The organism is Curtobacterium sp. MMLR14_002 (assembly GCF_001864975.1).
Lineage (GTDB): Bacteria > Actinomycetota > Actinomycetes > Actinomycetales > Microbacteriaceae > Curtobacterium > Curtobacterium flaccumfaciens.
The window spans coordinates 1-48977 of record NZ_MJGT01000060.1 but is presented as its reverse complement, the minus strand read 5'-3'; the positions used below and the strand labels follow the sequence as shown (position 1 = coordinate 48977).

General features: G+C 71.7%; 40 protein-coding genes and 1 tRNA gene. 22 read left to right on the top strand and 19 right to left on the bottom strand.

Annotated features, from left to right (window positions below):
* Nucleotides 1-47: 47 nt before the first annotated feature.
* The 5 genes from BIU91_RS19470 to BIU91_RS10900 form a co-directional block, all read right to left on the bottom strand.
* A complete protein-coding gene (locus BIU91_RS19470) occupies nucleotides 48-1346 on the bottom strand; it encodes a carbohydrate-binding protein (protein ID WP_071405465.1) in 1299 nt (432 codons plus the stop codon).
* 163 nt (nucleotides 1347-1509) lie between these two features.
* Nucleotides 1510-2358 carry a class I SAM-dependent methyltransferase gene (locus BIU91_RS10915; protein WP_071405464.1) on the bottom strand — a complete coding sequence of 283 codons (849 nt, stop codon included), beginning with the start codon at nucleotides 2356-2358 and terminating at the stop codon, nucleotides 1510-1512.
* 10 nt (nucleotides 2359-2368) lie between these two features.
* The gene (locus BIU91_RS10910; protein ID WP_071405463.1) at nucleotides 2369-3529 is read right to left on the bottom strand and encodes a P-loop NTPase; all 1161 of its coding nucleotides are present in this window, start codon (nucleotides 3527-3529) and stop codon (nucleotides 2369-2371) included.
* Nucleotides 3522-4019, bottom strand: coding sequence for a DUF1003 domain-containing protein (locus tag BIU91_RS10905; protein WP_042539423.1), 498 nt, complete (start codon nucleotides 4017-4019; stop codon nucleotides 3522-3524). Before BIU91_RS10905 ends, BIU91_RS10910 begins: the two co-directional genes overlap by 8 nt.
* 52 nt (nucleotides 4020-4071) lie before the next feature.
* Nucleotides 4072-5391: a CBS domain-containing protein gene (locus tag BIU91_RS10900; protein ID WP_027464574.1), complete on the bottom strand. Its 1320-nt coding sequence runs from the start codon at nucleotides 5389-5391 to the stop codon at nucleotides 4072-4074.
* 130 nt (nucleotides 5392-5521) lie between these two features.
* Between BIU91_RS10900 and BIU91_RS10895 the strand changes: the two genes are divergently transcribed.
* Nucleotides 5522-6400 carry a general stress protein gene (locus BIU91_RS10895; protein WP_071405462.1) on the top strand — a complete coding sequence of 293 codons (879 nt, stop codon included), beginning with the start codon at nucleotides 5522-5524 and terminating at the stop codon, nucleotides 6398-6400.
* Nucleotides 6401-6779: 379 nt separating this feature from the next.
* Here the strand turns inward: BIU91_RS10895 and BIU91_RS10890 are convergent, their stop codons facing one another.
* Both BIU91_RS10890 and BIU91_RS10885 read right to left on the bottom strand, forming a co-directional pair.
* Nucleotides 6780-7250 (bottom strand): GNAT family N-acetyltransferase, encoded by a 471-nt coding sequence (locus tag BIU91_RS10890; protein WP_071405472.1) that lies wholly within the window; start codon nucleotides 7248-7250, stop codon nucleotides 6780-6782.
* 15 nt (nucleotides 7251-7265) lie between these two features.
* Nucleotides 7266-8750 carry an aminopeptidase P family protein gene (locus tag BIU91_RS10885; RefSeq protein ID WP_071405461.1) on the bottom strand — a complete coding sequence of 495 codons (1485 nt, stop codon included), beginning with the start codon at nucleotides 8748-8750 and terminating at the stop codon, nucleotides 7266-7268.
* Between the two features lie 70 nt (nucleotides 8751-8820).
* On the opposite strand from BIU91_RS10885, the gene BIU91_RS10880 reads away from it, so the two are divergent.
* Nucleotides 8821-9693 (top strand): PHP domain-containing protein, encoded by an 873-nt coding sequence (locus tag BIU91_RS10880; RefSeq protein WP_071405460.1) that lies wholly within the window; start codon nucleotides 8821-8823, stop codon nucleotides 9691-9693.
* Nucleotides 9694-9849: 156 nt separating this feature from the next.
* Here the strand turns inward: BIU91_RS10880 and BIU91_RS10875 are convergent, their stop codons facing one another.
* Nucleotides 9850-11358, bottom strand: coding sequence for a DEAD/DEAH box helicase (locus BIU91_RS10875; RefSeq protein ID WP_071405459.1), 1509 nt, complete (start codon nucleotides 11356-11358; stop codon nucleotides 9850-9852).
* 159 nt (nucleotides 11359-11517) lie between these two features.
* Here BIU91_RS10875 and BIU91_RS10870 point away from each other — a divergent pair, with 159 nt between their 5' ends.
* A complete protein-coding gene (locus BIU91_RS10870) occupies nucleotides 11518-12231 on the top strand; it encodes a ferritin-like fold-containing protein (RefSeq protein ID WP_253183738.1) in 714 nt (237 codons plus the stop codon).
* A gap of 42 nt (nucleotides 12232-12273) precedes the next feature.
* On the opposite strand, the gene BIU91_RS10865 is transcribed toward BIU91_RS10870, so the two are convergent.
* Both BIU91_RS10865 and BIU91_RS10860 read right to left on the bottom strand, forming a co-directional pair.
* Nucleotides 12274-12570: a hypothetical protein gene (locus BIU91_RS10865; protein WP_071405458.1), complete on the bottom strand. Its 297-nt coding sequence runs from the start codon at nucleotides 12568-12570 to the stop codon at nucleotides 12274-12276.
* Nucleotides 12571-12574: 4 nt separating this feature from the next.
* Nucleotides 12575-12799, bottom strand: coding sequence for a DUF3107 domain-containing protein (locus tag BIU91_RS10860; RefSeq protein WP_031259670.1), 225 nt, complete (start codon nucleotides 12797-12799; stop codon nucleotides 12575-12577).
* A 127-nt stretch (nucleotides 12800-12926) separates the two neighbouring features.
* Between BIU91_RS10860 and BIU91_RS10855 the strand changes: the two genes are divergently transcribed.
* Both BIU91_RS10855 and BIU91_RS10850 read left to right on the top strand, forming a co-directional pair.
* Nucleotides 12927-16082 carry a UrvD/REP family ATP-dependent DNA helicase gene (locus BIU91_RS10855; RefSeq protein WP_171907817.1) on the top strand — a complete coding sequence of 1052 codons (3156 nt, stop codon included), beginning with the start codon at nucleotides 12927-12929 and terminating at the stop codon, nucleotides 16080-16082.
* Complete coding sequence (locus tag BIU91_RS10850; RefSeq protein ID WP_253183737.1) at nucleotides 16079-19378, top strand: ATP-dependent DNA helicase; 3300 nt, start codon at nucleotides 16079-16081, stop codon at nucleotides 19376-19378. Before BIU91_RS10855 ends, BIU91_RS10850 begins: the two co-directional genes overlap by 4 nt.
* 201 nt (nucleotides 19379-19579) lie before the next feature.
* On the opposite strand, the gene BIU91_RS10845 is transcribed toward BIU91_RS10850, so the two are convergent.
* A complete protein-coding gene (locus BIU91_RS10845; RefSeq protein ID WP_071405457.1) occupies nucleotides 19580-20578 on the bottom strand; it encodes a phosphotransferase in 999 nt (332 codons plus the stop codon).
* 116 nt (nucleotides 20579-20694) lie between these two features.
* Between BIU91_RS10845 and nudC the strand changes: the two genes are divergently transcribed.
* On the top strand, nucleotides 20695-21630 hold the full coding sequence (gene nudC, locus BIU91_RS10840; protein ID WP_071405456.1) for an NAD(+) diphosphatase: 936 nt from the start codon (nucleotides 20695-20697) through the stop codon (nucleotides 21628-21630).
* Nucleotides 21627-23393 (top strand): ATP-dependent helicase, encoded by a 1767-nt coding sequence (locus tag BIU91_RS10835; protein WP_171907816.1) that lies wholly within the window; start codon nucleotides 21627-21629, stop codon nucleotides 23391-23393. Before nudC ends, BIU91_RS10835 begins: the two co-directional genes overlap by 4 nt.
* Here BIU91_RS10835 and BIU91_RS10830 read toward each other — a convergent pair.
* Together BIU91_RS10830 and BIU91_RS10825 are read right to left on the bottom strand one after the other, a co-directional pair.
* Nucleotides 23284-24141, bottom strand: a complete 858-nt coding sequence (locus BIU91_RS10830) for a TOMM precursor leader peptide-binding protein (RefSeq protein WP_071405455.1) — start codon at nucleotides 24139-24141, stop codon at nucleotides 23284-23286. The two genes, BIU91_RS10835 and BIU91_RS10830, sit on opposite strands and share 110 nt — an antisense overlap.
* Before the next feature lie 60 nt (nucleotides 24142-24201).
* Entirely contained in the window at nucleotides 24202-25620 is a 1419-nt protein-coding gene (locus BIU91_RS10825) for a zinc-dependent metalloprotease (RefSeq protein WP_084741096.1), read from the bottom strand.
* Nucleotides 25621-25772: 152 nt separating this feature from the next.
* On the opposite strand from BIU91_RS10825, the gene BIU91_RS10820 reads away from it, so the two are divergent.
* The 4 genes from BIU91_RS10820 to BIU91_RS10805 all read left to right on the top strand — a co-directional run bounded on the left by BIU91_RS10820 (nucleotide 25773) and on the right by BIU91_RS10805 (nucleotide 31261).
* Nucleotides 25773-26882 (top strand): S16 family serine protease, encoded by a 1110-nt coding sequence (locus BIU91_RS10820; RefSeq protein WP_071405453.1) that lies wholly within the window; start codon nucleotides 25773-25775, stop codon nucleotides 26880-26882.
* 165 nt (nucleotides 26883-27047) lie between these two features.
* Entirely contained in the window at nucleotides 27048-30050 is a 3003-nt protein-coding gene (locus BIU91_RS10815; RefSeq protein WP_171907815.1) for a UPF0182 family protein, read from the top strand.
* A 63-nt stretch (nucleotides 30051-30113) separates the two neighbouring features.
* Nucleotides 30114-30190, top strand: a tRNA-Met gene (locus tag BIU91_RS10810).
* A gap of 231 nt (nucleotides 30191-30421) precedes the next feature.
* Complete coding sequence (locus tag BIU91_RS10805) at nucleotides 30422-31261, top strand: carbon-nitrogen hydrolase family protein (RefSeq protein ID WP_071405452.1); 840 nt, start codon at nucleotides 30422-30424, stop codon at nucleotides 31259-31261.
* A 32-nt stretch (nucleotides 31262-31293) separates the two neighbouring features.
* Here the strand turns inward: BIU91_RS10805 and BIU91_RS10800 are convergent, their stop codons facing one another.
* Nucleotides 31294-32502, bottom strand: coding sequence for an aminotransferase class I/II-fold pyridoxal phosphate-dependent enzyme (locus BIU91_RS10800; RefSeq protein ID WP_071405451.1), 1209 nt, complete (start codon nucleotides 32500-32502; stop codon nucleotides 31294-31296).
* A 191-nt stretch (nucleotides 32503-32693) separates the two neighbouring features.
* Here BIU91_RS10800 and BIU91_RS10795 point away from each other — a divergent pair, with 191 nt between their 5' ends.
* The 5 genes from BIU91_RS10795 to BIU91_RS10775 all read left to right on the top strand — a co-directional run bounded on the left by BIU91_RS10795 (nucleotide 32694) and on the right by BIU91_RS10775 (nucleotide 38905).
* Nucleotides 32694-34658: a trypsin-like peptidase domain-containing protein gene (locus tag BIU91_RS10795; protein WP_253183736.1), complete on the top strand. Its 1965-nt coding sequence runs from the start codon at nucleotides 32694-32696 to the stop codon at nucleotides 34656-34658.
* A gap of 182 nt (nucleotides 34659-34840) precedes the next feature.
* Nucleotides 34841-35884, top strand: a complete 1044-nt coding sequence (locus BIU91_RS10790; RefSeq protein WP_071405450.1) for a glycosyltransferase family 2 protein — start codon at nucleotides 34841-34843, stop codon at nucleotides 35882-35884.
* Between the two features lie 4 nt (nucleotides 35885-35888).
* Nucleotides 35889-36710, top strand: a complete 822-nt coding sequence (locus tag BIU91_RS10785; RefSeq protein ID WP_071405449.1) for a CDP-alcohol phosphatidyltransferase family protein — start codon at nucleotides 35889-35891, stop codon at nucleotides 36708-36710.
* A gap of 44 nt (nucleotides 36711-36754) precedes the next feature.
* Complete coding sequence (locus BIU91_RS10780; protein ID WP_071405467.1) at nucleotides 36755-37630, top strand: glycosyltransferase; 876 nt, start codon at nucleotides 36755-36757, stop codon at nucleotides 37628-37630.
* A 42-nt stretch (nucleotides 37631-37672) separates the two neighbouring features.
* A complete protein-coding gene (locus BIU91_RS10775) occupies nucleotides 37673-38905 on the top strand; it encodes a CDP-glycerol glycerophosphotransferase family protein (protein WP_071405448.1) in 1233 nt (410 codons plus the stop codon).
* Between the two features lie 47 nt (nucleotides 38906-38952).
* Here the strand turns inward: BIU91_RS10775 and BIU91_RS10770 are convergent, their stop codons facing one another.
* From BIU91_RS10770 to BIU91_RS10755, 4 genes are all read right to left on the bottom strand, one after another.
* Nucleotides 38953-39255, bottom strand: coding sequence for a hypothetical protein (locus BIU91_RS10770; protein WP_071405447.1), 303 nt, complete (start codon nucleotides 39253-39255; stop codon nucleotides 38953-38955).
* A 116-nt stretch (nucleotides 39256-39371) separates the two neighbouring features.
* A complete protein-coding gene (locus BIU91_RS10765; RefSeq protein WP_071405446.1) occupies nucleotides 39372-40142 on the bottom strand; it encodes an ABC transporter ATP-binding protein in 771 nt (256 codons plus the stop codon).
* Nucleotides 40142-40966: an ABC transporter permease gene (locus tag BIU91_RS10760; RefSeq protein ID WP_084741093.1), complete on the bottom strand. Its 825-nt coding sequence runs from the start codon at nucleotides 40964-40966 to the stop codon at nucleotides 40142-40144. Before BIU91_RS10760 ends, BIU91_RS10765 begins: the two co-directional genes overlap by 1 nt.
* 44 nt (nucleotides 40967-41010) lie before the next feature.
* A complete protein-coding gene (locus BIU91_RS10755) occupies nucleotides 41011-41706 on the bottom strand; it encodes a phosphocholine cytidylyltransferase family protein (protein ID WP_071405444.1) in 696 nt (231 codons plus the stop codon).
* A gap of 297 nt (nucleotides 41707-42003) precedes the next feature.
* Between BIU91_RS10755 and BIU91_RS10750 the strand changes: the two genes are divergently transcribed.
* From BIU91_RS10750 to BIU91_RS10740, 3 genes are all read left to right on the top strand, one after another.
* Nucleotides 42004-43248, top strand: coding sequence for an ABC transporter ATP-binding protein (locus BIU91_RS10750; RefSeq protein WP_253183735.1), 1245 nt, complete (start codon nucleotides 42004-42006; stop codon nucleotides 43246-43248).
* Complete coding sequence (locus BIU91_RS10745; protein WP_071405443.1) at nucleotides 43224-44795, top strand: hypothetical protein; 1572 nt, start codon at nucleotides 43224-43226, stop codon at nucleotides 44793-44795. Before BIU91_RS10750 ends, BIU91_RS10745 begins: the two co-directional genes overlap by 25 nt.
* 129 nt (nucleotides 44796-44924) lie before the next feature.
* Nucleotides 44925-45185 (top strand): DUF3039 domain-containing protein, encoded by a 261-nt coding sequence (locus BIU91_RS10740; protein WP_099051947.1) that lies wholly within the window; start codon nucleotides 44925-44927, stop codon nucleotides 45183-45185.
* A 172-nt stretch (nucleotides 45186-45357) separates the two neighbouring features.
* Here BIU91_RS10740 and BIU91_RS10735 read toward each other — a convergent pair whose 3' ends face one another.
* Nucleotides 45358-46647, bottom strand: coding sequence for a nicotinate phosphoribosyltransferase (locus tag BIU91_RS10735; protein WP_084741090.1), 1290 nt, complete (start codon nucleotides 46645-46647; stop codon nucleotides 45358-45360).
* 115 nt (nucleotides 46648-46762) lie between these two features.
* Between BIU91_RS10735 and murI the strand changes: the two genes are divergently transcribed.
* From murI to rdgB, 3 genes are read left to right on the top strand one after another with little or no spacing between them, the layout of a single operon-like run.
* Nucleotides 46763-47608: a glutamate racemase gene (murI, locus tag BIU91_RS10730; RefSeq protein ID WP_027464600.1), complete on the top strand. Its 846-nt coding sequence runs from the start codon at nucleotides 46763-46765 to the stop codon at nucleotides 47606-47608.
* On the top strand, nucleotides 47605-48342 hold the full coding sequence (gene rph / locus BIU91_RS10725) for a ribonuclease PH (RefSeq protein ID WP_071405442.1): 738 nt from the start codon (nucleotides 47605-47607) through the stop codon (nucleotides 48340-48342). Before murI ends, rph begins: the two co-directional genes overlap by 4 nt.
* Nucleotides 48339-48932, top strand: coding sequence for an RdgB/HAM1 family non-canonical purine NTP pyrophosphatase (gene rdgB, locus BIU91_RS10720; RefSeq protein ID WP_071405441.1), 594 nt, complete (start codon nucleotides 48339-48341; stop codon nucleotides 48930-48932). Before rph ends, rdgB begins: the two co-directional genes overlap by 4 nt.
* The last annotated feature ends 45 nt before the right edge of the window (nucleotides 48933-48977 follow it).

Sequence of the window (48977 nt, the reverse complement as noted above, 5' to 3'; positions counted from 1 at the left end):
GGGCCTCCCGTCCGTCAGGGGGTCGCGTCGCGACGCCCGGTCCTTCCCTACTTGAGGGCCGCCAGGAAGCGGTCGGTCCAGGCGAGGGCCGTGGTGCCGGCCACCGAGCTGCAGGTGGGTGACGCGGTGCTCTGCGCCGTCGGGCAGGGGGTGTCGCGGTCGAGCGACCAGGTGTGCACGCCCGCGAGCCCGTGGGACTTGGCGTACGCGGCGACGGTGTCGGCATCCGCGAGGGTGAAGACCTCGTCAGAGGTGTCGTTGACGCCGATCATCGGGGTGACCTCGATCTTCGACGAGGCGATCCCGTAGGTGTGCTGCAGGTTCGTGACCGCCTGGATCGTGGACTGCCCCATCTGACACGTCGACCCGACGATCACGCAGTTGGCCGTGGTCGCGCGTCCGAAGTCCATCGTCATGAGGTTGATCGTGTAGTTCGTGAGCGCCGAGGCCTTGATCGCCTTGACGGTGGCGTCGCCGGTGCTGTTCAGTCCACCGAACGAGCCGTCGGACGCCGCCAGCGTGGCGAGCGTGAACGAGAAGCGCAGGCCGGGGTACTTCGCTTGTGCCAGGGCCGCTGCGCTCACCAGGTTCTGCACGTCCGCGGCCGACTGCCCGCTCTCGATGTCGAAGTCGACGCCGATCATGTGCGGCGAAGCGTAGCGGGCGATGAAGGACTGCAGTGCGGTGCCGGAACACTTGAACGAGCCTGCGGCGCCACCGGTGCTGACGATGTAGTTCACGCCGGCAGCGTCGAGCTTCGCGATGTTGGCGCTGGCGAACGCATCGGCGGCCACCCCGCCCCAGTTCTCGCTGCCGCAGGTACCGGTGGCGAAGGCGAGCGTGATGGCCTTGAGGCCGGGCTCCCGCGTCGACACGAGGCTGTTGCTCGACCCGACGACCGGGATCCGCGTGCCGGTGACCGCGGTGTTCATGACGTTCGTGTTCCAGTCGAGGTTCACGGTGATGTCCTTGTACGGGCTGAAGACCAGACCGCTCGCGGTGCCGGTGCTGCCGTTGCCGGGCGTGGTGGTCCCACCGCCGCCAGGGGTGGTGGTCCCGCCGCCGGTGCCGCCACCGGTGCAGGTGCCGGACGACGTCCACGGCTGGCCGCTGCCGGTCGCACCGGAGTGGGTTGCCGGTTCGTCGCCCTGGGTCCACCAGTTCGCGGTGTAGTTCGAACCGTTCTCGCTGACGGTGGCTCCGCCGTTGTAGGCGGTGCCGGCGCTCCAGGCGGTCGCGCAGGTCGTCGCGGCGAGGGCTGGCGCCGCTGTGAGCGAGCCCCCTGCGACGATGACGGCGGCGATGGTGGCCACGAGGCCCGATCGCACGCGGGTGTTCTGGTTCACACGGTTCTCCTGTCCTCGGTCGGACGTCGTCGTCCGGCGGGTGGAGCCCTCACGTCACATTCCGCAAGGGCATTGTGTAATGCCCTTGCATAATGCGCCGGGGTAGAACGCCCTGTCCATGAACGAACGCACAGGATGCGCCGAACGGACCAGGGGAGTCAGGTCAGTCGAGGGTGGCGACGATCGTGTAGGTGGTCGGGATCCGGTCGCGGTCGTGATCCGGCCAGGCCCACGAGCCGGTGTCGGTCTCGACCATGCGGGAGCTGAAGCGCCACGGCAGGGTCCGGCCCTCGTCGAGTCGTCGGAGCCGCAGCCCGGCACCGAGCAGGGCGTTCACGATCTCGGACAGCGGGTGCGGCCACTCGAAGGTGCGGGTGTTCGCCACCGTGCCGTCACCGGCGTAGGTGCCGGCGTCGTCCCACTGCTGCGCGGTGCCGTCCGGGAAGTACCGGTACCGGGTGACGAGCTCGTCGGCGTCCTCGTCGAGGGCGTACAGCGCCGGGTGTCCGTCGCGGATGAAGAACACCCCGCCGGGGCGGAGCAGGCCGGCGACCTGCGCAGCCCAGCGGTCGAGGTCGGGGAGCCAGCAGATCGTGCCGATGCTCGTGTACACGACGTCGAAGTCACCGGTGACGGCGGCCCGGGCATCGAGGACGTCGGTCTCGACCCAGGTGACGTCGAGCCCGAGGCGCGATGCGAGTCCGGCGGCCGAGGCGAGGGCGGCGGGGGAGAAGTCGACACCGGTCAGTCGGGCACCCTCGCGGGCGAGCGACACCGTGTCGGTGCCGATGTGGCACTGCAGGTGACAGACGTCGAGGCCCGTGAGCGAGCCGTTCGGCAACCAGGGCGTCAGGGCCGGCAGGTCCGCGCGGACGACGTCCGAGCGGTGGCCGGGGTCGGCGAGGGCGTCGATCGCGTAGGCACCCTCGTGGATCGGCACCCGGTCGTCCCAGTTCGCGCGATTGGTGGCGCGTGCGTGGTCCCAGTCGACATCGACGTGATCGGTGCTCATGACCTCGAGCCTAGGACAGTGACAACCCGAGCTTCCGGCCGGCGAGCCCGCGTCCCATCGTGGTGATCCGGTCGGCGATCGCCGTCAGGGCCACGGCGGACGGGTCCTCCGGGGCACCGAGCACCACGGGCACGCCTGCGTCACCGCCCTCGCGCAGCGGCACGGACAGCGGCACGCTGCCGAGCACCGGGACGGGGGTGTCCTGCCCGCGGGACAGCCGTGCGGCGGTCTCGGCGCCACCACCCTCGCCGAACAGGTGCAGCACCGAGCCGTCGGGCTGCACGAGCCCCGCCATGTTCTCGACCACGCCGATGACCCGCTGTCCGGTCTGCCGGGCGACGATCCCGCTGCGCTCGGCGACGTCGGCCGCGGCGGCCTGCGGAGTCGTGACCACCAGGACCTCGGCGTGCGGCAGCAGCTGCCCCACCGAGATCGCGACGTCGCCGGTTCCCGGGGGCAGGTCGAGCAGCAGGACGTCGAGGTCGCCGAAGAACACGTCCGTCAGGAACTGGTTCACGGTGCGGTGCAGCATCGGTCCGCGCCACGACACCGCGGTCGAGACGTCGTCGACGAACATGCCGATCGACACGACCTTCACGTCGTGCGCCACCGGCGGCAGGATCATGCTGTCCACGCGGGTCGGGCGGGGTGCGACCCCGTGCTCGTCGGTCAGACCCATCAGGCCGGGGACGCTGAAGCCGTGCACGTCGACGTCGACGACCCCGACCCGCAGGCCCCGGCGGGCGAGCGCGACGGCGAGGTTCACGGTGACCGTGGACTTGCCGACGCCACCCTTGCCGCTCGTGACGGCGATGACGCGCGTGAGCGAGTCCGCGGTGAACTGGACGCCCTTGGGGCGGCCGGCGCGCAGCCGCTCGGTCAGCGCGGCACGAGTGGCCGGGTCCATCACGGACACGTCGACCTCGACGGCGGCGACCCCCGGGACGGACCCGGCGGCGACGCGGACGTCGCGCTCGATGGTGTCGGCGGCGGGGCACCCCACGATCGTGAGCTGCAGGTCGACGCGCACCGCGCCTCCTGGCTGCACGTCGACACCACGGATCATGTCGAGCTCCGTGACGGGGCGGCGGATCTCCGGGTCGATGACGCGGCCGAGCGCGGCGAGGACCGCCGTGCCGAGCTGATCGTCGGTGGGGACGGCGTCAGCCACGGGTGGAGCTGTCGTGTTCGTCCGCGTAGCCGGCCTCGTCGGCGTCGCGCCGGTCGAGCTCCTCGAGCAGGGAGCGGAGCTCGGCGCGGATGAAGTCCTTCGACGCCATGTCCCGCATCGCCAGGCGCAGGGCCACGACCTCGCGGGCCAGGTACTCGGTGTCGGCCAGGTTGCGTTCGGCGCGCTGGCGGTCCTGCTCGAACTGCACGCGGTCGCGGTCGTCCTGCCTGTTCTGCGCGAGCAGGATCAGCGGGGCGGCGTACGAGGCCTGCAGCGAGAGCACGAGCGTCAGAGCCGTGAAGCCGATGGCCGCCGAGTCGAACTGCCACGGCTTCGGCGCCAGGGTGTTGTAGCCCATCCAGACCACGCAGAACAGCGTGAGGCCGATGAGGAACCACGGCGTGCCCATGCCGCGGGCGATGCCCTCGGTCGCACGACCGAAGGTGTCCCCGCGACCACGGCGGCGGCTGGGGAGCACACGCGTGCGCATGCCCTTCGGGGAGTCGAGCCGGACCTCTTGGCGGTCACGGTCGCGACGGTTGTCATCCGTTCGGGCCACGGGTGGTCCTCCTTCCCGTCGTCACGGGTGTCCTGCGCGGGCGTTGGCGTGGAAGCGGTGAGGGTTCCCCCTCGCCCTGACTTCGCCAGTCGTCCGGCAGGACGTGGTCGAGGACATCGTCGATCGTCACCACCCCGACGAGACGGTGGGCGTCGTCGACCACGGGAACGGACAGCAGGTTGTAGGTCGCCATGATGCGGGTGACCTCGGCGGCGCTCGCGTCGACCCGGACCGGTTCGGTCTGCTGGTCGATGAGCGTGCCGAGCCGCTCGTTCGGCGGGTAGCGGAGCATCCGCTGGAAGTGCACGAGCCCGAGGAACCGACCGGTCGGCGGCTCGTACGGCGGCAGGGTGACGCAGACGGCGGCGCCGAGCACCGGAGCGAGCTCGTGGCGGCGGACCAGCGCGAGGCCCTCGGCCACGGTGGCGTCTGCCGAGACGATCACCGGTTCGGTGGTCATCAGACCACCGGCGGTGTCCGGCTCGTACTCCAGGAGCATGCGGACGTCCTGCGCCTCTTCTGGCTCCATGAGCTGCAGGAGGGCTTCGCTCCGCTCGTCGGAGAACTGAGCGAGGACGTCGGCCGCGTCGTCCGGCTGCATCTGGTCGAGGACGTCGGCGGCACGGGCGTCGACCAGCCGGGTGAGGATCTCGATGCGCTCCTGGTCGGGCATCTCCTCGAGCACGTCGGCGAGGCGGTCGTCCGGCAGCTCCTCGGCGACCTCGAACCGGCGCTCGGCGGGCAGGTCGAGCAGCGTCGACGCGAGGTCGGCGGGCAGCAGGTCGGAGTAGGCGGCGATGACGTGCTCGGCGGACTGGGCCTCGCCGGGGAGCTCGTCCTCGGTGACCTCGTTCCACGTCGCGAACGTCGTCGGACCCTTGCCGAACGGTGACGGCGTCGTCTTCGGCTTGCGGAGGAAGAGCTGCGCGACCTCCCAGTCGCCCTGCCCGCGGTCCTCGATCGCGACGTCCTCGATGGTGGCGCGGATCCGCTGGTTCTTGATGAGCACCTTGCGGCCGAGCATCTCGGCGATGACGCGGACCTCGCCGCCACGCTGCTCGAAGCGGCGCATGTTCACGAGGCCGGTCGTGATGACCTGCCCGGCACCGATCGAGGTGATGCGGCCGATGCTCACGAAGATGCGGCGCTTGCCGGGCACCTCGACGATGAGCCCGACGACGTGCGGGGGATCGGCCCGGCGGTAGACGACCAGGACGTCCCGGACCCTGCCGACGCGGTCGCCCGCGGGGTCGAAGACGGAGCACCCGGCGAGGCGGGCGACGAAGACCTTCGTGGCGCTCACCCGACCCAGCGTAGTCGCTCGGGTGCGGGCGTTCGCCCGCGCCGCCGACGGCACCGGTCGGCGGCTTCCGATCGGCTGCTTCCCTGAGAGTGCACGTGCGATTGCAAGGTGTGCGGTGAATGATGGCTGTGTGAGCAATCAGAGCCCCTTCGCCGGCAGGACCGCCCAGGCGTTCCCGACGCTGCCCAAGGGCGACGTCCTGGGAACGTACGACAGCTACCCCGACGCGCAGCGCGTGGTGGCGAAGCTGGCCGAGGCCGACTTCCCCGTCAACCAGCTCTCGATCGTCGGCAACGACCTGAAGACGGTCGAGCGGGTCACCGGCAAGATGACCTACGGCCGTGCCGCCATCGCCGGCGCGCTGTCCGGCCTGTGGCTCGGCATCTTCTTCGGCATCGTGCTCACGCTCTTCTCGCCGAGCGCCGGCGGCCTGATCCTGGCTGCTGCGATCATCGGTGCCGCGTTCGGCATGCTCTACGGCATCGTCTCGTTCGCGATCACGAAGCGGCAGCGCGACTTCACGAGCGTGCACCAGGTGCTCGCCACGAACTACCAGATCGTCGTCAACCCGCAGCTGACCGGGCAGGCGCAGCGGATCCTCGGCGAGCACGGGGCGACCCCGTCCACGCACTGGAACGACGCTCAGCAGCAGCAGCAGCAGCAGCAGTGGCGTCCGGGCCCCGGTGGGGTCCCGCCGCAGCAGCAGTCGCCGTACGGCGGGCACGCCACACCGCACCAGCAGCCGGGAGGCCCGCACCACCCCGGTACGTCGGCCCCCGGCGCGCAGACGGGTGCGCCTTCGGGCCCACCGCGCTACGGCACGAACGACGGACCCCGGTACGGGGAGACCCCCGAGACGGCTGCCGCCCCCGCGACCCCGCCGGTGCCGGAGCGTCGACCCGAGGAGCCGCCGCGCTACGGCGAGCGGGTCGCCGGTGCCACGCCGCCGGAGCCCTCGTCCTCGCCGGACGCCGCGCGCGACGGCGACGGGGACAGCGACCGCCGCTAGCCGCACTCCGGCTCGCGCGACCGGGCTTGGTCCTGCGGTCGCGCGAGATCCGGTCGTGCGAGATCGGGTCGCGCGAGGTCGGGTCGTGCGAGATCGCTCGACATGCCGTTCGCGTTCGCCGAGGTCGCACGAACTGTCGTCCCCGAGCTCCGCGGGCGGCACTTCGTGCGACCTCGCTGGCCGAGTCCGGACGGTCGGGCGGTCCGGGAGGTCGCAACACCCCGCGCGCACGGCCTCGAGCGGTCAGAGATCGTCGTTCGGCGCCGGCCCAGACGACGGTTCGTGACCGCTCGGCCTCGGGCCGACGGCACGTCGTGACCGAGAGCCGAGCGGGCTCGGGCGCGCACGGCGGGCTTGCGCGCGGGCAGGCTCGGGCCGGCTAGAGGACCTTCGAGAAGCAGACCGACAGGGGCGCCCCGACGTAGGGCCCGAAGTTCGCGATCCGCCGGAACCCCTCGCGCTGGTAGAACCCGACGGCGCGCTGCTGCTCCGTGCCCGTCTCGAGGACGAGCGCCGGGGACCCGAGGTCGAGCGCCGCTTCTTCCAGCCGGCGCAGCAACGCAGCCGCGGCGCCGGACCCGCGGGACTCCGGCCGGACGTACATCCGCTTGATCTCGGCGATGCCGTCGTCGACGATGCGCAGGCCCCCGCAGCCGAGGGGAGTCCCGGACTCGTCGCGTGCGACGAAGAACACCGCGATCGACTCGGCGGTCGGCTTCTCACCCGGTTCGGTGTCGCCGCCGTGCGCCCGGTCGATCTCCAGGCGCTGGGCGGCGCGGAGTCGCTGGGCGTCGGGGGAGTCGAAGTGCTCGACCTCGATCGAGATGGTGTTCGGGGAGGCCTCGGGCATGGTCACCCGATCAGGCTAGCGGCCCGAGCGGGCGATCCACCCCTCCACTTCCGAGGGGGTCCGGGGGATGCCGACCGACAGGTTCTCGGCGCCGTCCTCGGTCACCAGGATGTCGTCCTCGATGCGGACACCGATGCCGCGGAACTCCTCCGGCACGGTCAGGTCGTCCTGCTGGAAGTACAGCCCGGGCTCGATCGTGAAGACCATGCCGGCCTGCACGGTGCCGTCGAGGTACATCTCACGACGGGCCTTCGCGCAGTCGTGCACGTCGAGCCCCAGGTGGTGGCTCGTGCCGTGCACCATGTAACGACGGTGGAACTGGTTGTCCGGCTCGAGCGACTCGGCGGCCGAGACCGGCAGGAAGCCCCACTCGGCGGTCTTGCGCGCGATGACCTCCATCGCGGTGGCGTGCACCTGGCGGAACGTGATGCCCGGCTTGACGATCGCGAACGCGGCGTCGGCTGCCTCGAGCACGGCTTCGTAGACCATCCGCTGCACGGGGGAGAACGTGCCGCTCACCGGGAGCGTGCGGGTGATGTCGGCGGTGTAGAACGAGTCGACCTCGACCCCGGCGTCGATGAGGATGAGGTCGCCCGGCTGTACGGCGCCGTCGTTGCGGGTCCAGTGCAGGATGCAGGCGTGGTGGCCGGAGGCGGCGATGGTGTCGTAGCCCACGGTGTTGCCGTCGGCGCGCGCCCGGCGGTTGAACGTGCCCTCGACGATGCGCTCACCGCGCGGGTGCGCGAGCACGGCGTCGAAGTCGCCGATGACGTCGTCGAACCCGTGCTTCGTGGCGTCGACGGCCTTGCGGAGTTCACGGACCTCGTACGCGTCCTTGACGAGTCGCAGCTCGGACAGGTCACGGGAGAGCAGGTCGTCGGTGGCCGGCGACCCCTCGGTCTCGTCCGCGCCACCGATCGCCGCGCCGATGCGGGCGTCGAGGGAACGGGTCAGGTCGTCGTCGGCTTCACGCACGAGCAGCGCCGACGCGTCGAGTGCGTCGGCGACGGCCGAGAACGCCCCGAGGTCGGCCGTGGCCAGCCCGAGGTCGGCGGCGACGGCGTCGAGCGAGGGGCGCGGCCCGACCCAGAACTCCCCGATCTCGGGGTTGGCGTAGAACTCTTCCGAGTCGCGGCCCGCGGTGGCACGGAAGTACAGCGTGGCGTCGTGGCCGGAGCCGTTCGGCGTCATCACGAGCACGGAGCCGACCACGGTGTCGGTGCCCCAACCGGTCAGGTGCGCGAAGGTGGAGTGCGGGCGGAACGGGTAGTCGCAGTCGTTCGAGCGGACCTTGGCCTGCCCGGCCGGCACCACGATCGTGCGGCCCGGGTGCAGCTCGGAGATGCGCGCGCGACGCTCGGCGGCGAACGCGGCCTGCTCGCGGGGCTCGGGCTGCGCTTCCGAGCGCTCTGCCCACTGCGACCCGATGAAGTCCTTGAAGGTCGAGGACCCGGGGGTCGTGGATCGGTTGCTCGTCGCGCGGGGAGTCGTGTCGGCCATGCGTCCATCATCGCATCGCCCGGGGACACCCGGCCTGTGCGGCCGCTCACCTGTGGATAGCATTGGCCACGTGCCAGACCCGTTCATCGACCTGCACGCGCACTCCAGTGTCTCCGACGGCACCGAGCGTCCCGCGGAGCTCGTCCGAGCGGCCGCGGCCGCCGGACTCGACGCCGTCGCGCTGACCGACCACGACACGACCGCGGGGTGGGCGGACGCCACGGCCGCGGCGCACGAGCTGCCCCTGACCCTGCTGCCGGGCCTCGAGCTGAGCACCCGCATCGGCTACCGCAGCGTGCACGTGCTCGGCTACCTGGTGGACCCCGAGCACCCCGGACTGGTCGAGGAGACGACCCGCATCCGCGACGGCCGGCTCTCCCGCGCGCACCGCATGGTCGACCGCATCGCCGAGGACCACCCGATCACCTGGGCGGACGTCCTGGCCCAGTCCAGCCCCGGTGCCACGATCGGCCGTCCGCACATCGCCGACGCCCTGGTCGCCCGCGGGCTCGAGTCCGACCGGTCCGCGGCGTTCCGCGGCATCCTGCACCCGGCGTCCGGCTACTACGAACCCCACGAGGCACCGTCGCCCCTGCGCGGCGTCGAACTCATCCGGCAGGCCGGCGGCGTGCCCGTCATCGCGCACCCGGCGGCGTCCTCGCGCGGCATCGTCATCGACGAGCCGATGCTCCGCGACCTGGTCGACGCCGGGCTCGGCGGGCTCGAGGTCGACCACCGCGAGAACCTGGCACACGGCAAGCGCACCCTGCTCGACTGGGCGACGCGCTACGGCCTGTTCGTCACCGGTTCGAGCGACTACCACGGCACCGGCAAGCCGAACCGGCTGGGGGAGCACCGCACCGCACGCGTCTCCTTCGACGCGATCGTGTCCGAGGCGACGGGCAGCGCCCCCGTGGTCGGACCCGGCTCGCGCCTGTCCTGACCGCAGACCGAGCGACTGGCCACTGAGTCTTCGTCCTGGCCGACAGTCCACGCGTCGGCGTCCGCGTGAACTGTCGCTGCGCGCGTGACGCCGGTCCGCGGGTGGAGACGACGAAGGGCCCGTCGCGTCAGCGACGGGCCCTTCGGTCTGGAGGCGCTACTCGCCGTCCGACGTACCCTGCGGTGCCGAGGCGGTCGCCGAGGCATCGCCGGTGCCGGCTCCGCGACGGCGGCGACGGCGACGACGCTTCGCGGCGCCGTCGGTGGTGGAACCACCTTCGACGGCCGAGCCGTCCTCGGTGCCCGCCGCGGTGGTGGGGGCGACCGACTCGGTGGCCGGAGCCTGCGGGGCGGACTGCTCCGAGCCTCCTGACCGGGTGCGGCTGCGCGACCGCGAACGCGACGCGTCACGCGAACCCGAGGCCGGGCGGTCGCTGGTGCGCTTCTCGACGGGGGCGCCAGCCGAGGCGGCGTGCGACGACGAGCCGGGCAGACGGCCCTTGGTGCCCTTGGGGATGTCGAGTTCCTCGAACAGGTGGGGCGACGACGAGTAGGTCTCGACGGGCTCGGGGATGCCGAACTCGAGGGCCTTGTCGATCAGCGTCCACTTGTGCAGGTCGTCCCAGTCGACGAACGTGACCGCGATACCGGTCTTGCCGGCGCGGCCCGTGCGGCCGGCGCGGTGCAGGTACGTGTCCGGGTCGTCCGGGATCGTGTGGTTGATCACGTGCGTGACGTCGTCGACGTCGATGCCGCGGGCGGCGACGTCGGTGGCGATGAGCACGTCACGCTTGCCGGCCTTGAACGCCGCCATCGCGCGCTCGCGCTGCTCCTGGTTGAGGTCGCCGTGCACCGCTGCGGCGTTGAACCCGCGGTCCTTCAGTTCCTCGACGAGCTTCGCCGCGGCACGCTTGGTGCGGGTGAAGATCACGGTCTTGCCGCGGCCCTCGGCCTGGAGGATGCGGGCGATGACCTCGTCCTTGTCCAGGGAGTGCGCACGGTAGATGAGGTGCTTGATGTTGGCCTGCATGAGGCCCTCGTCCGGGTCGGTCGCCCGGATGTGCACCGGACGGCTCATGAACCGGCGGGCGAGGGCGACGATCGGCGCGGGCATCGTCGCAGAGAACAGCATCGTGTGCCGCACCTCGGGGACGGCCTGGAAGATGCGCTCGATGTCCGAGAGGAACCCGAGGTCGAGCATGCGGTCGGCCTCGTCGAGCACGACCTCCTGCACGTGGGAGAGGTCGAGGAGCCGCTGCCGCTGCAGGTCGATGAGTCGCCCGGGCGTGCCGACGACGATCTGGGCGCCGGCCTTGAGCTGCTCCACCTGGCCCTCGTAGGCCTTGCCGCCGTAGATCGAGACGACCGTGGTCGGGCGGTTCGATGCCGCGAGCTCGAGGTCCTCGGTGACCTGGACCGCGAGTTCACGGGTCGGGACGACGACGAGCGCCTTCACGCCGTGCGCCGGGTCGGCACCGAGTCGCTGGATCAGCGGCAGGCCGAAGCCGAGCGTCTTGCCGGTACCCGTCTTGGCCTGGCCGATGATGTCCTGGCCGGTCAGGCCGAGCGGGATGGTCTGTTCCTGGATCGGGAAGGGCTCGATGATGCCCTTGCCGGCCAGTGCATCGACGATGTCCTGGTCGATGTTGAGGTCTGAGAAAGTCAAAGAATCACCTTAGTTCTGGTGGAAGTCCGGGCCAGTCTACCGACGGGGCCGTCCTCCGGGGCGCGGCGGGGTGCTTCGGGGAGTCGGGCGGTCCGGTCCGGGCGCCGAGCGGGGCGACCGGCGGGTCCCACGGGGCGCGCCCTCTATGCTGGTCGGGTGGTGTCGTGGTGGAACCGGAAGCGCGCGGCGCAGCTCGCTGCAGCATGGCTCGCGTCGCGGAACCCGCGCGGAGCTGCGCAGGTCAAGCGGCTCGCGCTCGACGACGTCACCCCCGAGCTCGACGTCTACCTGGGGCAGGCCGCATACCTGCAGCTCTCCGTCTACGAGACGATGGGACGAGCCGGTGCTTCGGCACCGACGCTCTCCGGCCGTCTGGTCACCGGGGTCCTCGCGACCACGGCGCTCGAGCGGCACCGCACGATCGTGGCCGAGATCGAGCGCAGCGGCGGAGACCCGGCGGCGCTGATGGCCCCGCACCGCGAGGCGATCGACCTGTTCCTCGAACGGACGAGCGGCGCCGACTGGTACGAGTCGATGCTGACCGGCTACGTGACGGCCGGCATCCTGAACGACCTGTTCGGCAACCTGCTCCGCTCCCTGCCAACGGACGTGCGGCAGCGACTGCGGTCGGTGTTCGACGCGCGCGAGGAAGCAGCGGTCGTCGAGGAGCTGACGGCTCACATCGAGAACGACCCGCGGATCGGTTCGCGTCTGGCGATGTGGGGACGACGTCTGGTGGGCGACACCCTGCTCGTCGCCCGGTCGGCGCTGGCGTCGCACGCCCGAGAGGACCAGGAGCGGCTCGAGCCGGTCTGGACCGAACTCATCGCCGCGCACACCCGACGGATGGACGCGCTCGGTCTGACGGCCTGAGCGGTCGAGCGTCAGGCGCCGCGCGTCTGAGTTGCTCGAGCGTCAGGCGCCGCGCGTCTTGAGCTGCTCGTAGTACTCGGCGTCGCGCTTGTCGCGCTGCGTGCCGAGGAGCCACTCGACGACGACGACGACCACGCCGGACCCCACGAGGGCCACGACCCAGATCCAGGTGCCGTCGTACCGCCACCCGGCCCAGGTCAGCGCTTCCCAGAGCACTGCTGCGGCGATGCCGCCGACCGCTGGGCCGACGAGCACGCCACGGTTCGACCGCCACGGCAGGATCACGTGCGCGACCGCACCGATGATGACGCCGCCGAGGACGGCGAAGAGCAGTTCCACGTCGTCAGGCGACGAAGCCGATGCGCCGTGCCTCTTCCGCGCCGACCTCGACGTACGCCAGGGCCGAGACGGGGACGATGAAGCGACGGCCCTTGTCGTCCTGCAGCGACAGGTGCGTCGACTTGGCGGTGAGCGCCTCGGACACGGCCTTCTCGACCTCGTCCGCGGTCTGGGCGGTCTCGAAGGCGATCTCGCGGGGGCTGTTGATGATGCCGATCTTGATGTCCACGAGCACAGCGTATCCGAGCGGTCCCGTGCGGCATCGGGCGTTCGCCGCGGGCGCACTCCACGGCGTGACGACCGGTGCCCCGCGCGTCCGCAGCGGTGCTGTCGGCGGTCCTGGGTACCGTACGAGCGTGCCGCAGACCATGCTGATGCCCGCTCCCGAGGACACCGGGTTCGCGCGCGCACTGGTCGACGACCCCTCGCAGGCCGCGGTGCTCGCGTTGCCGGACGGCCGTCACGCCGCGGTGATCGGTGCGCCGGGCAGCGGCAAGACGACCACGCTCGCACGGCTCGTCGCAGACCGGCTGTCCCGTCCCGACGCGATCACCCCCGACGGCCACGCGACGGTGCTCGCCCTGACCTCGGCGCGGACGGCCGCGACGGCGCTGCGTGACCGGCTCGCTCGGGCGGTCGACCGGGTCGTGCCGGGTGCCCTTGCACGCACCGTGAACTCGCTGGCGTTCCAGATCGTCACCCACGCGGCGTCGGTACAGGGGCAGGAACCCCCGACGCTGCTGACCGGTGGGGAGCAGGACCGGATCATCGCCGACCTGCTCGCCGGCCACGAACTCGACGGAGCCGGACCGACCTGGCCCGACCCCATCACCGCCGTCGTCCGTGAGCGAGCGGGGTTCCGCACCGCCCTGCGCGACGTCATGATGCGTGCGGTGGCCGCCGGCGTCGAACCCGACGACATGCGGGAACTCGGCGACGAGCTCGGACGGCCCGAGTGGCGGGCCGTCGGGGACTTCGTGGACGACTACCGCGCATCGGTCACCGCGTTCCGGCCGACCGGGCTCGACTCCGGCGAACTCGTGGCGTACGCCACCGCCGCGGTGCTGCGGCACGAGCTCCCCGCGAGCATCGCCGCCCTGCGCCTGGTCGTGGTCGACGACACGCAGGAACTGGTGGAGGGTGAGATCGCGCTCCTCGGGGCACTCGCGCGCTCCGGCGTGCAGGTCGTGGCCTTCGGCGACCCGGACATCGCCGCCTCGGCGTTCCGCGGCGCCGAACCGGACGTGCTCGGTCGACTGGCCGTGCGCCTCGGGGTGGACCGCGTCGACGAGCTGTTCCTCGGCGCGGTGCACCGGCACCCCGCGCCGATCCGTGCCCTGGTCACCGGCGTCACGGGTCGCATCGGCACCGCGGCGGCCGGTCGGCAGCGCAGCGCGTCGGCAGGCGACCAGGATGCGCGGTCCGACGCCGTCGTGCACCTCGAGGCCGCCAGCCGGTCCGCGCTCGTCGTGGCGATCGCCCGTCGACTGCGCGAACACCGCCTGCTCGACGGCGTGCCGTGGCACCGGATGGCCGTGGTCACCCGGAGCGGTGCTGCCATCCCCGAACTCGTCCGGGCACTCTCCGTGGCCGAGGTCCCGGCGACCGCCGGTGCCGCGCCCGTCCGTCCGCGCGACGACTCCGCGGCGCGGGCGCTGCTCGACGCGGCTGCGGTGGCGCTCGACGTCCTGCCGCTCGACGCCGCCCTGGCCACCGCGTTCGCCACGGGGCCCCTCGGAGGCCTCGACACCCTGGCGATGCGTCGGCTCCGGCTCGCCCTGCGGCGCGAGGAACTCGCGGGCGACGGCAGCCGCACCGCCGACGAACTGCTGGTCGATGCCCTGGGCGCACCGGAGCGCCTGGCGACGGTGGACGCCGGGTTCGCACGACGAGCGACCCGGCTGGCCCGGAGCCTGGTGCAGGCGCGTGCCGACGCCCAGGCGGGATCGAGCATCGAGGAGATCCTCTGGGGCCTCTGGGAACGCAGCGGTCTCGCGAAGTCATGGGGCGCCCAGTCCGCCGCCGGTGGGGTCGGCGCCGGGGAAGCCGACCGGCACCTGGATGCCGTCGTCGGCCTGTTCACCGCCGCCAAGCGCTTCGTCGAGCGCACGCCGGACGCCCCCGCGCGGGTCTTCGTCGACGACCTGCTCGGCGCCGACCTGCCCGAGGACTCGATCGGCCCCGACCGGACCGCCGGCCGGGTGCGGGTGCTGACGCCCTCGGCGACGATCGGGCTCGAGTGCGACGTGGTCGTGGTGCTCGGTCTGCAGGACGGCGTCTGGCCCAACACGCGGGTGCGCGGCAGTCTGCTCGACCCGGACGGACTGGTCCGCGCCGCCGCCGGGGTCGAGCGTTCGCCCATCGACGACCGTGCCGCCGTGGTCGCCGACGAACTCCGGCTGTTCGCCCGGGCCGTCTCGCGCGCCACCACCCAGGTCGTCATCGGCACGGTCGCGAACGACGACGAGTCGCCGTCACCCTTCGTCCGACTCGTCCCGGTGCCGCCGGACCGTCAGCCAACCGTCCACCCGCTGTCCCTGCGTGGGCTCGCCGGCTCGCTGCGCCGCCGGGTGGTGGGCTCCGGCGACCACGAGGCCGCGTCCGCCCTGGCCCGCCTGGCCGAGGCCGAGGTCCCCGGGGCGGCTCCGGACGAGTGGTACGGGCTCGCCGAACCGACCACGAACGACCCCCTGGTCGACCTCGACGCCGAGCCCGCGCCCGAGGTCGAGGGCGGCGAGCCCGTCGCCCCGGCCGTGTCGGTGTCGCCGTCGCGGATCGGCACCTTCGAGGAGTGCCCGGTGCACTGGTTCGCGCAGACCTTCGGCGGCGGTGCCCCGAGCCCGGCGATGGGCATCGGCACGATCGTGCACGAAGCGATGGAGCACGCCACCGAGATCGACGTCGAGTCGCTGTGGGAGCGGGTCGAGGCCCGGTGGGACGAGCTCACGTTCGAGTCGCCCTGGGTCGCCGACCGCGAACGTGCCCGGACCCGGCGGATGATCGAGGGGCTGAGCGACTACCTCCGCACCTTCGCCAGCGCCGGCCGTCGACTGCTCGGCGCCGAGACCTCGTTCGCGCTCGTGACCGGGCCCGCCCGGATCCGGGGGAGCATCGACCGCATCGAGGTCGACCCCGAGGGGCGGGTGAGCGTCGTCGACCTGAAGACCGGCCGTTCGATGCCCAGCGAGAAGAACGACATGCCGGAACACCCGCAGCTCGGGGCCTACCAACTCGCGGTCGAGGACGGCGCGGTCGAGGGCGTGCCGGCCGGGTCTCCGATGACCGACGCCCGGCTGGTCTTCGTCCAGAACCCCCGCGGCGGACAGGCGTACTCCGAGCGGACGCAGCACGCGTTCGACGCCGAGGCGCGCGAGGCCTACCGCGAGCGGTTGCACGGGGTGGCGCGGGGCATGGCCGGACGCACGTTCGTGGCGAACGTGGACGACCACTGCGAGAAGGCCCGGACCGGGGTCGAGTGCCGGATCCACGTGGTGGCGGAGGTGACCTGGTGAGCGACACGACCGACACGGCGGACACGACCGACACGGGTGACGCGACCGGCACGGCTGCTGCTGCTGCGGACGGCACGGTTGCCGCTGCACCGTCCGTCATCCGGCACGGCGCCGACGCCATCGCCGACGCCCTCGGCCGCCCTCGTCCCACCGCCCAACAGCGCGCCGTCATCGAGTCACCGCTCGTGCCGGCGCTGGTCGTCGCCGGTGCCGGCAGCGGGAAGACCGAGACGATGGCCTCGCGCGTCGTCTGGCTGCTGGCCAACGGACTCGTCCGCCCCGACGAGGTCCTCGGCCTGACCTTCACCCGCAAGGCCGCCGGCGAGCTGTCCGTCCGCATCAACGACCGCATCCGCGCGCTCGAGGACGTGGGGTTGATCACCCCCGGTGACGCCTTCGAGGCACCCACCGTCTCGACGTACAATGCCTTCGCCAACGCGGTCTTCCGCGAGAACGCCCTGCTCGTCGGGCGTGACGGCGAGTCCCAGGTGCTGACCGAACCGTCGGCCTGGCAGCTCGCCCGTCGGGTGGTGGTGGCCGCCCGCGACGACCGGCTCGCCGGACTCGACCGCGACGTCGACACCCTGACCGCAGCCGTGGTCGCGCTCGCCGGTGCCACCTCGGAACACCTCGTCGAGCCGGAGGACCTGCGCCGGTTCGCGATCGAGTTCTCGGAGCTGCTCGAACTCCCCGGCAACCGCGGCAAGCCGTACAAGGCGATCACCGACGCGGTCGCCGCGATCGGCGCCCTCGAACCCCTGGCCGACCTGGTCGCCGAGTTCCGACGACAGAAGGTCGACCGCGGGTTCGTGGAGTTCTCCGACCAGATCGCCCTCGCGCTCGCCGCGGCCGAGTCGGCCCCACGCGTCGTCACGGACCTGCGGAGCCGGTACGGGGTGGTGCTCCTCGACGAGTACCAGGACACCTCGGTCGTGCAGACCCGGTTCCTCGCCCGGCTGTTCCGCGGGCACTCGGTGATGGCGGTCGGCGACCCGCACCAGTCGATCTACGGGTTCCGTGGTGCGAGCGCCGCGAACCTTGCCCGGTTCCCGCACGACTTCGGCGGCGACGAACCCGGCGTGGCCGAACCCGTCACCTTCGCGCTGTCGACCAGCTGGCGGAACCCGGTGGACGTGCTCGCGGGGGCGAACGCGATCGTGTCGCCGCTGTCCGAGGCGTCCGAGGTCGACGTCGAACGGCTCTCCCCCCGGCCGGGTGCGGACGCCGGCACCGTGCGGGTGGTGTTCCCCGAGACCCTGCCGGAAGAGGCCGACGAGGTCGCGGCGTGGTTCCAGGATCACCGCAGGCAGAACCCGGCGGGCTCGATGGCGCTGCTGCTGCGGGCTCGGAAGGACCTCGCGGCGTTCACGGCGGCGCTCGGTGCCCGTGGGGTGCCGTACCACGTGCTCGGCACCGGGGGCCTGCTCCAGCGTCCGGAGATCGTCGACCTGGTGGCGTGCCTGCGCGTGCTGCACGACCCGGCGGCCGGCAACGACCTGATCCGGCTGCTCGCGGGTGCCCGGTGGCGGGTCGGGGCGGCGGACATCGTCGCCCTGCACCAGCTCGCCCGGTGGCTGTTCCAACGTGATCACACCCAGCAGCGGCTGGACGACGACCTGACCGCGGCCTTCCGTGCATCGGTTGCTGCCGGGGAGCACGGGTCGATCGTCGACGCGCTCGACTTCGTCGCGACCGCACCCGACGAGCACGGCGCGCTCGAGGGCATCACCCCCGCGGGTCGCAGCCGGATGCGTGCGCTCGGCGGGCAGCTCGCGATGCTCCGCTCACGCGCGGGGAGCGACCTGGTCGACTTCGTGACGCTCGTCGTGCAGGAGATGCGACTCGACATCGAGGTCGCCGCGCACGAACAGGGCAGCGGCGCGTACCTCGACGCCTTCATCGACGAGCTCGCCGGTTTCGTGTCGACCGACGACCGCGCCGACCTCGGTTCGTTCCTCGGGTGGATCGACGCCGCAGCCCGACGGGACGACATGGGCCCGCGGTCCGAGGAGCCTGAGGCCGGCACCGTGCAGATCCTGACGATCCACGGGTCCAAGGGGCTCGAGTGGGACGCCGTCGCAGTGCCCCGGATGGTCGAGGGCGGCCTGCCGGCGCGTCCGCAGGAGGGCTCGTCCGGCTGGCTCGGGTTCGGCCGACTGCCGTACGAGTTCCGTGGAGACGCCGCCGAGCTGCCGCGACTCGCATGGCGCGGGCAGGAGACCCAGAAGGACGTCACCACGGCGATCGACGCCTTCAAGGAACAGGTGAAGGCCCGCAACGAGGACGAGGAACGCCGGCTGACCTACGTCGCCCTGACCCGTGCCAAGCACGACCTGCTGGTGTCCGGCTCGTTCTGGGCGGGCGGAGTCCGACCCACCGAGCCGAGCCGATACCTGCGCGACCTGGTGGACGCCGGCGTCATCGACGGTGCGGCGATCCCGGAGACGACGGTGCACGACGAGAACCCGATGGGGGAGAGCGGCGCGACCCAGACCTGGCCGCACGTGCCGTTCGGGGAGCGTGCGCCGCGGGTCCTGGCTGCCGCCGAGCGGGTGCGGAACGCGAACCCCGGTGCTGCGGGGCGCTTCGCTGCGGACATCGACCTGCTGCTGGCCGAACGGCACGCCACCCGGAACGCGAAGCACGCGGTCGCCGTCCCGCACAGGGTCCCGGCGTCGGGCTTCAAGGACTACCTGACCGAACCCGACTCCGTGGCCGAGCGGCTCCGCCGGCCGATGCCGGAGCGCCCGTACCGGGCCACACGGCTCGGCACGCTGTTCCACCAGTGGGTGGAACAGCGGGCACGGAGCGGCGGCGCGCTCGAGACGCTCGACGTGTGGGACGGCGAGCTCGACCTCGATGCCGACGACCTCGCTGATTCGTCGCCGGACGCCGTGGTCACCGCCGACGATGCCCGTCGCCTCGCGGACTTCCAGGCGACGTTCGCTGGCTCACGGTGGGCCGGGCTGACGCCGATCGAGGTCGAGCGCGAGATCCACATCCCGTTCCTCGGCCACAGCGTCGTCTGCAAGCTCGACGCCGTGTACGAGATCGACGGGCGCGCCGAGGTGGTCGACTGGAAGACGGGCAAGGCGCCGTCGGGGGTGGACGACCTGGCCCGCCGCACCCTGCAGCTCGCGTTGTACCGCGTCGCCTACGCCGAGTTCACCGGGCGGCCGCTCGACCAGGTCGACGCGGTGTTCTACTTCGTCGCCGACGACTTGGAGGTCCGTCCGACCGAGCTGCTCGACCGCGCCGGACTCGAGCGCGCGTGGTCCGAGGCCGTCGGCCGCTGACGTCCCGTCGTCGCGCGGAAGGCGCGCCGCGCCCGTCGCGCGTGCTGCGCCCGTGTCGCGCTCCGCCCTGGAGGCCCGGTGCCGGTCCGCCGGACCCGCGCCGGGCCTCCAGGCGGTCGCGTCCACGACTCCTACCGCACGTTGATGAGCAGGAATGGTCGGGTGCGCCGCAGCGACCCGACCATTCCTGCTCACGAAGCGTCAGCCGTGGCGGCGTTCGGTGGAGGACAACAGCTGCTCCACCTCGCCGATCTTCATCGTCTCGGGTGACACGGACTGCAGTGGTTCCGCACTCGGGGCGTGCACCGCGTCGACCAGGCGGTGCATCATCGCGACGGCGTCGTCGACGACCTCGGTGCTCTTCGCCTGGACGCCGTGCAGCAGCCAGTGCGCCGTCTCGAGTTCGTGGTGCACGCGTGCACGCTGTGCGAGCTGGCGGTCGCGTCCGCCGCCGTTCGCCTCGTAGGCGCTGAGGACGGTGTCGAAGGCGTCGCGGCGGCCGGCGAGCACCCAGGCGAGGTCCTTCGCCGGGTCGCCGAGCCGCAGCTCGCCCCAGTCGAGGATCCCGGTCACCGCGTCGCCGTCGACGAGCAGTGCGCCGGTGCCGAGCGAACCGTGCACGACGGTCGGCGTGAACTGCCAGAGCTGCTGGTCGCGGGCGGCACCCTCCCAGCGTTCGACGAGCGCGGCGGGGACGAGCTTGGTCGCCACGGCGCGGTCCATCACCGAGACGGCGGACCGGAGCACCTCGAACGGCGTGAGCGACGGCAGGCCGGCGTCGGAGACGAAGCTCGTCGGCAACTGGTGGATCGAGGCGAGGGCACGGCCGACGCCGGTGGCGAGGTCGGGGCGCTCGACGAGCGACGCGAGGGTCGGGTGGGCCCCGGCCAGCCGCGTCGTGACGATGGCGCGCGTCGACCCGATCGGCGCCTGGCCGCGGTACTCGGCGACGCCGAACGGCAGGCGCGTGCGGATGCCGGCGCTCAGCGCGCGGATGGCGACGAGGTCGGCCGACTGCCGCGCCTCGGCGCGCTGGTTCCGGGGGCGGCGGATGACGATCTCGGTGCCGTCGGCGTCGCGGAGGAGCGCCGACTCGTAGTCGCCGGCCGCGGCCGAGCCGAGCGTGCGCGTGCCCGTGACGAGGAGACCTGGAACGGCCGTCGTCGCCAACGCGGCTAGAGTGAACTGGGATCCCGCCATGCCCCTCAGGGTAGGCGCGTGTCGCGTGCACGGCTGCACGCCACGCTGTTCGGCGGCCCGCACGCCCACCGCAGGTCTCCTGCACGTCCGCACCCGATCCGAGGAGCTCTCCCGCCGTGACCGTCGAGTTCGCCGCCCGGCTCCCGCTCTCCCGCAACGAACTCGACCGCGACGCCGAGTTCCGCACGACCGACGACGTCGAGCGGGTCCTGCGCGAGGACGAGCACACCCGGTACCTGCCGGTGCGTGGTGCCGAGATGCTCCGGAACGCCGACGGCACCCTGCGCTTCGTGACCGCGACGGAGATCCCGGTCGACACCGTGACCCTGTACCTCGGCCGTGCGGTGTCGGACGCCGCCGATGCCCCGGCGGGTACCCGCTTCGTCGCCGCCCTGATCGACAGCGCGACGGCGACCGCCATCGAACCCGACGACGACGCCTGGCAGAGCCTCCGGATGTTCGGCACCGAGCTCTCGCCGCGCGACCAGGGCCTGGCGGTCGAAGCCGTCGCGATGGCCAACTGGCACGCCGTGCACGGCTTCTCGCCGCGCACCGGCTCACCCACCGCCGTCGTGAGCGGCGGATGGGTCCGCCGCGACCCCGAGGGACACGACCTCTTCCCGCGTACGGACGCGGCGATCATCGTCGGGGTCGTCGACGCCGACGACCGGATCCTGCTCGGTTCCAACGCCGCGTGGGACGCCGACCGGTACTCGCTGCTGGCCGGGTTCGTCGAGCCGGGGGAGTCGCTCGAGGACGCCGTCCGCCGCGAGGTCTGGGAGGAGTCCGGCGTCCGTGTCGAGGAGCCCGAGTACCTCGGCTCGCAGCCGTGGCCGTTCCCGGCGTCGCTGATGGTGGGCTTCCGTGCCCGCGCAGCCGGCGGTGACCCGACGACCGCCCGCCCCGACGGCGTGGAGATCCTGGACGTCCGGTGGTTCTCGCGCGACGAGATCCGCGAGCGCGCCGGCGACACCCTGCTGCTGCCGGGACGCACCTCGATCGCCCGCGCCATCATCGAGGAGTGGTACGGCGGGCCGCTGGACCTGCCGTGAGCGTCACCGGTCCGCGCGGTGCAACGGGTGCCGGGGCAGTCGAACCCCGGCCGCCCTCGCCCGACGAACTGCTCGCCGCGCTCGACGCCGAGCAGCGGACGGTCGCCCGCACCCTGCTCGGTCCGGTCGCCGTGCTCGCCGGCGCCGGGACGGGAAAGACCCGCGCGATCACGCACCGGATCGCCTACGGCGTCGCCACCGGGACCTACGCGCCAAACCACGTCCTCGCGCTGACGTTCACGACCCGTGCCGCCGGCGAACTGCGGTCGCGCCTGCGCGCGCTCGGGGCCGGGACGGTCCAGGCGCGCACCTTCCACGCCGCCGCGATGGCGCAGCTCAGCTACTTCTGGCCGGACACCGTCGGCGGGCACGCCCCCAAGATCGTCGAGTCCAAGGGGCGGATGATCGCCCACGCCGCGGACACGGTCGGCATGAACGTCGACACCCCGGTGCTCCGCGACCTGGCCGCCGAGGTCGAGTGGCGCAAGGTGCAGATGCTCTCGCTCGACGAGTACGAGGCCGCCGCCGCCGACCGGGTGATGCCGCGCGACACCACGCCGCGCCGGGTCATCGACCTGATGAAGGCGTACGAGCGACTGAAGGACGACCGGCGGCAGCTCGACTTCGAGGACGTCCTGCTGGCGACCCTCGGCATGGTCGAGTCCGAGCCCCGCGTGGCGTCGTACGTGCGGCAGCAGTACCGGTTCTTCGTCGTCGACGAGTACCAGGACGTCTCGCCCGTGCAGCACGACCTGCTGCGGGCCTGGCTGGGCGGCCGTGACGACCTGTGCGTCGTCGGCGACGCCAGTCAGACCATCTACTCGTTCGCCGGCGCCTCGAGCGACTACCTGCTCGGGTTCGGCTCGGAGTTCCCTCGCGGGTCGGTCCTGCGCCTCGAGCGGAACTACCGCTCCACCCGCGAGGTCGTGTCCGCTGCCAACACGCTGATGCGCGGCCAGCCCGGCGCGCTCGACCTGGTGGCCCAGAGCCAGGAACCGGGCCCGGAACCGGAAGTGCTGGCCTGCGTCCACGACGGCGACGAGGCACAGACCATCGCCCGGCGCATCGCCGAGCTCGTCGGGGCCGGAGCGTCCTACGGGGACTGCGCCGTGCTCTTCCGCGTCGGGGCGCAGTCCGCTGCGCTCGAGTCCGCCCTCGGCCGGAACGGCATCCCGTACCGCGTGCAGGGCGGCACCCGGTTCTTCAACCGCCCGGAGGTCAAGCTCGCCGTCCACCACATGCGCGGCGAGGCGATCCGGCAGACCGACGACGAGCTGACCCGACGGGTCCGGCTGGTGCTGCAGGTCAGCGGCTGGACGGAGACGCCGCCGGAGGGCACCGGCGCAGTCCGTGAGCAGTGGGAAGCGCTGCAGGCGATCATGGGCCTGGCCGAGGACGCCCCCGCCGGCACGACGATGCAGCAGTTCACCCAGGACCTGGTGGACCGTGCGGCGACGCACCACGAGCCCGAGGTCGATGCCGTCACGCTCGCGACGCTGCACTCGTCGAAGGGTCTGGAGTGGCCGCACGTGGTCATCGCAGGCGCAGCCGAGGGGCTCCTGCCGATCTCGCACGCGTCGACCGACACCGAGGTGGACGAGGAACGACGCCTGTTCTACGTCGGGCTGACCCGAGCCCGCCGTTCCGTCACGATCACGTGGTCGCAACAGGGCTCCACGCGTGGGGGAGCCCGGGCTCCGAGTCGGTTCCTGGAAGCGCTCGGCACGCGCACCGCGGATGGGGTCGGACCGGCCAACGGCTGACCGACAGGTCGTCACGCTCGAAGACGAGCTGGTCGGGCTCGGCCCGTTGCGTCCGGAGCGGGAGCCGTTCCAGCAGCATCCGCGTCGTGGCGGCGGCCACCGCCGCCGCCCGCCACGGTGACAGCGGTGCCGGGCGCCGCCCCCACACCTGAGCGGCGATGGCCGGCCAGGCCGGGTCGTCGTCGACACGTGCGTACTCAGCGCACTGGAGGCACGGCCCGGCCCCCGGCACGACGAACGGACCGAGACGGACGCGTCCGTCGCCGACGACGACCGCCAGGTGCGGCACACCCCGGCGGGTCCACGCGGCGCGGAGCGCCGGGTCGACGACGTGGTCGGCCACCACCACGGCCAGGCGTGGTTCGGGCTCGGGCAGCACGATCGGCCCTCCGGCGGGCGCGGTGGTGCGGCTGACCGTCACGCCCTCGCCGGACAGGAACGTCGCCACGGCGTCGGCGAGGACACCGGTGCCGTGCACCTCGATGCGTTCGAGCGGCTCGGGCAGGACCTCGACCACCGCGGGCGACGCGGCCCCGAGCACACCGGCAGCACGTTCCGGCGAGCACCCCGACGCGGCCGCCAGGCCTGCCAGCACGTCGTGGCCGGTCTCGCGTCGCAGACCGTTGAGGAACCGTTCTTCCCCCGTGGTGGGCACCGCGACGATCGCGCGTGGAGGATCGACCCCGAGCTGGACCGTGGCGGGGTCACGCCAGACGAACTCGAGCGTCGGATCGATGCGGATGCCCATGACCCCACGGTGCCGGAGTGCGCGGCACGCGTGGGGTCACCAGGAGGATCTGTGGAGAACTCAGCGGGGCTGGTCGCCCGTGTCGTTCCCGGGCTCGTCGCCCGCTCCACCCTCGGTGTCGTCGGCCACGCGGCCGGACTCGTCCTCGTGCGGACGCGCACCGGTCGAGTCGTTCAGCAGGTCCTCGAGGGCCTTGTCGAACGCGTCGTCCTCGTCGGTCTGGGACGGGTTCCGCAGCCGTGCGACGAGGGCATCGGGTGCGTCGACGTCGTCCGAGGTCGGCACCAGGTCGAAGTGCGACCAGAGGGCGTCACGCTGTTCGGCCCCGAGCTCGTCCGTCACCCGCTGCCACATAGCGGCAGCTTCACGCAGACGACGCGGACGCAGCTCGAGCCCGACGAGTGTCGCGAACGCCGACTCGGCCGGGCCGCCGGCCGCACGGCGACGGCGCACCATCTCGGCGATCGCTCCGGCCTTGGGGAGACGGACGGTGGCCGCGGCGGTGACCGTGTCCACCCAGCCCTCGACCAGGGCGAGCATCGTCTCGAGTCGGGCGAGCGCGGCGTCCTGCTCGGCGGTCCGCGGCGGGATGAGGGCACCCGAGGCGAGTGCGTCGCGCAGCTGCTCCTGGTTGGTCGGGTCGATGTCGGCCGCGAGTTCCTCGACGCGGTCGAAGGGGATGTGGATGCCCCGCGCGTAGTCCGTGATGGACGAGATGATGTGCAGCCGGAGCCACCGTGCCGACCGGAAGAGCCGGGCGTGGGCGAGTTCGCGGACCGCGAGGTAGATGCGGACCTCGTCCTCGGAGACGTCGAGGCCCTCGGCGAACTCGGCGACGTTCTGGGGCAGGAGTGCTGCGACCTGCTCGTCGAGGAGCGGCACGCCGACGTCACCGCCGGACACGACCTCCTTCGACAGCTGCCCGACGACCTGGCCGAGCTGGATCGCGAACAGCGCCCCGCCGATGCCGCGCATCGCCTTCGAGACGTCGCCGAGCATCGCCTTGAGCTGCTCGGGAGCACGCTGGTCGATCGCCTCGGTCAGGGCATCGGCGATGCTGAAGGCCACCGGCTCGGCGATCTGCGTCCACACCGGGACGGTCGCCTTGGCCCACTGCTCACGCGTGTAGAGACTCGGGGTCGCGGTCAGCTCGGCGACGGTCGTGACCTCGTCGAGCCACAGCGCGGCGACCTGGAACGCCTGGTCGGCCGCCTGCGAGGTGGCCGGGTCGACGGGGTGGCCGCCGTCCCGAGCGATCGCGCTGGCGCGTTCCGCGGTGGCCGAGAAGTCGATGCCGTCACCGCCGGACTGCGCGGCACGCTGGAGCTGGCTCATCAGGTTCGCCACGGAGGCCGGGTCGTTCGGCAGACCGGCGGCACCGGCGAGCTGCGACGGGTCGATCTGCCCCTCGCCCGAGAGCAGCTTGCGCAGCATCTCCTGGAAGTCGTCGTCCGGCCCCGGCTGTGGTTCATCAGGCATGCCGACTACGCTAATCGCTGCTCACGGGGCCGCACCTGGGATGCCCCCGTGGGAACGCCCGAAGCGCTGCGCCCAGGGCGAACAGCCCCGTCGTGAGACGCGGACGACCACCCTGCCGCCAGGCGCGGGTGCCCACCTCGGAAGGACCCCGCGTGACCCTCTTCGCCCCCGCGCCCCGTCGTCGCTCGCGTGCCCGGACCGTCGGTTGGGCGTTCCTGATCGGCGCGGTCGTGCTGGGACTGCTGGCGAGCCTGCTGCCCAGCCCGTACCTCATCGAGGTCCCCGGGCCGGTCTACAACACGATCGGCACGCAGGAGCAGGGGACGGGCAAGGACGCGAAGGACGTCAAGCTCATCCAGGTGTCGGGCCACGAGACGTACCCGACGGCCGGCGCCCTCGACATGCTCACCGTCGGCATCCAGGGCGACGCCACGAACCGCCCGTCGTGGACGAGCGTGATCCGCGCGATCTTCACCAGGTCGCGGGCGGTGATCCCGGTCGAGGCGATCTACCCGAGCGGCACCACGACCGAGCAGGTGAACGAGCGGGACTCCGCCGACATGCAGGCGTCGCAGCAGTCGGCCGTCGCCGCCGCGCTCATCCAGCAGGGGAACGACCTGCCCACGGAACTCGAGGTCAGCGCCGTGCAGGAGGGCTCAGCCGCCGACGGCGCGATCGAGAAGGGCGACGTCATCACGGCGTTCGACGGCAAGTCGCTCACGACCAACGCCGACGCGGTGAGCCTGCGCGAAGCCGTCGCGCAGCACGGCACCTCGAGCCCCGCGACCGTCACCGTCGAACGGGACGGCGCGACGAAGGACGTCCGGGTGACGCCGCGCAGCGAGCAGGGCACGGCGCTGCTCGGGGTCGGCGTCACCGAGCGCTACGAGTTCCCCTTCAAGGTGTCGATCCGCCTGCAGGACGTCGGCGGTCCGTCCGCCGGCATGATGTTCGCGCTCGGGATCATCGACGAGATCACGCCGGGCAAGCTGAACGGCGGCAAGCACGTCGCGGGCACCGGCACGATCACGGCGGCCGGCGAGGTCGGCCCCATCGGCGGGATCCGGCAGAAGCTCTACGGCGCCGCGGACGCGGGCGCCACGGTGTTCCTCGCCCCCGCGGACAACTGCGACGAGGTCGTCGGGCACGTGCCGGACGGGCTCGACGTCTACAGCGTCTCCACGCTCGACCAGGCCGTCACCGACCTGCAGACGATCGCCGACGGCGGGAGCGCCGCGAAGCTCGCCCGCTGCGGGTCCTGACCCGCTCCTGAGCCCCCGTACAGGTTCACGCTCGGTCCGGTCCCATAGGATCAGTGTCACTGACGGCCCGCCGCGAGCCGGGCCCGCCGGTCCGACACGTCTGGAGCACATCAAGTGACGACAACCTCGTCCACCTCGGGGCGGCGTTCGCCGCGGGTCCCCATCGTGGTCACGATCATCGTGCTGGCCGCACTGGTGATCGCCTTCTTCATCTTCGCCAGCCTGTACACCGACTACGCGTGGTTCGCGCAGCTCGGTTTCCAGCAGGTCCTCACCACCCGGTGGATCGCCGGGACCCTGATGTTCCTGGCGGGCTTCCTCGGCATGGCGGTCCCGGTCTTCGTGAGCATCGCGCTCGCGTTCCGGTTCCGGCCGGTCTACGCGAAGCTCAACTCGCAGCTCGACCGCTACCAGCAGGTCATCGAGCCGCTGCGGCGCGCCGTGATGATCGGCATCCCCGTGGTCCTCGGCATCTTCGCCGGGCTCTCGACCGCGGGCCGCTGGAGCATGGTCCTCGAGTACTTCAACCGCACGCCGTTCGGCAAGACCGACCCGCAGTTCGGACTGGACATCGGGTTCTACGTGTTCGAGCTGCCGTTCTGGCGCTCGATCGTGGCCTACTCGTCGGCCGTCGTCCTCATCGCCGGTCTCGCCGCACTCGCGGCGAGCTACCTCTACGGAGCGCTCCGCTTCGGTGGTCGTGAGGTCCGGATCTCCCGTGCTGCGCGCATCCAGCTCGCGGTCACGGCGGCGCTCTACATCGCGCTGCAGGCCGTCAGCCTCTGGCTCGACCAGTACGCGGCGCTGACGAAGTCGAACTCGCTCATCACCGGTGCCCAGTACACCGACGTCAACGCGGTCATCCCGGGCCGCGAGATCATGGCGGGCATCGCGGCGATCGTCGCGCTGCTCTTCATCGTCACGGCGGTCATCGGTCGCTGGCGCATCTCGATCGTCGGCACGGGCCTGCTGCTCGTCGCCGCGATCGTCGTCGGCGGCATCTACCCGTGGGTCGTCCAGCGTCTGCAGGTGAAGCCCTCGGAGCGCACCTTCGAGTCCGCCTACATCGAGCGGAACATCAAGGCCACGCGAGACGCCTACGGTGTCGCCGGTGTCGAGGAACAGAACTACGACGCCACGACCGAGACGAGCTCGGGTGCGCTCGCGAAGGACGCGCAGACCACGGCCAACATCCGTCTCATCGACCCGAAGATCGTCTCCGACACGTTCAGCCAGCTGCAGCAGTACCGGCAGTACTACCAGTTCCCGAAGGAGCTGGACGTCGACCGCTACGACGTCAAGGGCGAGACCGAGGACACCGTCATCGCGGTCCGCGACATCGACCTCGCCGGACTCAGCTCGGCCGCGAACACGCAGTACAACCGGGCGTTCGTCTACACCCACGGCTACGGCGTCACCGCGGCCTACGGCAACCAGCGCGCGAGCGACGGCAAGCCGGTGTTCCTCGAGTCCGGCATCCCGTCGAACGGTGCACTGGGCGACTTCCAGCAGCGCGTGTACTTCGGTGAGACCTCGCCGCCCTACTCGATCGTGGGTGCTCCGAAGGGCACGAAGGACGTGGAGCTCGACTACCCGTCCGGTTCCGACGACGACAACGGCGGCAACGCGACCACCACCTACGCCGGCGACGGCGGTCCGAGCCTCGGCAACTTCTTCAACCGGCTCGTCTACGCCGCGAAGTTCCAGTCGGAGCAGATCCTGCTCTCGAACGCGGTGAACAAGGACTCGCAGATCCTCTACGACCGCGACCCGATCACCCGCGTGCAGAAGGCGGCGCCGTACCTGACCGTCGACAGCGACGCCTACCCGGCGATCGTCGACCACCGCATCCAGTGGGTGGTGGACGGCTACACCACGAGCGACGCGTACCCGTACTCGCAGAGCCAGAGCCTGTCGGACAGCATCGCCGGCGCCGAGTCTTCGACGTACCGCACCGACCAGGTGAACTACATCCGGAACTCGGTGAAGGCCACCGTCGACGCCTACACGGGCAAGGTGACGCTGTACACGTGGGACACGAAGGACCCGGTCCTGAAGACGTGGCAGAAGATCTTCCCGACGTCGATGAAGCCGGTGTCGAGCATGAGCGCCGAGCTCCTCGACCACGTGCGGTACCCGACGGACCTGTTCAAGGTGCAGCGCTCGATCCTCGGTACCTACCACGTGACCAACGCCAACTCGTTCTACTCGGGCGACGACGCGTGGAACACCCCGCAGGAACCGACCAGCACGGCGACGTCGGACAGTGACGCCGACACCGCGGCGACGTCGACGAACGCGCTCGGCGCGCAGACGACGACGACCGCCAACAGGGCGAACCTGCAAGACCCGTACTACCTGACGATGAAGGTGCCGGGGCAGGGGACGGCGTACTCGCTGTACACGACCTACATCCCGCAGCAGTCGGCCGGGGCGAACAACCGCAACGTGCTGACCGGCTACCTGGCGGTGAACTCCGACGCGGGTGGTGCCGGCAAGGGCGAGAAGGCGTCGGGCTACGGCAAACTCACGCTGTTGACGATGCCGAAGACCGACAACATCCCGGGCCCGGGGCAGGTGCAGAGCCTCTTCAACGGTGACTCGACCGTGTCGCAGGAGCTCAACATCCTGAAGCGGGGCAACTCGACCGTGAAGCAGGGCAACCTGCTCACGCTGCCGGTCGGCGGTGGGTTCCTCTACGTGCAGCCCGTCTACGTCCAGTCGACCTCGAGTGGTTCGTACCCGTTGCTGCAGAAGGTCCTCGTGGCCTTCGGGGACAAGATCGCGTTCGAGGACACCCTCGACGAGGCGCTGAACTCGCTGTTCGGCGGCGACTCCGGTGCCGCGGCTGGCGACTCCGGCGCGAGCGGCAGCGGTTCCGGTAGCGGTTCCGGTTCCGGTTCCGGTTCCGACAGCGGATCCGGCTCCGACACGGGGTCCGGTTCCGACACGGGTTCCTCGGGCTCCGGATCGACCGGCTCGACCGGCTCGACGGGTTCCGGCTCGACCGACAACGACGCTCTGCAGGAGGCCCTGGCCGACGCCAAGGCAGCCCTGCAGGACCGCCAGGAGGCCTACGCCGACAACGACCTGGTCGCCGCGGCGGAAGCCGACCAGCGCCTCCAGGACGCGATCGAGGCCGCCACGGCAGCCGAGAACGGCAACTGACACACCGTGGCGGGGCACTCGATTTGTGTCCCGCCACGGCCCCGTGTAGGCTTCTAAACGTGCCGCGGGGTGGAGCAGTTCGGTAGCTCGCTGGGCTCATAACCCAGAGGTCGTAGGTTCAAATCCTGCCCCCGCAACCAAGCGTCACATGAAGGCCCCGGTCCAACAGGACCGGGGCCTTCTTCGTGTCCCCACCGCGAGACGCCCAGCCACGAGACGCGAGACGCCCGGCGCAGGACGCCCGGCGCAGGACGCCCGGCGCAGGACGCCCAGCGCAGGACGCCCAGCGGAGGACGCCCAGCGCAGGACGCCCAGCGCAGAACGCCCCGCCGCAGGCCCGCCCGCCGCAGACCCCCGGGTACGCTCGCCCCATGGCCACCCTCACGATCGCGGCGGCGCAGTTCGCCCCCGTGGACGACCCCGTCGCCAACCTCGACACCGTGCGCACCGCCGCCGTCGACGCGGCGGCCCGTGGCGCCGAGCTCCTGATCACGCCGGAGTACACCTCGTACTTCACCGCCGACATCGACGATCGGTTCGTGGCGGCCGCGCAGCCCCTGGACGGTCCGTTCGTCTCCGGCCTCCGTGACATCGCCCGCGAAACGGGCATCGCCCTGATCGTCGGGGTCGCCGAGTCGGCAGACACGCCGGAGCGCTTCCGGAACACCCTGGTCGCGGTGCTCCCGTCGGGCGACCTGGCGGCGACGTACCGGAAGGTCCACCTCTACGACGCCTTCGGCTCGCGGGAGTCGGACCGCATCGAGTCCGGCGACCCGGAGCAGCTGCCGGTCTTCGACCTCGGCGGAGTCCGTGTCGGGCTCGAGACCTGTTACGACCTGCGATTCCCCGAGGTCACGCGACGACTCGCCGCTCCCGAGGCCGGAGCGGCCGACGTCGTCGTCCTCCCCGCCGAGTGGGTGCGCGGCCCCGGCAAGGAGCACCACTGGCGCACGCTCCTCACCGCCCGCGCGATCGAGAACACCGTCTGGGTCGTCGGGGTCGGGCAGACGCCGCCGATCGGGATCGGCGGCTCGGTCGTCCTCGACCCGTCGGGCGTGGCGGTCGCCTCGGCCGGCGCTTCGCCGACCACGCTCACCGCCACGATCGACACCACCGTCACCGACGCCGTCCGACGGGTGAACCCGTCGCTGTCGCTGCGGCGCTACGACGTCGCACTGCGCACCCTGCCTGGAGGCCCGGGGCAGCCCTGACGCGTCGGTCGCGTCCCCGACGCGGTCGCGTCTCAGGCGCCGGGGCGCGCTCCGAGGGTCGCCAGGCGTGCGGCGGCGTCCTCCAGGACACTCCGGCGCTTGCAGAACGCGAAGCGCACCAGGGACCGGTAGCCGGAGACCCGGTCCGGGCGGACGAACGCCGAGACCGGCACGCCCGCGACACCGGCCAACGCGGGCAGTTCGAGGCAGAACGCACGGGCATCGTCGTACCCGAGCGGCGCGGCGTCGGCGAGCACGAAGTAGCCGCCGTCGGGTCGCATCACGTCGAAGCCCGCAGCCGTCAGTCCGTTCGCGAGCAGTTCGTGCTTCGCGCGCAGGTCGGCAGCGATGCCGGTGAACACCGCGTCGGGCAGGCGGAGTCCCACGGCGACGGCCGGTTGGAAGGGTGCGCCGTTCACGAACGTCAGGTACTGCTTCACCGTCGTGATCGCGTCGACGAGCGCCGGGGGAGCGGTGAGCCAGCCGACCTTCCACCCGGTGGTGTTGAAGGTCTTGCCGGCGCTCGACACCGACACCGTCCGTTCCGCGGCACCCGGCAGGGTCGCGATGGGCGTGTGCGGGACGGCGAACGTCAGGTGTTCGTAGACCTCGTCCGTGATGATCACCGCGTCGCGCTCGGTGGCCAGGCCGACGATCGTCTGCAGCACCTCGGTGGGCAGGACCCGGCCGGTCGGGTTGTGCGGGGTGTTCACGAGCACGGCGCGGGTGCGGTCGGTGAAGGCCGCGCGGAGCGTGCGCTCGTCGGGCAGGAAGTCGGGCGCGGTGAGCGGGACTGTGACGTGCACCCCGCCGGCCAGCCGGATGAGCGCGCCGTAGGCGTCGTAGAACGGCTCGAAGGTGATCACCTCGTCACCGGGTTCGACCAGCGCGAGGATCGTGGCGGCCAGCCCCTCGGTGGCGCCGGCGGTGACGAGGACCTCGCGGTCGGGGTCCACCTCGAGCCCGTACCACCGCTGCTGGTGCTCGGCGATCGCCGACCGCAGGTCGGGGGTGCCCCGGCCCGGCGGGTACTGGTTCACGCCGTCGCGGATCGCCTGCACCGCGGCCTCGAGCACCTCGGCCGGCCCGTCCTCGTCGGGGAAGCCCTGCCCCAGGTTGACCGCGCCGGTGCTGGCGGCGAGGGCGCTCATCTCGGCGAACACCGTCGGTGCGGGGACCCCGTCCGGTCCCAGCAGCATCGCTCCGTCGGCGGCTCGCAGCCACGGTCCTGCCTGGCGCATGTGGTTCCCTCCCGTGCGGGCGACGACGTGTCGCGCTGAACGGACCCCAACCTAGCTGTCCGTCCCGCGGCGGACCGGGCCACCGTGTACAGCGCACGCATAAGATCGCCAGGGGTGGCTCGCAGCCTCGCCAGAAGGACCGCTCAGGTGCTTGCGACAGACTGCACGAGCTTGAAAGGAGCACGTCCAGCATGACCGACACCACGCCCAGCGGGCAGGGCGACGACCGCCGTCCGGACGATGCGGCTCCGCCTGCCGCCAGTGAGGACGCCGCAGCAGCGGCCACGAGAGGGAACACGTCGATGCCGAACGACTCCGACCAGCCGGACGAGACCCCTCGCCCGAACCAGGACCAGAACCAGAACCAGAACGACGAGACGACCGCGGACCACACGGATGTGATCCCGTCGTCGACGGACCAGCCGACCGACCGCTACACCGCGCCGTACCCCGCCGTCTCCGGCGACTCCTCGGGTGCGCAGCAGGGCGGCTACGGCCAGCAGACGTCGCCGTACGGCCGGCAGTCGCCGCAGAGCCAGAACCCGTACGGCCAGCAGCCCCTGCAGAGCCAGAACCCGTACGGCCAGCAGTCGCAGTACGGCCAGCAGACGCCGCAGCCCCAGAACCCGTACGGCCAGCAGAGCCAGTACGGCCAGCAGCCCCAGAACCCCTACGGGCAGCAGAGCCAGTACGGCCAGCAGCCCCAGAACCCCTACGGCCAGCAGTCCCAGTACGGCCAGGCGGGCGGCGAACGCCCCCGCTACGGCGAGTACGCCCAGCCCACGTCCTCGACCGCTCCGAGCTCGTCCTCCGAGTACGCGAACGCGTCCGCGCAGGCTCCGCAGTCGGCCACGAGCGGCTTCGGCGACGTCGACGGCGCGAACCAGCGCAACGGTCACTACTTCAGCGACGACGCCTCGGGCGCCGCGGCGACCACGACGACCAAGGAGCGATCGGGCCGCAACCGGCTGCTCCTGCCGGTCATCGCCGCGGCCATCGCCGGTGGTCTGGTCGGCGGCGGTGCCGGTTGGGCCGTCTCCTCGGGCAACGACGGTGGCAGCGTGGTGTCCTCCGGTTCGTCGCAGGGCGGCAACCTGACCGTCAACGACTACGACTCCGCCACCGTGGTCACGGCCGTCGCGGCACAGGCGACCCCGTCCGTCGTCACGATCAACGTGTCCGCGAGCAACGAGGCCGGCACCGGTTCCGGCGTGGTGATGAGCAAGGACGGCTACATCGTCACGAACACCCACGTGGTCACCCTCGACGGCGACAGCTCGAACGGCCGGATCACCGTCACGACCTCGAACGGCAAGATCTACGCGGGCAAGCTCATCGGTACCGACCCGACGGTCGACCTCGCGGTCATCAAGATCGACGCGACCGACCTCAAGCCGATGGAGTTCGCGGACTCGTCCAAGCTCAACGTGGGCGACACCGCGGTCGCGATCGGCGCGCCCCTGGGCCTGTCGAACACCGTCACCGACGGCATCGTCTCGACGCTGAACCGCAGCATCCAAGTCACCTCGAGCGCCCCCAGCGAGGGCGGCGACTCGAACGAGGGTGGCAACGGCGGCTCGGGTCCCTTCGACTTCTGGGGCAACGGGGACAACGGCAGCAGCTCGTCCGCGAACACCACCGTCTCGCTCCCGGTCATCCAGACCGACGCATCGATCAACCCGGGCAACTCCGGCGGTGCGCTGCTCGACTCGAAGGGCCGACTGATCGGCATCAACGTGGCGATCGCCTCGGCCGGCAGCTCGTCGTCGTCGGAGTCGGCCGCCGGCAGCATCGGCGTCGGCTTCTCGATCCCGGCCAACCTGGTCAAGCGGGTCGCGAACGAGATCAAGGACAACGGCTCGGCGACCCACGGTCTCCTCGGCGCGACGGTCGGCGACGCCACCGAGGACGCCAGCGCCACCCAGGTCGGCGCCCTCATCAAGTCGGTGTCCAACGGCGGTGCCGCGGCGAAGGCCGGTCTGCAGAAGGGCGACGTCGTCACGAAGATCGGTTCGGCGTCGGTCTCCGACGCCACCGACCTGACCGCGCAGGTGCGATTCTTCGCGGGTGGCGCCTCGACGACGATCAGCTTCGTCCGCGATGGCCAGACCCGCCAGGCCGACGTGAAGCTGGGGACGTTCGACAGCAAGGGCTGACGCCACCACACGACGGACTGGAGGCCCGGGGCACGACGTGCGCCGGGCCTCCAGTCCGTCACGGGGCGCGTCCCGCGCCGGCGCAGGTGGGCGGTTCGGCCTCTTGATAGGCTCATGGTCGCTCTGCGGGGCGGCACCGCCCCGGTGCGTCCCGTGCCGCCAGCCAGCACCCCGAGGTACGCATGCAGTCAGACGGACAGCCCCTGCCGGGCGTCTCGTACGTGATGCCCGTGCTCAACGAGGTCACCGAGGTCCGGGCCGCCGTCGGCAGCCTGCTCGACCAGGACTACACGGGCCCGTTCGAGGTCATCCTCGCGCTCGGGCCGTCGATCGACGGCACGAACGAGCTCGTCGCCGAGATGAGCGCTGCCGACCCCCGGATCCGCGCGATCGACAACCCCGTCGGGTCGACGCCCGCCGGGCTGAACGTCGCGATCCGTGCGTCCGTGCACCCCGTCGTCATCCGGGTCGACGCGCACTCGGTCCTGCCGACCGACTACACGCGGATCGCGGTGCACACGCTCCTCGAGTCCGGAGCGGACAACGTCGGCGGCATCATGCGCGCAGAGGGCCGGACCCCCTTCGAGCGGGCCGTCGCCCTGGCGTACGGCAGCCGTGTCGGGCTCGGTGGCACGCCGCACCACGTCGGCGGCACCGCGGGCCCGGCCGAGACCGCCTACCTCGGTGTGTTCCGACGCGAGCGGCTGTTCGACGTCGGACTCTTCGACGAGGGCATCAAGCGCGGACAGGACTGGGAACTCAACCGGCGGCTGCGCCAGACCGGTGGGACCGTCTGGTTCACGCCGGAACTCGTCGTCACGTACCGCCCGCGGCCGAGCCTGAAGCGCCTGGTGCGCCAGTTCGTCGCCACCGGGCTCTGGCGCGGCGAGCTCGCCCGTCGGTTCCCGGCGAACAACGGCCTGCGCTACTTCGTGCCGCCGGCCATGGTGGCGGCGATGGCGCTGGGCATCGTCGCCGGGCTCGTCGGCATCGTCGGCGCCGTGCTCGGCACCCCGCTCGCCTGGGCGCTGCTCGGGTTCGTGGTGCCCGTCGTCTACCTGCTCTTCGTCGTCCTGGGGTCGATCGCCGTGGCGCGCCGCTCCGGGCTGCCGACGCTCCTCTGGCTGCTCGTCGTGCTGCCCTGCATCCACGTGGGCTGGGGGCTCGGGTTCATCATCGGGTTCCTGACCCGCACGTCCGAGCTGACCACCCACACGGGACGGTGACCGAATGACCGACCAGCCCACGACCGGCCGCGGATCCGCACGGCCGACCTCGATCGCCGAGCTCCGGGCCGTCGCCCAGCCGGACGAGGTCCGTGCCCGCGCCAACGCCGAGCACTGGACGGCCTCGCTGTACCTGCGTGACGTCTCGCCGTACCTGACCTGGGTGCTCCTGAAGACCCGTGTCAGCGCGAACCAGGTCACCGGCCTGATGATCCTGGTGGGCTGGAGCGTCGCCGCCGCCCTGCTCATCCCCGGAATCTGGGGCGCCGCGCTGGCGCTCGTGCTCGGCCAGCTGCAGATGCTCGTCGACTGCTCCGACGGCGAGGTCGCCCGGTGGCGCGGCACGAAGTCACCCGCCGGGGTGTTCCTCGACAAGGTGGGGCACTACACGACCGAGGGCCTGATCCCGGTCGCGCTCGGCGTCCGGGCAGCCACCTGGCCGATCCACGACGCCGACTGGATGTGGACCACGATCGGCTGCGCACTCGGCCTGGTCATCGTGCTGAACAAGGCCCTCAACGACATGGTGCACGTGGCCCGCGCGAACGCCGGGCTCGACAAGCTCGTCGACCGGCGGGACGCCTCCACCGCGCCGTCGGGTCGGAAGCTCGCCTCGCTCCGCCGTCTGGCGAAGTTCCTGCCGTTCCACCGCCTGTACCACTCGGTCGAGCTGAGCATGCTCGCGTTCGTCTTCGCCCTGCTCGCCCTGGTGATCGGCGACCCGCTCGCCAGCCGGATCCTGGTCGGTGCGCTGTTGCCGCTCGCGGTGCTCGCGACGGTCGGGCACTTCCTGGCGATCATCGCCTCGAAGCGGGTCAAGGCGTGACCGAGGACACGACCGTGCCCGGAACGCTGCGCCGCCACGCGGTGGTGCACCGCGGACGACCGCGCGTCGCCGTCGTGAGCCTGTCGCAGGGCACCCGGCCGGACGACCTGCGCCGCGGGCTGGACAGCGTGCTCGCGCAGCAGGACGTCGAGCTCGACGTCGTCTGCGTCGGCAACGGCTGGGCGCCGATCGGGCTGCCGGACGGCGTTCGGGCGCTGGCCCTGCCCGAGAACGTCGGGATCCCGGCCGGGCGCAACGCCGGGGCCGAGGTCGTCGACGGCGACTACGTGTTCTTCCTCGACGACGATGCCTCGGTGCCGTCGCCGACGTTCCTGCGCGACGCGATCGCGGTGTTCGAGCACGATCCGTCGCTCGGCCTCGTACAGCCGCGGGTCGTCGACCCCACCGGCGCCGCGAACCCCCGCCGGTGGGTGCCGCGGATCCGGAAGGGCGAGCCGGACCACTCGTCGCCGGTCTTCTCGGTCTGGGAAGGCGCCGTCGTGCTGCCGATGGACGTGTACCGGGCCGTCGGCGGCTGGGGTGCCGAGTACTTCTACGCCCACGAGGGCATCGAGCTCGCCTGGCGCGTCTGGGACGCCGGCCGTCGGACCTGGTACGCCGGGGACCTCGTCGCGCACCACCCCGCGATCGACCCGGCGCGGCACACCGAGTACTACCGGTTGAACGCCCGGAACCGGGTGTGGCTCGCTCGACGCAACCTGCCGGCGGTGCTGCGACCGCTGTACGTGGGGTCGTGGGCCGCGATCCAGATCGCGCGCTGGTGGCGTCACCCCCGCCGACTTGCCACCTGGTTCGGTGGGATCCGTGAAGGATGGACGACCGACTGCGGTCCGGTCCGCCCGATGGGCTGGCTCACAGTCGCACGGATGACCATCGCAGGGCGGCCGCCGGTCGTCTGACCCGCCCGCCCCGTACCGCCCGAGCAGACCCGGAGAAGGACCATGTCGATCATCAGCGACCTGCGGACCGCACTGCGGCTCGTCGAGCGACTCCTGACGTCGCGCCGGAGCCGGCGGCAGCTCGCACAGCGACTGCCGTCCGCGCCGAAGCCGACGCCCGGTTCGGTCGAGATCGCCGTGTACTTCGCCGACGGTCCGGTCAACATGTACCAGGTGCGCCAGTGGTACGCGCCGCTGGCCGAACTCGCGAAGACGCACCCGGTGGCGATCGTCTCGCGGAGCCCGGGCACCATGCTGACCCTGCTCGACGAGTCGCCCGTGCCCGCGGTCTACGCCCGGCAGGTGGTCGACCTCGAGCACTTCGTCGACACCCAGGCGCCGAAGGTGGTGCTGTACGTCAACCAGAACGCCCGCAACTTCCAGATGATGCGGTACGGGCGGATGTGGCACGTCTTCGTCAACCACGGCGAGAGCGACAAGATGTACATGACCACGAACCAGTTCAAGGCGTACGACTACGCCCTGATCGCGGGGGACGCAGCGCGCGATCGTCTGGCCGAGGCGCTGTGGGACTACGACCTGGACGCCCGGACCATCGCGATCGGACGCCCGCAGGCCGACCACTTCGCCGGAGCGGCCCCGTACCCGGACGACGACCGGACCGTCGTGCTCTACGCCCCGACGTGGGAGGGCGACCGCGGTGCCGCAGCGTACGGGTCGATCGCGTCGCACGGCACGGTCATCGCCGAGCAGGTGCTGGCGTCGCCCCGCCACCGTCTGGTCTACCGCCCGCACCCGCGCAGTGGTGTGCTCGAACCGGCGTACCGCGCGGCGCACGAGCGGATCGTGGCGGCGATCAGTGCGGCCAACGCCGCCGACCCCGCCGCGCACCACCTGTACGACGACGGCGGTGACCTCGGCTGGCAGCTGGCGGACGCCGACGTGGCGATCACGGACATCAGCGCGATGATCTACGACCGGCTGGCGGTCGGCAAGCCGCTCATCGTCACGCGACCGGTCTCGCCCGAGGCCGACGTCGACGAGCGGGGCTACCTGAGCGACGCGAACTGGCTGACCGCGGCCGACGCCCCGTCGGTGCTCGCCCGTGTCGACGCGGCCGCGAGCGACGCCGAGGAGCTCGCGCGCCTGCAGCACTGGGTCGCGCGGTACTTCGGCGACACGACCCCGGGTGCCGCCACGGAGCGGTTCCACGAGGCCGTGGAGTGGCTGCTCGAGCGGTGGCGGACCGTCGCGGCCGAACGCGACGGGCGCTGACGGCCGGTCGTCACCCCGGGTGTTCCGTGGCGCAGGTCGGCGCAGGGTCACGGCTGGAGCCCCGGCCCGACGAGTGACATCCGCCAGAGGTACTCGGACCGGTCGGGCCGACGCCACCGCACGATGACGACCCCCGTGTCCTCGGGGTCGGCGCCGAACACCGCCAGCGACAACGACCTGCCCGGGTCGAGGCGGCGCACCGCGAGCGGCGGGCAGTAGCCGTTGCCCAGATGGGTGAGGGAGAGCCCGTCGACCGGCTCGGGGCCGGTGTTGACGAGGTCGTACCGACGCGGTGCGTGCGATCGGTCGACGGCGAACGGGACGGCGTACGCGGTTGGTGGGTGGTGCATGGGTGGAACGTTAGGGGGAGGGTCCGACGGCGGGACCCCGGGGGCGCGCACGAGGGCCGGGGCTGTGGAGGGAGCCAGCGATACCCGTGTTGGTGCAGGGGGAGTACCCCGGCCGGTCAGGAGCCGTAGTCGGCTGCGTACCGGGCCAGCGCGGCCTCGATGGTGCCGTCGAGCTGCAGACGACCCTTGTCGAGGTAGAGCCCCCGGTCGCAGAAGCGACGGAGGTCCTTGTCGCTGTGGGAGACGAAGAACAGCGTCCGGCCGCCGGCCAGGAGCTGCTCGATCCGCTTGTAGCACTTCTCGCGGAAGGCCTTGTCGCCCACCGCCAGCACCTCGTCGACCAGGATGACCGGTTCGTCGAGCCGCGAGATCACCGCGAACGCGATGCGGACCTTCATGCCGCTCGACAGGTGCTTGTAGGGGGTGTCCACGAAGTCGGCGATCTCGGCGAAGTCGATGATCTCGTCGAAGGCGTCGCGGATCTCGGCCCGCGACATGCCGTGCAGACCCGCCGTCAGGTACACGTTGTCGCGCACCGTGAGGTCCCCGACGAAGCCACCGGTGATCTCGATGAGCGGGGCGACGCCGGCACCCACGTCGACGCGGCCCTCGTCGGGCAGCATGACCTGGGCCACGAGCTTCAGCAGGGTCGACTTGCCCTGCCCGTTCCGCCCCACGACGCCGATCGCCTCGCCCGGGCGGACGTCGAACGACACGTTGCGGAGCGCCCAGAACTCATCGGCACGCTTGCGGCGCCCGCGTCCGGCGAACAGGTCCTTGAAGTTCCGGCTCGCGCGACGGTTGCGCTTGAAGCAGATGCCGGCGTCGCGCACCGAGATGACCGGTGCGACGGTCTCGGTGCGACGGGTCTGGTCGGTCGCGGTCATCACAGCTCCTTCAGCACGCGGTGCTCGCTGCGGCGGAACACCGCGAAGCCGATCACCAGGACGATGCCGGTCACGACCACCGAGGCGCCGACCTCGAGCCAGTCGAGCTGGCCGGGGAAGAACGCCGCGCGGTACATGCCGAAGATGCCGGTGAGCGGGTTGATCGCGGCGATGTCACGCAGGGCGGAGGGCAGCGCGTGCGTGCCGTAGATGATCGGGGACGCGTAGAACAGGAACCGCAGCACGAGCTTGGTCGCGCGCTCGAGGTCACGGAAGAAGACCACCAGCGGGGCGACGATGAGGCCCAGGCCGTAGACCAGCGCGCACTGCAGCACGATCGCCAGCGGGAAGAACACGACCTGCCAGTGCAGGTGGGCACCCGTCGCGATCGCGAAGGCCGCCAGGACCGGCAGGCTCAGCAGGAACTCGATGCCCTTCGACGCGATGATCCGTGCCACCCAGATGGTGCGGGGGATGGTGGTCGAGCGGATGAGCTTCGATTCCTTGATGAACGCCCGGGTGGAGTCCGAGACGCCGCCGGTGAACCACATCCACGGCAGCAGCGCGGACAGCAGGAACACGATGTACGGATCTTCACCGACCGAGCCGCGGTGGAAGACCTGCGTGAAGACGAACCAGTAGATCCCCGACATCACGAGCGGGTCGAGGATCGACCACACGTAGCCGAGCGCCGACGTCGAGTAGCGGACCCGGAGGTCGCGGACGGTCAGCAACCACAGGGCCTGACGATAGCGCCGACCGGCGCTCCGGGCCTTCGCGGGTGCGGGAGCCACGGGCGCGGTCGGCGCACTCGCTGTGGTCACGGTTTCCCTTCGGGCGGAACCGCCGAGGGGGTCCTGACGGTGGTTCAGGCGAACAGGTTGTTCGCGCGCTCGAGGTCCTCGGCGAAGTCGATCTCGACCGCGTACAGGTCGGAGATGTCGATCGGCGTCCAGCGTAGCCCGTCCTCGGCGATGGCAGCCTCGATGCCGCCCTCGAAGTACTCCTGGTCGTCCACGCGCCCGAGCTGGCGGATGAGGGCCTGCTTGTCGGCGGCGGAGACGTAGTTGATGCCGACGGCTTCGCCGAGACCCCCGACGACCTGCTTGGAGAGCTTGTGGATGAAGCCCTCGGCGTCGACGGTGTACTTGACCTCTTCGTCGGAGACCTTTTCGGTGTTGACGCTGACGAAGGAACGGCCCTCGTCGATCATGTCGGCCGCACGGACGAGCGCCATCGGGTCGAAGACCACGTCGCCGTTCATCCAGAGGACACCGCTCTTGCCGGTGGCCTTGAGGGCGCGCAGCAGGCTCTTCGAGGTGTTGGTGGAGTCGTAGGACTCGTTGTAGACGAAGTTCGCGTCGGGGAACGCCTCGACGATGTGCTCCGACTTGTAGCCGACGACGATCGTCACGCGGGCGCTCGAACCGAACGCGGCGCGGATGTTGTCGAACTGCTGCTGCATGATGGTGCGGCCGTCACTGAGCTCCGTGAGCGGCTTCGGCAGGCTGCGGCCGAGACGGCTGCCCATCCCCGCTGCGAGGATCACGATCTGCGTGGTCATGCTGGTCCCTTCTGGTGTCCGCCCGCGCACCCTGGGGTACGGGCGGGCCTCGTCGAGTCTGCGCTTCCAACGTCCGAGTTGCCCGAGAACCGGTCGCGTCGACGTGGTCGTCGCAGCGAGGAGGCTGCCGGGATCGCCTGCTGGAGCAGGTTTCCAAGTGGTGAACACTCCTTCGTGCCCTGGTGAATGATACGGAAACACCCCCTCGCGGGGTACGGGTCTGCGTGCTTCGTACTCAATTCGTGACCCTGGCCGCGACGGTTCCCGACGGTCGGAGAGCGTTGGTACGGTGGGTCGATGCCAGCGCGAGCAGAGAACGAGGACGTGTACGCCACGGCCGACGCTGCCTGGATGACCGAGGCGGGGGACGCCGACGACGCGGACACCGCCGCGGCTGCTGAGGACGACGCAGCCGACGACGACACGGGGGACACTGATGCGGACGACGCCGCCACTGATGACGCGATGACCGACGGGACGGCCGTCCGCACCGACGCGACGACGGCGACCCAGTCGGACGACGCGACGACCGGCACCGACGCGACGACGGACAACCGCACCGACGACGCGACGGCCGCAGCGCCCCGCCCCGCGAAGGCGCGCAACGGCAAGGGACGCACCAAGCGCCCGACGAAGGCCGCCCCGCGGACCGACGCCGCGCCTCCCGTCCCGACCGACGCGGACGACGCGACGGACGTCGCTGACCCGGCGAGCACCGCCGCGCCCGCGGCGAAGAAGCGTGCGCCCCGCACCGCCGCCCCGAAGCAGCCGCAGACGCTCCAGCCCGTCGTGCTCGCAGCGAGCGGCCTGGTCAAGCGGTACGGGCAGACCCTGGCCGTCGACGAGGTCGACCTCGAGATCCGGCAGGGCTCCATCTTCGGCGTGGTCGGCCCGAACGGCGCCGGCAAGACGACGACCCTCTCCATGATCACCGGGCTGCTGCGCCCCGACGCCGGCTCGGTGACGGTGCTCGACCACGACGTCTGGGCCGACCCGACGGCGGCGAAGCGCAGTCTCGGTGTGCTGCCGGACCGGCTCCGCCTGTTCGACCGGCTGACCGGCGCGCAGCTCCTCTACTACTCGGCCACGCTCCGCGGGCTCGACGGGGCCACCGCCCGGAAGCGCAGTGCCGACCTCGCGGAGGCCTTCGGGCTGGGCGAGGCGCTGGGCCGCCAGGTCGCCGACTACTCCGTCGGCATGGCGAAGAAGATCGCCCTGGCCGCGACCCTGATCCACTCGCCGCGGGTGCTCGTGCTCGACGAGCCGTTCGAGTCGGTCGACCCGGTGAGCGCGGCGACGATCACGGACATCCTGCGCCGGTACACCCGGGGTGGCGGCACGGTCGTGCTGTCCAGCCACTCGATGGAGCTCGTGCAGCGCACCTGTGACTCGGTCGCCATCATCGTCGGCGGCAAGGTCCTGGCGTCCGGCACCATGGCCCAGGTCCGCGGGCGCAAGAGCCTCGAGGACAAGTTCGTCGAACTCGCCGGCGGTCGTGTCGTCGCGGAGAGCATGGAATGGTTGCACAGCTTCTCCGGCTGAGGGCGGACCTGCTCGCGGGCGAGGTCCGCGGCACCGCCCGCCGGTCCGTCGCCGTCGTGCTCGGGAGCCTCGTCGGACTCCTCGCCGCCGTGTTCGTCGCGTCGCAGACCATCGCCCTCGGTGACGCCGACCCGGACGTCGCGCGTGCCGTCATCGTGCCCGTCGGCACCCTGATCACTTTCGGCTTCACGGTCGTGCCGCTCGTCGTCGGCCGGAGCGACCAGCTCCACCCCCGGCGCTTCGCGGTCTTCGGTATCGAGCGCCGTCGCCTGGCGATCGGACTCGTCGTCGCCGGCCTCGTCGGCATCCCGGTGATCGGCGTGGTCGTCGTCGCGGTCGGCCAGGTCGTCGCCTGGGCCCGCGACCCCGGTCTCGGGCTGCTCGCGGTGCTCGGCGGGCTGCTCGGCGTCGCCACGTGCGCGCTCCTGATCCGGGTCTGCTGCACCGTCGGCTCCCGGTTGATCGGGCCGGACCGCTCCCGCGACGCCGGGTGGCTGGTGGCGCTCGTCATCATCGCGCTCTCGATCCCGACGGTGGCGCTGCTGCTGCGCGTCGACTGGCTCGACCCGCAGGGCGCCGAGATGCAGCGCGTCGCGGACGTCGCCGGGTGGACCCCGTGGGGTGCCGCGTGGGCCGTGCCCGCCGAGGTCGCGAGCGGCCACGTCGGTGCCGGTGTCCTGAAGCTCCTCGTCGCGGTCGTCGTCGTCGCGCTCCTCGCCTGGGCGTGGTGGGCACTCGTCGGCCGTGCGCTCGAGACCGTCGACGACCGTGCCCACACCCGCCGCTACCAGGGCCTGGGCTGGTTCGACCGGTTCGGTTCGGCTCCGGTGTCGGCCGTCGCCGCCCGGGCGCTCACCTACTGGGTCCGCGACCCGCGGTACCGCACGTCGTACCTGATCATCCTGCTCGTGCCGATCGTCGTCATCCCGCTCGGTGTCGCCGGGGTGCCGTGGCAGTGGACCGCCCTCGTGCCGCTGCCGCTGATGGCCCTGATCGCCGGGTTCCTGCCGCACAACGACGTCTCGTACGACAACACCGCCGTGTGGCTGCACGTCGCCTCGGGTGCGCCCGGGTGGAGCGACCGGCTCGGTCGTGTCGTGCCCGTGCTGGTCGTGGGGGCGCCCGCGATCGTCGCCGGGGCCGCGCTGTCCGCCCGGCTGTTCGGAGACTGGGCCGCGTTCCCGCTGCTCATCGGCGTGAGTGCGAGCGCGCTGTTGTCCGGGCTCGGGTTGTCGAGCGTCCTGTCCGTGCTCATGCCATACCCGACGGTGCGCCCGGGCGACCACCCCTTCCAGCAGCCCCAGGCCGCCGGCGTCACCGCCACGGTCGCGCAGGCGTCCATGGTGATCGGCATCGTGCTCTGCACGGTCCCCGCAGCCTGCCTCGCGGTGCTCGCCGTCGTGCAGGGTCCGGAGCCCTGGTCGGTGCTGACGCTCCTGGTGGGCATCGGGGTCGGTGCCGTCGTGCTCGTGATCGGTGTCTCCGCCGGCGGACGCCTGTTCGACCGCCGCGGCCCCGACCTGCTCGCCGCGGCACAGCGCAACTAGCGACACAGCGCAACGAGCGACACAGCGCAACGAGCGGCGCAGCGCATCGGGCACCGAGCGACTCCGCGCGACGATCGCCCAGCGCGGACGAGCGGCGCGCCCGAGGGCGGACCGTCGTACCCTGGACCCATGAGCATGACGGAACCAGGCGGCGGCCTCGACGTGATGGACCGGGAGCTCGAGAAGCTCCTCGAAGACGAAGCGATCGAACCCGGTGACCACGAGCGGTTCTCGCACTACGTGAAGAAGGACAAGATCCTGCAGTCGGCCCTGTCCGGCAAGCCGGTCAAGGCCCTGTGCGGCAAGAAGTGGATCCCGGGTCGCGACCCGGAGAAGTTCCCGGTCTGCCCGGACTGCAAGGCCATCTACGAGAAGATGAAGGCCGAGTAGACGCGACCAACAGACGGACGGGAGGCCCGTGGCGACGCCGCCACGGGCCTCCCGTCCGTCATCCGGTCGCTTCGTGAGCAGCAATGGTCGGGTCCGTCACGCAGACCCGACCATTGCTGCTCACGAAGCGGCGCCGCGCGACGCGACGTGACGCGCGACGCGCGCGCGTGCCCTAGATCACCAGGGTGGGGATGGCGGGGTCGCCGCGCCCGATGCGCGACGCATCGGCGGGCAGCTCCGCCTTCGCGCGCTTGTGGTGCGCGCGTGCGGCCTCGACGCCCTGCGTGCCGAGGAACGCCGGGTCCACCTCGCCGCCGGTGACCACGGGGACCAGCAGCGGCCGCTCGTCGGGGCCGACCTGCGCCCCGGTGAGCACGATCTCGGCAGTGGCGACGCCGTTGCGGAGTCGTCGGCCCGCCTCCTTCCGGCCGCCGATCGACGCCTTGTCGGCCGACTTCTTGGCGACGGGGACCCAGTCGCCGCCGTCCGCGTCCCGGTGCGCGACGAGCTTGAACACCATGCCGGCGGCCGGGTGCCCGGAGCCGGAGACGACCGAGGTGCCGACGCCGTACGAGTCGACCGGGGCGGCTCGGAGCGCGGCGATCGTGTACTCGTCGAGGTCGTTCGTCACCGTGATCTTCGTGCCCGTCGCGCCGAGGCGGTCGAGCTGTGCACGCACAGCGGCGACGACGGACGGCAGGTCGCCGCTGTCGATCCGGACGCCGCCGAGCTTGCCGTCGGTGAGCCGGACGGCCGTCTCGACCGCGGCCTCGATGTCGTAGGTGTCGACGAGCAGGGTCGTGCCGCTGCCGAGCGCGTCGAGCTGCGACCGGAACGCCTGCTCCTCGGAGTCGTGCAGCAGCGTGAAGGCGTGCGCGGCGGTGCCCATCGTGGGGATGCCCCAGGTGCGCCCGGCCTCGAGGTTGCTCGTCGCACCGAAGCCGGCGATGTACGCGGCACGGGCGGCGGCGACGGCGTTCCACTCGCCGGTGCGGCGGGAGCCCATCTCGGCGAGCGGGCGGCCGTCGGCGGCGGACACCATCCGAGCGGCGGCCGAGGCGATCGCGGAGTCCGCGTTGAAGATGCTCAGCGCGAGGGTCTCGAGCACGACGGCCTCGGCGAAGGTGCCCTCGATCTGCAGGATGGGGGAGTTCGGGAAGTAGACCTCGCCCTCCCGGTACGCGCGGACGTCACCGCTGAACCGGTAGTCGGCGAGCCACGCGGCGGTGCCGGCGTCGATGACGCCGCGGTCGCGCAGGAACCCGATCTCCTCGTCGCCGAAGCGGAAGTCGCCGAGGGCGGTGAGGAAGCGTCCGAGCCCGGCCGCGACGCCGTAGCGGCGGCCGTCCGGCAGCCGCCGGGCGAACACCTCGAAGACGCATCGGCGGTCGGCGGTGCCGTCCTTCAGGGCGGCGTCCACCATGGTGAGCTCGTACTGGTCGGTGAGGAGCGCGCTGGTCACGTCTCCGACACTAGTGACGTACCGGTGGGGAGGCCCGGATCACCCCGTGCGCCCGGCCTGCGTGGCGCGCGTGGTCGCGTCGGTGCTGGTCGGCGGGCGTCGGTACGCTGGTGCCGTGACGGATGCACCGATCGGAGTCTTCGACAGCGGGGTCGGCGGCCTCACCGTGGCCCGCGCCATCATCGACCAGCTCCCGCGCGAGAGCATCCGGTACGTCGGCGACACCGTGCACTCGCCCTACGGCCCGAAGCCCATCGCCGACGTCCGCCGGTACGCGCTCGAGGTCATGGACGACCTGGTCGAGCAGGGCGTCAAGGCGCTGGTGATCGCGTGCAACACCGCCTCGTCCGCCGTGCTCCGCGACGCCCGCGAACGGTACGAGCAGGCGTACGGCATCCCCGTCGTCGAGGTCATCCAGCCCGCGGCCCGCGCCGCCGTCAAGCAGACCCGAACGGGCCGCATCGGGGTCATCGGCACCGTCGGCACCATCGCGTCGCGCGCCTACGAGGACGCTTTCGCGGTCGCCGCCGATGTCACGCTGACCACCGCCGCGTGCCCCCGGTTCGTCGAGTTCGTCGAGGCCGGGGACACCTCGTCGCCGTCCCTGCGCGAGATCGCGGCCGGCTACCTCGACCCGATCCGTGCCGCCGACGTCGACACCCTCGTGCTCGGCTGCACCCACTACCCGCTCATGTCCGCCGCGATCCAGTTCGTCATGGGTCCGGAGGTCACGCTCGTCTCCAGCGCCGAGGAGACTGCGAACGACGTCTACCGCCGGCTCGTGGAGCACGGGCTCGAGCGCACCGCGACCACCGCCCCGACCTACTCGTTCGAGGCGACGGGGGACGACAAGAACGGCTTCATCCGGCTCGCCCGGCGCTTCCTCGGTCCCGAGGTCTCGAGCGTCGGCCACCTCCAGACGGGGGCCATCACGCTGCCCCGCACCGAAAGGACCCCATGACCGACAACCTCCGCGTCGACGGCCGCACCGCCTCCGACCACCGTCCCGTCACCATCGAGCGGGGGTGGAGCACGCAGGCCGAGGGCAGCGCGCTCATCTCCTTCGGCAACACGAAGGTGCTCTGCACCGCGTCGTTCACGAACGGCGTGCCCCGCTGGCTCGCCGGCAAGGGCACCGGGTGGGTCACCGCCGAGTACTCGATGCTGCCGCGGTCGACCAACGAGCGCATGCAGCGCGAGTCCATCAAGGGCAGGGTCGGCGGCCGCACCCACGAGATCTCCCGCCTGATCGGGCGTTCGCTCCGCGCGGTCGTCGACACGAAGGCCCTGGGCGAGAACACCCTCGTCATCGACTGCGACGTGCTGCAGGCCGACGGCGGCACCCGCACGGCGTCGATCACGGGCGCGTACGTGGCGATGGCCGACGCGATCGAGTGGGGCCGCGCCAAGGGCTTCATCGCGAAGAAGGCCACCCCGCTCACCGACAGCGTGCAGGCGATCTCGGTCGGCATCGTCAAGGGGGAGCCGATGCTCGACCTGGCCTACACCGAGGACTCCGCCGCCGACACCGACATGAACATCGTCACGACGGGGTCGGGAAAGTTCATCGAGGTGCAGGGCACCGCCGAGCACGCGCCGTTCGACCGTGACGAGCTGAACGTCCTGCTCGACCTCGGCCTGGCCGGCAACCAGTCGCTCGCGGCGATCCAGCGTTCGGTCCTGGGTCTGGCGTGACGTCCCGCGAGGTGGTGCTGGCCACCCACAACCAGGGCAAGGTCGTCGAGCTGCGCGAGATCCTCGGGTCGGCGCTGGGCGAGGGAGTCGAACTCGTCGGCTACGACGGCCCCGAGCCGGTCGAGGACGGCGACAGCTACGCCGCGAACGCCCTGATCAAGGCGCGTGCCGCCGTCGCGCACACCGGGTTGCCGGCGCTCGCCGACGACTCCGGGATCGCGGTCGACGCCCTCGGTGGTGCACCGGGCATCCACTCGGCCCGCTACGCCGGTACCCGCTCGGAGGCCGACAACATCGCGCTGCTGCTCACGAACCTGCAGGGTGTCGTCGAGCGGACCGCCGCGTTCGTGTGCGCAGCGGCCTTCGTGACGCCCGACGGTCAGGAGCACGTCGTCGAGGCGGTCTGGAACGGCGAGGTGCTGACCGAGCCCGTCGGTGACGGCGGCCACGGCTACGACCCGGTGTTCCGGCCGGACGACGCCGACCGCTCGTCGGCGGAGCTCACCCGCGACGAGAAGAACGCCCTGTCGCACCGCAGCAAGGCGTTCCGGGGCATCGCGCCGATCGTGCGGGAGCACTTCGGCGTCTGAGCGCCGGCGCTCGTTCCGTTCCGCACAACCGAAGTCGCCCCGGAC

Bases quoted from the DNA above. Each gene is read 5' to 3' on its own strand.
- BIU91_RS10795 (WP_253183736.1), top strand. From the start codon at position 32,694: ATGACCGACACCACGCCCAGCGGGCAGGGCGACGACCGCCGTCCGGAC.
- BIU91_RS10805 (WP_071405452.1), top strand. From the start codon at position 30,422: ATGGCCACCCTCACGATCGCGGCGGCGCAGTTCGCCCCCGTGGACGAC.
- rph (WP_071405442.1), top strand. From the start codon at position 47,605: ATGACCGACAACCTCCGCGTCGACGGCCGCACCGCCTCCGACCACCGT.
- BIU91_RS10750 (WP_253183735.1), top strand. From the start codon at position 42,004: ATGCCAGCGCGAGCAGAGAACGAGGACGTGTACGCCACGGCCGACGCT.
- BIU91_RS10745 (WP_071405443.1), top strand. From the start codon at position 43,224: ATGGTTGCACAGCTTCTCCGGCTGAGGGCGGACCTGCTCGCGGGCGAG.
- BIU91_RS10885 (WP_071405461.1), bottom strand. From the start codon at position 8,750: ATGGCCGACACGACTCCCCGCGCGACGAGCAACCGATCCACGACCCCC.
- BIU91_RS10825 (WP_084741096.1), bottom strand. From the start codon at position 25,620: ATGCCTGATGAACCACAGCCGGGGCCGGACGACGACTTCCAGGAGATG.
- BIU91_RS10800 (WP_071405451.1), bottom strand. From the start codon at position 32,502: ATGCGCCAGGCAGGACCGTGGCTGCGAGCCGCCGACGGAGCGATGCTG.
- BIU91_RS10755 (WP_071405444.1), bottom strand. From the start codon at position 41,706: ATGACCACGCAGATCGTGATCCTCGCAGCGGGGATGGGCAGCCGTCTC.
- BIU91_RS10845 (WP_071405457.1), bottom strand. From the start codon at position 20,578: ATGGCGGGATCCCAGTTCACTCTAGCCGCGTTGGCGACGACGGCCGTT.
- BIU91_RS10765 (WP_071405446.1), bottom strand. From the start codon at position 40,142: ATGACCGCGACCGACCAGACCCGTCGCACCGAGACCGTCGCACCGGTC.
- BIU91_RS10890 (WP_071405472.1), bottom strand. From the start codon at position 7,250: ATGCCCGAGGCCTCCCCGAACACCATCTCGATCGAGGTCGAGCACTTC.
- BIU91_RS10905 (WP_042539423.1), bottom strand. From the start codon at position 4,019: ATGCGCACGCGTGTGCTCCCCAGCCGCCGCCGTGGTCGCGGGGACACC.
- BIU91_RS10785 (WP_071405449.1), top strand. From the start codon at position 35,889: ATGACCGACCAGCCCACGACCGGCCGCGGATCCGCACGGCCGACCTCG.
- BIU91_RS10790 (WP_071405450.1), top strand. From the start codon at position 34,841: ATGCAGTCAGACGGACAGCCCCTGCCGGGCGTCTCGTACGTGATGCCC.
- BIU91_RS10775 (WP_071405448.1), top strand. From the start codon at position 37,673: ATGTCGATCATCAGCGACCTGCGGACCGCACTGCGGCTCGTCGAGCGA.
- BIU91_RS10915 (WP_071405464.1), bottom strand. From the start codon at position 2,358: ATGAGCACCGATCACGTCGATGTCGACTGGGACCACGCACGCGCCACC.
- BIU91_RS10740 (WP_099051947.1), top strand. From the start codon at position 44,925: ATGAGCATGACGGAACCAGGCGGCGGCCTCGACGTGATGGACCGGGAG.
- BIU91_RS10830 (WP_071405455.1), bottom strand. From the start codon at position 24,141: ATGGGCATCCGCATCGATCCGACGCTCGAGTTCGTCTGGCGTGACCCC.
- BIU91_RS10770 (WP_071405447.1), bottom strand. From the start codon at position 39,255: ATGCACCACCCACCAACCGCGTACGCCGTCCCGTTCGCCGTCGACCGA.